Genomic DNA, 56,296 nt, shown 5'->3' with positions numbered 1-56,296 from the left:
GGTGACATAGCCTACCGCTTGCTCAAGTGCTGCAGGGTCCAGTCTGCAACCACGCGACATCGTACCCAGCGACTGGGAAATACGAATGGTCTCTCCATCCGGCAGAACCCGAAGATCCATGTCGCACTTGCTGTTGTCGGCGCATTCCGTATTCGTTTGCACCACACCGGATAGCTTCGCCCCACGGGCCAACAGGCGCTCGGCCACCGCACTCAGCAGGCGGTCGGTTGCACCCCGATCGGTGGTTGTGACATAGGCCAGATTCATTGAGAGACCCTCATAGTACCAGATGTGACGTTTCAGATAGCACGCATGACCGCTTGCGACCACTCCCCCGCATCACGGCAACGGAGAGAGGCCGATCACAGGTGCGTGCAGGTGGAGAAGGACCGCATAGGCCACAATTGCCGTCAGCCAGACCAATGCGCGCGGCAAGGGCTTTGGTATACGGAGCGACAGACGTGCGGTGTTACGCGACAGGCGTTCCCAGTCTTGCCCCAACTGACGCTGTTTCCGTCGATCAATCAGGGCCATACCCATCCATGCAAATCCGGCAAATAGCCCGAACAGGATGACGTGGGACAGGCTGCCATTAGCCAGCATATGCGCGAACGCCCAAAGCATGAGCGCGACAAGGATCGGGTGGCGCGTCGTGCGCAGAATACCGGGGTTGTCCGGATCAAACGGCATGCGCCCAAGCCCACCGAACGAAAACAGGTTCTGGATTGCCAGACCCGCAACAGCCAACCAGCACACAATAGGCATAACCAGCAAAGGAACCCAGCGAAAGACCGCAAGTGGCGGGATGACCTCGACATAAGGCGCCTGCGCCGCGGCTATGATCAACCATGCCAGCACGGCCAGAGAGAACGTGGAATAGGCCGCAAAATACCCGGTTCTGCCCAGCGTATCTATCAGCCGCTCACGCACAGCAGGACGCGTAGGGATAACGTGGCTGAGCAGAAATACAAGAAGTGCTGCAAGGAATGAGCCCCAACCGGCCATAGTGATCTCCGAACTCTTTTCGCCCGAATTACAGCCTGCTGAACACGTCGTCTTTGTCCAAAGTCAAACTCGGGCAAAAGGGGCGGCCGCGCCGCCCCTGCCCTTTTTCTACAGTCCCAGAGCTTTGCGCCGTTCCTCGGCAAAGCCCTGCACCATACGGTCGGCGATCAAAGCAAGGATCGCCATCGCTGCACCAGCTGAAATGCCTAGCCCGACATCCGCCTGCCCCAGCGCCAGATAGATCGACTGGCCCAGACCGGTGGTGCCAATCAGCGCCGCGATTACCAGCATGGCGAAGGCGTAGAGGATGGTCTGGTTCAGACCCAACAGAATTGTTGGCGCAGCATAAGGCGCGCGCACATCACGCAGGATTTGCCATTCGGTTGCACCGCTGGAGATCGCTGCCTCCATCATCTCGTCCGGTGTGTTGACCAACCCATGCCGCGTGTAGCGGATCATGGGGACGATCGCATAGGCGCAGATAGCCAGAAACGCCGAGAACTCACCGATCTGGAATACCATGAGGACCGGGATCAGGAAGACGAACAGCGGAATGGTCTGCAACATGTCACAGATCGGGCGAACAATCTTCCAGACGGGGCTCCAGACTGCGCTAGCCAAACCGATCAGGCCGCCTACAACAGCACAAGAAAATACCGCTGCACCGCTAAGATAAAGTGACAGCAATGCCCTTTCCCACAGACCAGAAACCAAGATTGTGCAGAGCAGCCCCACTGACAGCGCGGCGAGACGCCAGCCACCGGCAACCCAGCCCAGCGCCGCCGCGCCAGTCAGCACGAAGGGCCAGGGCAGATTTGAGATGCCGGTTTCGAGGATGCCAATCAGAATGAGTACAACCAGCCCGCCAGTCAGATGTCCGCGCCATGCCATAAGCAGCGCAATCACTGCACCGGCTGCGAACAGGCCATAGCTCATAGTAGGGGTCCACATGAAACCCCATGTGAAAGGCAAGACAGCCTGATCAAGGCCGATGCGCAAAGGCAGCAACACATAGAACATTGAGTTGTTCTTGAGGCTATCGAGCCAGGGACCGTTGTTCTGGGTAAAGGCCGTCAAGCCGCTGTCCACGGCTTCGGCCAACGGATCCAGCAGCGTCAGGTCGGACGGATTTGGCAGCCATGCCCAGAAGGCGACCGTAAACAGCACGGTGAACGCCAGCATTGCCCAGACAACGCGCCGGTCATAGCGCTTGCGCTCGGTCGCCAGCGTACCGCTCATCCGGTCGATCACAACGGCAAACACCACGATGACGAGGCCTGCCAGCAGTGACTCGCCAAACTGCGCCTTGCGCATGGTCAGCAGAACTTCCCAGCCGATATCATTAAACCCGCCAATGACCGCCGCAATGATAACCATCGACAATGCAGCCATAAGGCATTGGTTCACACCGACCATGATCTGCGTCGCGGCGGACGGGATTTCGACCTGAAACAACTGCTGCAGGCGCGAACCACCAGACATGATGGCGGCCTCTTTCACCTCGTGCTCGACCCGCTCGAGGCCCAGCATCACGTTCCGCGCCATCGGTGGTGCAGCGTAGATCGCCGAAGCAATTAGACCGACCACAGGACCAAAACCAAACAGCAGCAATAGCGGCGTCAGATAGGCAAAAGTTGGCACCGTCTGCATGATGTCGAGCACAGCCTGAACGATCGACTTTACCTTCGGCACCTCGTTCGCAAGGATACCGATTGCACCGCCCACGATCAGCGCCACGGGCACGGACACCGCAACCAGCGCGAGGGTATTCATGCTTTCTGCCCAATAGCCCGAAGCCAGAACAAAGCTCAGGCCCAGAAAACCCAGTGCAGCCATTGGTAGGCCGCCCAGATACCAACCCAGCGCTGTGACCAATCCGATCAGTATCGGCCACGGCGTGTTGCCAAGCACATAATTCGCCGCATCCATTGGATAGGTCATGATGTCAGAAAACAACCGGGCAGCCGGTTTGATGCCGTTCAGGAACCAGGCAAGGAATGATCCCACCCATTCTGTTGCAGGTAATTCCCAAGCCGTGGGCCATTTGATCAACCACGGCATCACGGATTCAAGCGCAAGACAGATTGCACCAACAATCAGCGTGATCAGTGCAGCCTGCGCGCCTGCCGTCAGACGGGCCGAACCAGACGTGGGCACATCGGTAACCGCGCTCATGTCTCTTCTACCTGTAGGGCTGCAGCCAGATCCGATGGATGCACCGTGCCAACGATCTCACCCTTTTCATCACGTACCGGGACCGGTTCATACAGTTGCATGCAATGTGCAAGGGCTGCATCCAGTGTCATCGCGGTGGTGAGACCGGGATCATCAGGGCCACGCTCTGCATCGCCTTCGCGCATGACCGAAGCAACTTTGGCGTGCTGACCCTTGGCCACATCTTTCGAGAATTCACGCACATAATCGTCCACGGGTCGAAGAACGATGTCAGATGGCGTACCAATCTGTACAATCTTTCCATCGCGCATGATGGCAATGCGATCCGCAAGCTTCAGCGCTTCGGCGATATCATGGGTGATAAAGACGATGGATTTCTTCAGTGTCGCCTGAATGCGCAGAAATTCATCCTGCAACTGGCGGCGGATCAGTGGGTCAAGCGCTGAAAACGGCTCGTCCAGAAACCAGATATCGGGATTTACGGCCAGTGAGCGCGCGATTCCCACACGCTGGCGCTGACCGCCGGAAAGCTGACGCGGGAAACTGTCTTCGCGCCCCTCAAGCCCTACAAGCGAGATCACTTCCTGCGCACGGGCACGGCGCTCTTTTCGGCCGACCCCCTGAACCTTGAGCGGATAGGCCACGTTCTCGGCAACGGTCATATGTGGAAACAGACCAAAATGCTGAAACACCATGCCCAGTTTTTTGCGGCGAAGTTCCGTCAGCTTTTTCTTGGATGCTCCGACGACGTTTTCGCCTTCGATCCGAATTTCACCGCCCGTACCGGGCAGCAATTGCGAAATGCAGCGGATCAACGTGGACTTGCCCGAGCCACTGAGGCCCATAATCACAAATAGCTCGCCATCGCGAACTTCGAAATTGGCATCCTGAACGGCCGGGATGAACCCCTGTTCGCGCAGCTCGGCTGCGGCTTTGTCTGCGTCGTTCCCTGACCGAGACAGCGCGTCGGTCAGGGCTTTGTCGGCGCCCGGGCCAAAGACCTGCCAGAGATTCTGGCAGGCAATGGCTGGCGTAGTCGTGTCAGTCACTTATGTGGCTCACTTGGTCGCCGCGTCGACAACGGGACGCCATTTGTCTTCGTTCTCGGCCATCCATGCGGCGACAACTTCTTCGACCTGACCGCCGTCAACATCGATCGCGCCCATCATCGGCTGTTGGTCTTCGACCGCCAGTTGATAGTTGGACAAGATCTCATAAGCTGCCGGCCACTTGTCTTCCATGCCGCTCCAGCTGGCCTTGAAGATGCGCGAAGGCGAGAAGTCACAATCGTTCACAGCGTTCGGGTTCGGACCCCATGCCGGATCGTTGAAGCATGCTTCTTCACCTGCAGGCAGATCGACAAACTGAACATCATAGGCCGACATCGCCCAGTGCGGCTGCCAGAAGGTGATCAGCAAAGGCGACTTACGCTCGGTCGATGCGCGCAGTTCAGCGATCAGTGCACCTTCGGAACCTGCAGGAACCGCCTTGAACGGAAGCTCAAGACCAACCATGCGGTCCGCGCCCGGAGTACCCCAGTCAGCCGGATAATCGACCAGACGTCCCGACGGCAGGGTTTCAGCTGTTGCAAACAGCTGCGCACACTCGTTCAGTGCCTCCCATGCCGGCAGTCCGGGGCACAGTTCAGCCACATGCGCCGGATAGGCAATGCCCTCTTTCGCATCCAGACCCAGATCACCGATTTCAACAACGGTGCCTTCATCGATCTTCTTGGCGTATTCATCGGAAACGTTGGAGGACCAGATTTCCAGCGTCGCGTCGATGTCACCATCCGCCAGTGCCTGGAACTGGTTCATCATTCCTGCGGTGACAAACTCAACATTGTAGCCAGCAGCCTTCAGCATTTCGCCTGCTACATGTGTGGTGACGTGCTGACCTGTCCATTCGTTGATGGCCAGTTTGATCGGCTCGTCCACTGCACCCATATCCGCCGCTTGCGCCGTACCCGCAACTGCAAGGGCCAAAAGGCTTACACTCAGTTTTTTCATGGAATTACTCCCTGTCTTCTTTGTTTTTGCCCACCCCGGCGAGTGTTTGCCCGCCGGCTGACTTGTCTGTCGACAATACCATGCCGCAACATGCACAAATTTGGCCGGAAAAGGAAAGTGAACAGTTTGCTACAGGGCGGAATTATCATCGCCCTTTCGTACCGTTATGCCCCACCAGCACTGCAACTCAATTGTCCAAGCGCGCGAATATCGGGTGATTTTCGGCTCAAGACATTGATTGACGAGTCAATCACAAACCCGAATCCCCTCGTTTGTCGAGCTTTTCTTTTATTTTTTCTCGAAAAATCAGGATGAAGGGTGCCGCAGCAAGTCAGTGCAGTTAGCAGTGACCATAATTTAGCCTCTTGTAACTGCGGCTCAAATTGGCAGCATCTATGGCGGAGGACCTGACCCATGCGCAACTTCGACGAAATCTTTGACATCGCAGCAAAGCGGCATGGCGGGCCAGATGCATTGGAGGAAAAGCTGGGCAAACCCAAAAACCCGGCAGAGCTTGCAGGCATGCCCGAGGATCGCTGGCTTTCGATCATTACGAAATGTGTGTTTCAGGCCGGTTTCAACTGGAAAGTCATCGAAGCCAAGTGGGATGGGTTTGAGACCGCTTTCGATGGATTCGATGTCGGGCGATGTGCGTTCATGGATGATGAGAAATTCGATTCCTTGCTGCAGGACACCCGCATCGTGCGAAACGGCACCAAGATCGCCACAGTTCGGGACAATGCGGTTTTCCTGCTGGAATTGCGCGAAGAAGGCGGTGCCGGACAAGTGTTGGGAGGCTGGCCATCAACCGACTATGTCGGGTTGTTGGCGATGCTGGCCAAACGTGGTTCCCGATTAGGGGGTGCCTCGGCCCAATACGCCATGCGATTTGCTGGGCGGGACAGCTTTATCCTGTCGCAGGACGTGACCGCGCGCCTAATTGCAGAAGGTGTCATCGACAAGGTGCCGACTTCAAAGAAAGCCATGGCAGCGGTGCAGCAAGCCTTCAACATCTGGATGGATCAGTCAAACCGGTCGCTGACGGAAATCAGCCGGGTTCTGGCGATGAGCCTGTGAAAAGCACTTGCAGCGACGGCAAGGCACATTAGGCTTTTAATTATGCGTCGTTTCTTGCTGTTTTTTACCATCGTTATGTTCGCGTCCTGTGGCCGTCCACTGACGCAGCAGGAACGGGATTTTGCACAGAATATTCACGGCGACACCCTGAATCTGAACCGGGTCCGCCTTGTCGAAGGTGCCCCTGTCACCGAGATTACCTATGAGCGCAAGGCGCGACCGCGTCTGGCCTGCCGCGAGCGTATACTGCCACCTGTCAAAGAGGGCATTGTCAGCGGCAAACCGGCGGCCGTTGCGTTGTTCAACCATGTCTATTTTACCAAGGACTGGTATCTGGACGACTACATGTCCAAGTATCCCGAACGCATGAATCTGGTCGCGGCCATGTTACTGGCGCACGAACTGACCCATGTCTGGCAATGGCAGAACCGCAAGACCACCGGGTATCATCCGTTGCGCGCGGCGGCCGAACATGGCGGGCGTAAAGACCCCTATCTGTTTGACCTCGACACCTCGCCTGATTTTCTGGCCTACGGGTACGAACAACAGGGCGCCATCGTCGAGGAGTATGTCTGCTGCCGCGCATTAGATCCCGACGCCCCCAGAACGAAACGCCTGCATGAAATGCTCGACAAACACTTTGATCTCTCAACATTGCCCGGAGCCAAACGCGAGCGCGATGTGGTGATCCCATGGAGCGGCGCCAAGATCGAAGGCATTTGCAGATAGGTTTTAGCCTGCCTGGAGAGTTTTCAGATAGGCCACCAGATCAGCGATGGGCTTGCTGGTCAGCACAGGTTGACCTGTCGGCGCTTTGATCGCTGTGTCATTGCCTTCAAAGAAGGGTCCATAGACAGGCATTGGGCTGCCATGGCTAACCAACGGATCCCGGCCATCAATACGTTCGACAACGCGGATGGTCGGGAAAGCACCGCTTTGGTCAACCAGCTCCGTCAGATTGGTTGGTTGAATAATCAGAACACCCGCCATCGGACCATGCCCGGTCGCATCGATACCGTGGCAGGTGGCGCAGTAATGCTGGTATAGTTCAGCTCCGGCATCCGCATCCTGCGCTAAGGCCGCGTAGGACGGCAGGATCAACGCAGTGGTGAGAGCGGTAAGTATCGATCGGATCATCGCATTCCTCCATTCAATCACGCATTTGCAGGGTTGCCCGACAAGGGTTCAGCCGCAATGATCCAGATCAACGAGATTGGCACAGAGGTTCCGAGCAATGACACAATATGCAGCCATCATGCTGGCCGCCGGGATTGGCGTGCCGATCCTTGCGGCGTTGAACGCAGCCCTGGGAAAACTGATCGGATCCCCAACAACAGCTGCGGTGATCCTCTTTGCAGTCGCATTTGGTGCGTCAGCTCTGGTGATGCTGCTTTTTCCGGGGGTCGAGGCGATCTCGAAAGTCGCGCAGGCCCCAAAGCACCTGTTTCTTGGCGGCGTGCTCATCGCTTTTTACGTTCTGACGATCACCCATGTGGCCCCGCATTTCGGGGTCGGAAACGCGGTGTTTTTTGTTCTGCTTGGGCAACTGATCAGTACCGCCGCGATCGATCATTTCGGCCTGTTCGGGGCTCAGGTCACGCCGCTGACCCTGATGCGCGCAGGCGGCATCGCGGTCATGGCAATTGGCGTGGCCATCACTCAACTGGCTTGAGAACGCCCCCGTCAAGCCGCACCATCCGATCCATGCGCGCAGCCAGATCAAGGTTGTGCGTGGCGATCAATGCCGACAATCCAGCCTCACGCACCAAAGACATGAGCGCTGCAAAGACCTGATCCGAAGTGTCCGGGTCCAGATTTCCGGTGGGTTCATCAGCAAGCAACACACGTGGATCATTCGCCAGTGCGCGGCAGAACGCTACGCGCTGCTGTTCGCCCCCGGACAAGGCCGCGGGCCGGTGATCTGCGCGGGGTGCGACGCCCACGCGATCCAGCAGGGACATGGCCCTGTCGCGCGCGGCTTTCTCAGACACGCCATTAGCCAGTTGCGGCAGCGTGATGTTTTCGAGCGCCGTGAACTCTGGCAGCAGATGGTGGAATTGATAGACAAAGCCCACGTCCTGTCGACGCAGTGCAGTGCGTGTCCGGTCGCCCCTGCCCGCCACGTTCTGACCCGCAATTTCAACCGTGCCATCGTCCGGCGCATCCAGCAATCCCGCGATGTGCAGCAAGGTCGATTTACCTGCACCCGATGGGGCGACCAAGGCAACGGCCTCACCCGCCCGCAGTTCCAGATCGACACCGCGCAGCACCTGTACCTCTCCCGGCGTGCCTTTCAGATAGGTCTTGGTCAGGCCATCCAACCGCAATGTCACATCATTCATAGCGCAGCGCCTCAACCGGGTTCAGCCGTGCCGCACGGCGGGCTGGAAAGTAAGTGACAAAGAAGGATAGACCCAGCGACAGTCCGACGGCTTTGAGCACATCTGACAGATGCAGCTCTGCCGGCAGCGCATAGATCCCTCGAATAGCGGGATCCCAGACACCACCACCCATGACAAAGTTCACAAAGGAAAAGATCGGATCGATATAGAGCGCGAACAGGCATCCCAAAATCACACCCATCGCCGTACCGATAATGCCGGTGAACGCGCCGCAGATGAAAAAGACCCGCAGCACCGAACCTTCGCTCAGGCCAATTGTGCGCAGGATACCGATGTCACGCCCTTTGTTTTTGACCAGCATGATCAGGCCGGACACGATGTTCATTGCTGCGATCAGAACTAGGATCGACAGGATGATGAACATCACATTGTCTTCGACCTCAAGCGCCCGAAGAAATCCACCCGAGGAATCTTTCCACGTCCAGACCTGGGTCCGCTCTCCGGCAGCCTCGAGAATGGGAAACAGCAGAGGATCGAGGTTTTCGGGATTGTCGACCATGATTTCGATTTCATCCGCGACGCCCTCACGGTTGAAGAAGCTCTGTGCTTCGGTGAAGGGCATGTAAACGCGGGTGCGGTCGATGTCATAACGCCCGGCAGAGAACACATAGACGACTTCGTAGGCATTGACCCGTGGTGAGGTGCCGAATGCGGTCTTAACTCCATTTGGTGAAGTCACTTTGACCGTATCACCTACCGTTGCTCCGATGGCTCGGGCCACGCCCGAGCCGATTGCGATCCCTTCGTCAAACCGGGACAGATCGCCATAGGCCTGTTTGCTTTCTGCGATACCGGGCAGACTGTACAGATCGCCGGGGCGGATACCGTAGACTTCAACGCCCGTGCTGCGGTCGCGATTGGTAAGCAGAACCTGCCCTTTCACCAACGGAGCAGCGCGCTGCACACCGGGAACCTGTGCAATACGGTCCGCCATGGCATCAAAGTCAGCAATCTTTCGATCTATACGACCCTGTGCATCGACCTCGCCCGCTGAATAGACCGTGACATGAGCGTTGGCCCCCAGGATGGTGCCCACAAATTCGGACCGGAAACCTGAACGCACAGCCAAAGTGGCGATCAATGCGAAAACGGCCAGCGTAATTCCGATCAGCGAAATCCATGTCATTACGCTGACGCCGCCTTCGGCGCGCCGAGCGCGCAGATAGCGCCATGCAATCTTCCATTCGAAAGGGGCAAAGGGCGGGGGTGTCTTGGCCATTCCTGCTCCGGCAATGTTTTGCGGGGACATTTTCGGCATTTCACCCAATGGTCAACCCGGTTCTGCGAACTCTCCTTCTGATGCAAACCGAACAAGCTGTCAAAACGGCAAGCCCTTGCGCAAATCTGCCCTCACCATCCGAATCAATGAGTGTAGGTCTCGGATCGGGTTTCGGTTCAAGGGAGTGCCGATGATTGGAGCTACACCAGAAGTTGTGAAGTCAATCACAGACAAGGCGGCATTGTTTCAGGTATGAAGTCAATGTGAGCTTTTGGTGAAAAACTGAACTCAATTTACAACATTTATTAAGCAATTTTATTTCGTGCTTTGCTTATTTTACGAAACTTTGTCACCCTAGCTATGGGGGAACACATTTTTAAAGAGCGGGGGTCGCTCATGGGTATTGTAAGGGAATTGGAAGGGGTTGGTCCGATCAGGACCACAAATGCATCTCAGGATTTGGATTGTGAAACGGCGGCTTTGCTGCGTGCAGCGATGCGACCGTTATTCAGCAACGCCGCAAGTTGGGAGGGTCTGGCCGACATCCTGAAGGAGAAGGGCTATCGTCTGGCTTTTCAGAATGGTCGGCTTTGCATAACGGACCGCACCACGGGTGAGCGGGTCTGTGGCATCAGGTTTCTTGGATTTGAGCTCGACGATCTGGTTGAACGAATGGGACGCCCCATTGTCGTCGCCAGAGGAGGTCAGGCCGATGGCGATCTGCTGTTGACCCGGCCAGTTGCGGGTTCGGCCTAGCGTCGGCTGCAACGCCAGCCTGCGCCTAGCATAGCAGCTTGGCTTTCACGTTTCGCCGCGCCATTCATATGATGACGCGGCGAAAAAACATCCAGACTTTTGATTGATCAACAGAGAACGCCAGATCAGGCGATGTTTTCGTAAATCTCTGCGATTTTTGTAACGGCCTCTTCCGGGCTCAGCTCTTCGCTTTCACCGGTTCGACGACTGGTCAGCTCTACCACACCGTTCTTCAGACCACGCGGGCCCACGGTGATGCGCCACGGCAGACCGATCAGGTCCATAGTAGCGAACTTGCCACCTGCCCGCTCATTACGATCATCATAAAGCGGCTCGAGCCCCAGTGCCGTCAGCGCCTTATAGATCTTTTCACAAGCCGCATCCGCTTCTTCGTCACCCTGCTTGAGGTTTACGATACCGCAGTGGAACGGCGTGACGCCTTCGGGCCAGATGATGCCCTTGTCGTCATGGCTCGCCTCAATGATCGCACCGATCAGGCGACTGACACCGATACCGTGGCTGCCCATGTGGACCGGAACCGGCTTACCATCAGGGCCTTGTACCGTTGCGCCCAGAGGTTCGGAGTATTTGGTGCCGAAATAGAAGATCTGGCCAACCTCGATCCCGCGCGCGACGCGGCGACGATCTTCGGGGACCTCGTTGAACAGTGCCTCGTCATGGGTTTCATCCGTGCGGGCATACTTTGAGGTGAACTCTTCAAGGATCGCCTGACACTGTTCACGATTGTCATAATCGATCTCGCGGTCGCCAAAGGTCAGGTCGGTGACAGCGCTGTCATAGAAAACCTCGGACTCGCCGGTATCAGCCAGCACCAGGAATTCGTGTGTATCATCGCCACCGATGGGGCCGGAGTCAGCGCGCATCGGGATTGCCTGCAGACCCATACGCTCATAGGTGCGCAAGTAGCTGACGAGGTGACGGTTATAGGCGTGCAGCGCGTCCTCTTTGGTCAGGTCGAAATTGTATCCGTCCTTCATATAGAATTCGCGACCGCGCATGACGCCAAAACGCGGACGGATCTCGTCGCGGAATTTCCATTGGATCTGGTACAGCGTCAGCGGCAGATCTTTGTAGCTGTTGACGTGACCGCGGAAGATGTCAGTCACCAGTTCTTCGGCCGTAGGCGTAAACAGCATGTCACGATCGTGGCGATCCTTCATGCGCAGCATTTCCTGACCGTAGTCGTCGTAACGACCGGACTCGCGCCAAAGGTCCGCGGACTGAATGATCGGCATCTGAATTGCGATGTGACCTGCCCGCGCCTGCTCTTCGTGGATGATGTTTTCCAGCTTACGCAGTACTTTGAAGCCCAGTGGCAACCAGGAATAGATGCCTGCAGCGGCTTGCTTGATCATCCCGGCCCTCAACATCAGCCTGTGGCTGACGATCTGGGCCTCGGAGGGGTTTTCCTTGAGAACGGGCAGAAAATAACGGCTGAGGCGCATTGTTTGACCTTCAAAGGTGAGAATTCGACTTCAAAGCTGCTTATGCCAAAGCCCTGCCGGGGGCAATCATGCAATGGTGTTTTTGCGACCTCAGGTCAGTCGGATTTTTGATTGACCCGCCAGTCAGGCACCCCGATGGTGGCGCAAACATGAATTTGCGAGGCGTAAATGCAAACAATTACAGAACCAGCACGCGAGGTTCCGGTCGTCCATAAGACAGATGTGCTGGTGGTAGGCTCAGGCCCCGCTGGATTGGCGGCTGCGCTGGCGGCTGCACGAGCCGGGGCCGAAGTCTCGCTGATGGATCGGTTCGGCTGCATGGGTGGAAATATCACTGCCGTCGGGGTCGAAGGCTTTGCATGGTATCGGCATGAGCAGACTGTCGAAGCAGGCGGCATCGGGATGGAATTCGAGACCCGCGCCAAAGAGATGGGCGCGGCGGTACCGGAAAGCCAGTCACTAAGTTACGAGCTGGACAGCGAAGGCTTTAAGTTGGTGGCCGACAAGCTGGTTGAAGAAGCTGGCGTGCATCCGATGCTGCATCGCCAGTTCGTCGCTCCGATCATGGATGGGGATCGGATCACCGGCGTCATCACTGAATCCAAGGCCGGACGCGAGGCGATTCTGGCTCGGGTGGTGATCGACGCCACCGGGGATGCAGATGTAGCGCAACGTGCTGGCGCACCGACCCATAAAACACCACGAGAAGACATGATGGCAGCCTCGGTCATGTTCCACCTAGCCGGTGTGGACAAACGCGCCTTTATGGAGGGCGTAAAGGCCGATCCGCAGACCTACAAGGACTGGGGCGGCGGTGGCGAATGGAACATCGAAACTTCGGGCAAGGAGGACGACATGTTCTCGCCCTTCGTGCACAAGCCGTTCCAGCAGGCAATCGATCAGGGTCTGATCCCGCCGCATCTGAACACGATCGCGGGGACATGGGGCGCCATGCATGACACGGGTGAGCTGACCTATATGAACCTCATCCATCTGGCCGAGATCGACGGCACCGATCCTGATAGCCTGACAAAGGGTGAAATCGAAGGGCGGCGGCAATCAATGCTGGCCATCGAAGCTCTGCGTCGGTTCATGCCTGGTTGCGAAAATGCGCGCCTGCGGAATTTTGGAATGACCATCGGCATCCGCGACACCCGCAAGATCGATGCTGTCTACAACATGACGGAAAACGATGCGCGACATCAGGGCCGTTTCGAAGACACGATCGGTATCTACCCGGAATTCATCGACGGCTACGGTATCCTGATCCTGCCCACAACAGGACGATATATGCAGGTGCCTTATCGTTCGATGTTGCCAAAAGGGATCAAAGGTCTGCTGGTGGCCGGACGTTCACACGGCGCAGACCGCGTAGCCCACGCCGCCACCCGCAATATGGCATGTTGTGCGGTCATGGGACAGGGCGCGGGAATTGCAGCTGCACTTGCCCTGAAAAGCAATCAGGACCTGCATAGTATGAACCTGGCGCCGGTACACTCCGAACTTGAACGACAGGGTGTAAGGATAAGCTAATGGATCATATTCCAACGATCGACATTTCTCCGCTAACCGATCGCGCGCACCCGTCGTACGACGCCACCGCGCAGCAAATCGTCGAGGCCTGCACCGGGATCGGCTTCCTTTCGATCACCGGTACAGGCATCTCTCAGGACACCGTTGATCAGGTCCGGTCGAGCGCCCGTGCAATCTTTGACATCGAAGAAAGCAGCAAATGGGATCAGGCAATCACCCGCGAAAACTACCGCGGCTATATCCCCATGGGTTTCTTCACGCCCAATGATGGCTCAGGCAAGGCCGACAAATATGAAGGCTACAAACTTCATTACGAAGTTTCCGAAGATGCACAGGTCCGTAAAGACTGCGCCTTATACGGTCCGAACCTGTGGCCGAAAGAAGTGTCCGGCGCACGGAACATCATTCTCGGCTATTGGGCACAGCTGGATCGTGTCGCAGATATGCTGCTTGGCGCACTCGAAGTTGGACTTGATCTTGAATCGGATGTTTTGCGCGATGCCTTCCGTGAGCCGATGACCAATATGACCCTATTGCACTATCCGCCACAGGCGCCGGATGAGGGTGGGTACGGCATCCACCCCCACAAGGATACAGACGCGCTGACCATCATTGCCCCAGATCCCGTTGGTGGCCTTGAGGTTCAGACCCGGGACGGAGGCTGGATTACTCCGGATTGTCCACCCGGCGGGTTCGTTGTGAATATCGGTGACATGCTGGAGCTATGGTCCGGTGGGCGGCTGAAATCGACACCGCATCGTGTGGTCAATCGTTCTGGCAAGGAACGTTACTCATTCCCTTACTTTGCTGTCCCTCGGCATGATGTGGTTGTTGAACCCTTGCTGTCGCCCCTGCCCGGATTTGACCGGCCCGCCGTTCATTGCGGTCACTGGTCGGCAGAAGTCTGGCGTACCAACTGGCCTGACGAAACGGCGACCGACGACACGCCCGAACTGGGAACACTGCACGACTGACCAACAAATCCTTTGGCCCATGAAGCGCTTGCATCACGCGGCAGCATGGGCCAAGAACACTGGCAAGAGCTGCAACAAGGGACTGCGCGATGGCTTTGCCGGTAAAAGATCAGCTCAGATATTGGGGCCTTGCAACCGCAATTTTCGTCCTGATTCTGTGGCTGCTAGGGGATGTACTTCTTCCTTTCGTGATCGGGGGCGCAGTTGCCTATTTCCTCGACCCGGTTGCAGACCGCCTTGAAAAACTGGGACTTTCAAGGGTCGGTGCGACAGCTATCATTACCGTTTTTGGCGTATTTCTGTTCGTCTTGATGATCTTGCTGGTTGTGCCGGCACTGGTTACACAGCTGATCGATCTGATCGACGTTTTACCCAGCCTGTTCAAAGAGCTGCGCGCCTTTATTGAACGACAATTCCCAGCAATTCTGGACGCTGAATCCAGCACGCATCAGTTTCTCGTCTCGTTGGGCGACACGTTGAAATCCAAATCCGGAGATGTGCTGCAAACGGTAGTGACATCCCTTGGGTCAGCCATCAACGTGGTGGTTCTTGTTGTGATCGTTCCCGTTGTTTCAGTCTATCTGCTATTGGACTGGGACCGGATGACCGCACGTATCGACGAACTTCTGCCCCGCGACCACGCTCCGACCATTCGCAAACTTGCGCATGATGTCGACAAGGTCCTTGCCTCGTTCGTGCGCGGCATGGGCACGGTCTGTCTGATCCTCGGCACCTATTATGCCGTCGCACTTATGGCTGTTGGTCTGCAATTCGGTCTGGTGGTCGGGTTCATCGCCGGACTGGTGACCTTCATCCCTTACCTGGGCGCGTTGATCGGCGGCACCCTGGCGATTGGCCTGGCCTTATTCCAGTTCTGGGGTGACTGGGCCTCAATCGGCCTGGTGGCGGGTATCTTCATTCTGGGTCAAGTCACCGAAGGCAATTTCCTGACCCCGAAACTGGTTGGCAGTTCCGTCGGCTTACACCCCGTCTGGCTGTTGCTGGCATTGTCCGTTTTCGGTGCTCTGTTCGGCTTTGTGGGAATGCTGGTCGCGGTTCCCGTCGCTGCCGCGCTGGGTGTTTTCGCGCGCTTTGCCACATCACAATATCTGTCCAGCCGCCTCTATACCGGGCTTGAAGGGCTGAATCAGGAAAACGACTGAATGGCCAGACAACTGAGCTTTGATCTTCCAGCCAAGACCGCGCTGGGGCGAGAAGATTTTTTTGTATCCCCGGCGAATGCTCTGGCCGTCGCAATGATGTCCGCCAATTCCTGGCCCGGGAACAAACTGGTGCTCAGCGGACCTGCGGGGGCGGGCAAAACCCATCTGGCCCATGTATGGGCAGCGGAAACAGGCGGGCGTATCATTCAAGCTGCGGCCCTGCGCTATGACGATGTCCCCGAACTGTCCAGATCACCCGTCGCTGTCGAAGACGTTCCGATGATCGCTGGAGATCTGGAGCAACAAAAAACGTTGTTCCATCTGCACAACCTTGCACTCGCCGAGGGGCAAACTTTGCTAATGACCGGGAGGTTAGCCCCCAAATTCTGGCAACTGCCATTGGCCGATCTACAGAGCCGCGTTGAAGGTGCACATCACGTGGCACTCGACCCGCCTGACGATGCGTTGCTGGGCGCTGTGCTTGCCAAACTATTCGTGGATCGGCAATTGAACCCCGGCCCTGAAGTGATCGCCTATCTGGTCAAACACATGGACCGGCGCTTTGAAACGGCTGCAGAAGTCGTTGAGCAGCTGGATCAGGTCGCCTTGTCAGAAAAGCGAGAGATTACGCGTGCTTTAGCAGTTCGCGTACTGAACAAAAGCATAGACGATTCCGAAACCGGCAATTGACCCATCACTGGTGATTTCGCATCCTGCCTTTGGAAGTATTGGACAGAACATGGAACAGACCGTCGATTCCAATATCCCGGACTGGGGGCCATTCGGAAAGCCGCTGTTTGACGATCCCGAAGCAAGGGCATTGTCTCGTGTGGGTGTGGTAGACGTCGGATCAAACTCGGTCCGAATGGTAATTTTTGACGGGGCCGCGCGATCACCGGCTTATTTTTATAACGAAAAGGTCATGTGCGAGCTGGGCGCAGGTCTTTCGGAAACCGGCCGCCTGAACCCGCGTGGCCGCGACCGTGCATTGAAGGCGCTGCGACGGTTTCAATATCTTGCCGATGATCTCGGTCTGCCAGGTCTGCACGTCGTTGCGACCGCTGCGGTGCGAGAAGCCGAAGATGGCCCGGATTTCTGCGCAGAAGTCAAAGCCGAGACTGGTCTAACCATATCTGTAATCAATGGAGCGGAAGAGGCGCGACTGTCTGCACAAGGCGTATTGCTGGGGTGGCCCGGAGCCTATGGTCTGATTTGCGATATTGGCGGTTCTTCGATGGAGCTGGCCGAGATCGGCGAGGGTGAAGTTGGCTTGCGCGTCACGTCACCACTTGGCCCGCTAAAGCTACGCGACATCAAGGGCGGACGCAGGGCCAGGAAGGCCCATATCAAGCAAACCATGGAAGAGTTGCGCGATCGTTTGGGGCCACAACGGGATCGTTTGTTTCTGGTCGGTGGCAGCTGGCGTGCCTTTGCCCGGTTGGACATGTTGCGTCGTGGATATCCCCTGAACGTGCTGCACGAATATCGCATGACCACCAAGCAGGTGCGTGAGACGATCAAGTTTATTGAAAAGAATGACCCAGACAAACTGCGCAGTCAGGCCGGCGTATCCAATTCGCGCATGTCGCTGATCCCGTATGCCATGGACGTTCTGGCCCGGCTCATCCGCACGTTCAAACCCAAGGATATCGCGATTTCAAGCTACGGCATCCGCGAGGGATTGCTTTACGAACAGATGCCGCAAGCTCTGCGTGACCGGGATCCGCTGATCGAGGCCAGCCGCTTTTCCGAAGCCAAAGACGCGCGCCTGCCGGGTTTTGGCCGGCATTTGTACGATTTTGTGATGCCCCTGTTCCGCTCAGCGCCCCCCGCTCGGGTTCGGTTGATCAAAGCAGCCTGCCTGCTGCATGACGTCAGCTGGCGCGCGCATCCTGATTACCGGGCCGAGGTCTGCTTTGACAACGTCACCCGTGCCAATCTGGGTGGATTGAAGCACTCGGAACGTGTGTTCATCGGGCTGGCTCTCCAACATCGGTATCGCAATAAGCGTGAAGGCAACCGCTTCACTCCGCTTTATGAACTGCTGGATGAGAAGGACCAGAAACAGGCCGAGATTCTGGGTAAGGCGATGCGGTTCGGTGCGATGTTGTGGATGCAGAGTGACGCGCCGATGGGTAAGTTGAAATTCTACCCCAAGAAACGCGAGCTCGAGTTGTTTCTGCCCGCCGCAACCGAACCTTTGTTCAATGAAGTTGCAGAGTCGCGCTTGAACTCGCTGGCGAATGCACTGAAATCGGAAACGCGGGTGATCATGCAGCGCTAGGCGCTGATCAATCAGATATCCGTAGCGCCCTGTGGTTCTTCTTTTTGTTCTTCCTGATCTTCCGGCAGAATTTCTTCAGGTTGCGGCTGATCCGGCTTTTTACGGATAATGATATCGCCATTAGGTAGTATCTCGGGTGCTTCGTAGGCGCTCCAGTCCTTTACCTGTGCTGTGATTTCAGCCAGCGCTGGTCCCATTTCCTGAATGAACGACTGCATGGCGGGACCGAATTGCTCGGCCAATCCGCGCAAATCCTCAAGCGCGGGTTCCATTTCCTGCCGGAGGCCTTCAAAGAACAGTTCGGCCCCCTGCTCCATCAGGGATTTCCCGTCATCCTCCTGCGCAGAGACAGGAGCAGCAGCGACGGTGAAAATGGCGGCTATCAAAGCAATGCGATGCATGGAGCAAATATAGGACAGGCTCAATGCGCTTGAAAGGTCACAAATCGATATCCAGAGTGACCGGGAAGTGATCTGACGCCGTCAGCAGCGCTTCTCGCAACTCGGGCAATGCCCAACACCCTGTATCGTTGAATGGATGCCAGATGCGCCATTTTGGTTGGCGGTCGCGCAGATCTTCGCTGATCATCACATAGTCAAGCAGGGCCTCCAGAAACCGGCCTTCTTTAGGTTTGGGAAAACGTGCCGTTGACGGAATGGATCCCGGCCGCAAGCTGTTCGCACTGACGGCATGCGGATCATAGAGCCCGGCGTCTAATAGTATCTCAACCGACGAGCGCCCGAAGAGATGCTCAAACTCATCCAGACCGGGCCCGTCGTTCAAATCACCCAGCAGGACCACCGGCTCCCCCTCGGCAACATGCGCTTTCACCCGTCGTGAAAGCCATACGGCCTGTGCAAGCTGCTTACGTCGGTTGGCGATCGAGATCCGAATAGCCTCATCGCGGTTATCCGCTCCATGAGGTGCCTTGGATTTTAGGTGAGCCCCGATCAGACGGAATTCGAAGCCTGACTTACTTTTGACCTCCAATTCCATCGGCGGTTTGGAAAAGCGGACAACATCCTCTGTGGCGTCGACATCCAGATCTATTCTGAACTCGTGATCGAACCGTGGGGCTCGATTGTTAGTGGTTTCCTTTGGGTCGTGGCGAACGCTCAACTGTTCAGGATCATATAGCAGCGCAAGTTCCTGATGCGTGTCGTTGGGAAATCCCATAATCGCCTGTGAGGTTCTGAGGTCGAAGGTTTCGGCAAACCCCTGAAGCGCGCGCACTGTGTTCTGGCTTTTACCGGTGTTTGGTGCTTCAACAATCAGGATTGCATCGGCATCAACCGCGCTCAGCACCTTGGCAATGGCTTCAATCTGCTGAACCTTGGTGACATTGTACCGGCCTGACCAGCTGTCATCGGCGATCAGAGTGTCATTCTTATCAAACAGGTTGGCGAACCATTCGATATTGTAGGTCGCCAAGCGCATAACTTCAGACCCGGGCGCCGTTGATCTCGTCCCATGCCCGGTTGATATCGATCATCTTCTTTTCGGCCAGACGGATCGCTTCTTCGGGAACGCCACGCGCCATCATCGCGTCGGGGTGCGTGTCACGCACCAATTGTCGCCAGGTTTTACGAATCTCCGGCAATGGCGTTTCGCGGGTCACTCCAAGAACCGTGTAGGGATCATTCGGCGCATCCGGCACGAAACGCGCACGTAATGCCATGAACTGCGCTTCGTCCTGGCCGAAAATACGACTGACTTCCTCAAGGAATTCGTTTTCGTTGGGGTGGTAAAATCCATCCGCCATCGCGATGTGGAACAACCCTTCCATCAAATCGCACAGCGTGGTGCTGTCTTCGGAAAACATGCGCGCGATCTTGCGGGCGTAATCCTGATAACCCGCGACATCGGTTCGGGCCATGTTGAAAACGCGTGCCGCGCCATCTTCGTCATCGCGAGCGATCTGGAATACTTCGCGAAAGGCTGTGACCTCATCGCGTGTCACCTGCCCGTCGGCCTTGGCCATTTTTGCGCCCAGCGCAATCACCGCGATTGCAAAGGCAACCGATCGTTCAGGCGGAGTCCGCAGCTTTTCAAAAACTGCGGTCAGGCTTTCGCCTTGGGCAAGCGCGCTCAGCGCATCGGATATGCGGGTCCAGATCGACATGCTTGCACCCTAGCGCGAGGAAACGTGACTGTCAGGTGCGACTAATCATTCCGTGGCAAGAATTTTCTGCATCAGAACAAGGTCCAACCAGCGATTCCATTTTCGGCCAACCTCGGGCATCCGGCCGACTTCGGTGAACCCAAGTGCTGAATGAAATGCGATTGCACTGGGGTTGTCGGATGAAACACCCGCGACCAAAACATGCACACCGTCCGCACGTGCGACGTCTTCAAGAGCAGTCATCAATGCCCGTCCCAATCCCTTCCCCCGCGCAGCAGGAGACAGCTGAATGGAGTGCTCACGTGAATGGGCGTAGCCCGGGCCGCCCCGGAATGGGCCATAGGTTGCAAAACCCAGCACTTGACCGTCTGCTTCGGCCACCAGATACCGGTTTCCACGCGCCTCAACATCTGCAGCAATGCTTTCAACACTGCGTTCATCGGTAGTGAAGGTGATCAACGTCTCGCGGATGATTACATTCGTTATGTCAGCAATTGCCGGGGCATCCCCAACTTTGGCTGTTCGTACCATCATTCCAACACGCGCATCCCGCGCGGTGTTTCGAATTCGGCTCGCATGGCCACGGGTCCGGAATCAAACTCGACCAGTTCCAGTGGTCCCAGCAGTTTCGCCAGATCAAGCGCGTCAGGATGAAACACGACAAGGCGGCGCAACCTGCAGCCACTGGCCTGTAACATCTGTGCAGGGTGCAGATCGCCCTGCCACTGAATCAGCGCTGGAAACAGGTTATCAAATGGCAGGCGTCCCGAAGGTGGAACAGCCATGCGCCACCTCAGCGCCCCACGTTCCAGATCTATTGGCTGCCCGGCCCCTTCAGATAAAGAAACAAGGTCAGCTTCAATATCTTCCACGCGGCAAATCCAGTTGGTCAGCCGTGGGGTACCTGAAAACCGGTCCAGATCGAACCAACGGGGAAACTCTGGCGCGGGTGCATTCGGATCAACGGCAATCGCCTCAAGGTAAAGACCATCCGCCAGCCCCAACAGCCGGTTATAGGTTCCGAACCTGGCGTGCTTGCCGCCTTCCTGTAGCTTTACGCCCAGCGCTTCTTCGACATGAGAGGCAGCTGCTTCAAGCGTTTCGCCCGCGACTGCCAAATGATCCAGAATCATACGCTCTCCCCTTCGGTATGACCTCAAAGAAAAAGCAGCGCGCGGGTGCACGCTGCTTTCAATGTCATCTTCGCCGAAAAATTCCGGATGGCAAGAGTGCCTTGGCGCGTTATCGGCGAGCTTCCCCAATCAGGCGCAGGATGTCCTGTGCCGCTTCGGGAATATTCGTGCCCGGCCCGAAGATCGCCTTGACGCCGTGATCATAGAGGAACTGGTAGTCCTGTTGAGGGATCACACCACCACAGATCACGATGATATCTTCGGCTCCGGCTTTCTTCAGTTCCTCGACCAGTTGCGGTGCCAATGTCTTGTGGCCCGCTGCCTGCGAAGAGATGCCGATGACATGTACGTCGTTGTCCACAGCGTCCTGTGCCGCTTCGGCGGGTGTCTGGAACAGCGGTCCTACATCGACGTCAAAGCCGATATCTGCAAAGGCTGTTGCGATGACCTTGGCACCCCGGTCGTGACCGTCCTGCCCCATCTTGACCACCAACAGGCGGGGGCGGCGGCCTTCAGCCTCGGCGAAGTCTTCGATTGACTTCTGGATCGCAGCAAAGCCTTCATCACCTTCGTAGGCCGCGCCGTAAACACCGGCCAGGGTTTTCACCTCGGCGCGGTGACGGCCGAACTCTTTTTCCATTGCCATGCTGATCTCTCCTACGGATGCGCGGGCGCGGGCGGCCTCGACCGCAGCAGCCAGCAGGTTTCCGCCCTCTTGGGCAGCCTTGGTCAAAGCGTCCAGCGCATGTTGGCAGGCAGCCTCGTCACGGGTCGCACGGATGCGTTCCAAACGCGCGACCTGCGCTTCGCGTACGGCCACGTTGTCGACGTCCAGAATGTCGATCGGGTCTTCCTGTTCCTTGCGGTACTTGTTGACGCCGACGATTACCTCTTCGCCTCGGTCGATCATCGCCTGACGACGGGCTGCGCTTTCTTCGATCCGCAGCTTGGGCATACCGCTGGCAACCGCCTTGGTCATACCGCCCATCTCCTCGACCTCTTCCATCAAGGCCCAGGCTTTCTCGATCAGCTCATTGGTCAGGCTTTCGACGTAATACGAACCCGCCAGCGGATCGACCACATCGGTCACTCCGGTTTCCTCTTGCAGCACCAACTGCGTGTTCCGCGCGATGCGGGCCGAGAAATCGGTGGGCAGTGCAATTGCCTCGTCCAGAGCGTTTGTGTGCAGCGACTGGGTCCCGCCCAGAACCGCGCTCATCGCCTCATAAGCGGTGCGGATCACGTTGTTGTACGGGTCCTGTTCCTGCAAGCTGACGCCAGAGGTCTGGCAGTGAGTGCGCAGCATCTTGGACCGCTCGGACTTTGCACCAAAATCGGTCATCACCCGATGCCACAGCGTGCGCGCAGCGCGCAGTTTGGCGATCTCCATGAAGAAGTTCATGCCGATGGCAAAGAAGAAGGATAGACGGCCAGCGAATTTGTCCACGTCCATCCCTGCCTGCGTCGCAGCTCGGACATATTCGCGGCCATCGGCAAGCGTATAGGCCAGTTCCTGAACAAGGTTCGCCCCGGCCTCTTGCATGTGATAGCCCGATATCGAGATCGAGTTGAATTTGGGCATCTCGTTCGACGTGAATTCAATGATGTCCGAGATGATCTTCATCGAGGGTTCAGGCGGATAAATATAGGTGTTACGCACCATGAACTCTTTCAGAATGTCATTCTGAATGGTGCCGGACAGAACCGATTTGTCATGCCCCTGCTCTTCGCCCGCTACGATGAAGCTTGCTAAAATCGGGATCACCGCACCGTTCATGGTCATCGAGACCGAGACCTTGTCCAACGGAATGCCGTCGAACAGAATCTTCATGTCCTCGACACTGTCGATGGCCACGCCGGCCTTACCTACATCGCCAACCACGCGCGGGTGATCACTATCATAGCCGCGGTGCGTCGCCAGATCGAAGGCAACCGAGACACCCTGCTGACCCGCTGCCAGATTGCGGCGGTAGAAGGCGTTAGACTCTTCGGCGGTCGAAAAGCCAGCATATTGGCGGATCGTCCAGGGGCGACCTGCATACATGGTCGCCTTCACCCCACGCGTGAACGGTCCGATCCCAGGCAGCGACCCCATATGCGGCAGTTCAGCCGTGTCTTCCTGCGTATAAAGCGGCTTGACGTCGATGCCTTCCAGCGTCTCCTTGGTCAGGTCGTCCAACGGGCGACCGCGCAGCTCTTTCTCAGCCAGCGCCTGCCAGTCTTTCGTATCGGTCATTGCGATTTCCTTTTCTCAATTCGGTTCGCGCCGGGCCGCAGCCCGCGCGTTGTGATGTTCGGTGGCACCCTTTCAAGGGTGGTTGAGCGCAACATTTTGAAGGCTGCGCGCATTTCGCCGGTCGCATTCACCGCTGCAGGGGCTATATTCAAACGAACAGGAGGCCCCATGACACGAACGCTTGCCCTTGTTTTATCGGCACTATTCCCGCTGGCAGCCATGGCCGCCGACGGGGCTGCACCCGCTGAAGACGAATTCGTCCGCCCCGCAGGTGAGAGCGATTTGAGCGAATTTCTGTGGGTCAGCCGACCCATCGTTGTCTTCGCCGACACGCCCGCAGACCCACGATTCCAACAGCAGATCGACATGCTGCTTGATGGTGAAGATGCCATGCGCGACCGGGATGTCGTCGTGTTGACCGACACCGACCCATCCGCTCGTTCTCCGATCCGGTCGCAACTGCGCCCACGCGGATTCCAGATGGTGTTTGTTGATAAGGATGGTGTCGTCAAACTGCGCAAACCCTCACCTTGGAGCGTGCGCGAAATCGGCCGATCCATCGACAAAACACCATTGCGGGAACGCGAAATCCGCGAACGTCGCGAGGGTGGTTGAAACAATGGCAAAGAGGTGATGCTTGGAACAGGGATCATCTCACGCATCCCTCTAAAGTGTCAGCTTCCCGAGAACGCGGTTTCGGGGGTAACGAGCCCCAAAACCTTAACCAAAGGTAGCCGACCGTCAGAACAACGATCACCGCTGTTAGGATCGCCCACACACCATCAAGTTTCGTTGTCGCCGATAAACGGGCGAGCCACGATGCACCCAGAATGGCTATGACAACACCCGTCGCAAGTCCCATAAGTTCGGGCCAGTTGCCGTAAACCAAGCGAGTGAGCGCCGCGTAGGTTATTCCAGCAACAACACCAGAGGTTACAAGAGCCGCATTCACCGTCTCAATTGAGACGCTTTCGCACCGCAAAGGGCACTCCAAATAGACGAGCATCAACCATGACAGCACAAATTGCACTGCCATCGTTAGCATGCTGATCCATATATGGTGGATGAAGCTCATGTTAGTTTGCGTCTACTCGAACTCGATGATCACATCGTCCACCGCAAGGCTATCGCCGGGGCCAGCATTTACCTTGGCCACAACACCCTTTTTTTCGGCGCGCAGGATGTTTTCCATCTTCATCGCTTCAACGGTGCAGAGCGCCTGACCTTCTTGCACTTCCTGCCCTACTTCGACGTCGACTTTGACGATCAGTCCCGGCATCGGGCACAGCAGCATTTTCGACGTATCGGGCGGCAACTTTTCTGGCATCAGCTTGGCCAGCTCTGCCGCGCGTGGGCGGCGGACATGCACCTTGAGATCCGCGCCACGGTTCCGAATGCGGAATCCACCGGACACTTTGCCAGCTTTTAGCACTAGCGGGCTGCCGTCGACGTCCAGGACGGCCAACTGGTCGCCGGGCGTCCAGTCGGATGCGACACGCAGGGTCGATCCATCCTCAAACTTGACAGTCGCGCCTTCCTTGTCCGCGTTGACCTGAACTGCATATTCCTGTCCTTGCAGCGACACGACCCAGCGTTTGCCAACCTTGCGCTCGTGATTGTCCATCCGGCCCGAGACGCGAGTGCGACGGATTTCCGCAACCCGGTGCATGGCGGCACATGAGGCAGCAATACGACGCAGATCGGTCTCAGACAGTTCAACGCCTTCAAAGCCGTCTGGATACTCTTCGGCAATGAAAGCCGTAGTCATATCGCCACTGATGAATTTGGGATGATCCATCACGGCCGACAGGAACGGCAGGTTGTGACCGATCCCCTCAACCTCAAAACTGTCGAGCGCCACACGCATCGCCTCGATGGCTTGCTCACGGGTCGGTGCCCATGTGCACAGCTTTGCGATCATCGGGTCATAGTACATGCTGATCTCGCCGCCCTCATAAACGCCGGTGTCGTTGCGCACGGCTGCGTCACCACTTGGGGCCTCACCCTGCCACTTGTCATTGACCAGCAACGGACCCGCCGCGATTTCCTGAGGCGGGCGATAGCGGGTCAGACGACCGATGGATGGCAAGAAGTTACGATAAGGATCTTCCGCATACAGGCGGTTTTCAATGGCCCAGCCCGTCAAGGTCACGTCGTCCTGCGTGATGGACAGCGGCTCACCCGCGGCTACACGGATCATCTGTTCAACCAGATCGACGCCTGTGATCAGTTCGGTCACCGGGTGTTCCACCTGAAGGCGGGTGTTCATTTCGAGGAAGTAGAAGTTCTTTTCGCCATCAACGATGAACTCCACCGTTCCGGCACTGGCATATCCTACGGCCTTGGCCAGCGCGACGGCCTGCTCACCCATTGCACGGCGAGTATCCTCATCAAGGAAAGGCGATGGCGCTTCTTCCACAACTTTCTGGTTGCGGCGCTGGATCGAACATTCGCGCTCACCCAGATAGATGCCGTTGCCGTGACTGTCGCAAAGTACCTGAATCTCGATATGGCGCGGTTGGGTCACGAATTTCTCGATGAAAATCCGATCATCCCCAAAGGAGTTCGCGGCCTCGTTCTTGGATGACTGGAAACCTTCGCGTGCTTCTTCATCATTCCACGCGATCCGCATGCCCTTGCCGCCGCCACCGGCACTGGCCTTGATCATCACCGGGTAACCGATCTGCTGGCTGATTTTGACGGCCTCATCGGCGTCTTCAATCAAACCCATATAACCGGGCACGGTGGAAACGTTGGCATCCTGCGCGATCTTCTTGGATGTGATCTTGTCGCCCATCGCCTCAATGGCCCCTTTTGGTGGGCCGACAAAAGCGACGCCCTCGGCCTCAAGCGCCTGGGCAAACTTGGCGTTTTCCGACAGGAAGCCATAGCCTGGGTGAACAGCCTGTGCACCGCTTTGACGAATGGCATCCATCACCTTGTCGATGACGATATAGGACTGGTTGGCCGGGGGTGGACCGATATGCACGGCCTCGTCCGCCATTTCCACATGCAGCGCCTGTTTGTCCGCATCCGAATAGATGGCAACGGTGCCGATTCCCATCTTGCGCGCGGTTTTAATGACCCGGCAGGCGATCTCACCCCGGTTGGCGATCAGGATCTTGTTGAACATGGAACGTCCTTTGTCTTGGTGTTCTGGGAACGCAAAAACGCCGCTGCAGGGCGAAAGCCCCACAACGGCGTGATGCGTGATGACGGTCGGGGCAATGGATGCCCCGCAATGTTGTTGTTAGCTGCAGTTCTTCTGTGTCTTGCAGTAGAGCACGTTTCCTGCGGCCCCGACTGCGGCTCCGAATATCGGATCTGCGTTGAGGACGGCCGCACCGACCGCACCGGCGCCGCCACCAAGCAGCGCTTGCTCGCCGGTTGTGTCTCCGCAGGCCGAAACGCCCGCAAAGGCGGCCAGTACAAGGATAAGTCGTGAGATTCGCATGATATCTGCCCCTTTGGATTTTTTGTCGCGATCGGGTGCAGATGCCGGAATAGCCCGCTGTTATTCAATATCAGATCCGAAGATCCCGACTTTTGCGCAGATATTTGCTGCTTTAAGACTGATATACGCGCAAAGAAAAACGCGGACAGGACTATGTGGGGAACACAAGCCTGCCCGCGGAAGGAAGGGGTACGGAATAGTAGGTGCATGTGCGGCGCAGGCAAAGTAGAGCCGCACGGCCCGCTCACCTTGCATGGCACAATTCCACCCGCCAACCAGTCATTGTTTCCATTTGAATTTCCGGCTGGTTTCTGCCCATCCGCAGAATTTCCGCGCAGAAATGCGCCGACAGCGGCCTTAGTCGTAAAGGGAAAATGCGCCAAATCACCCAGATAGATGGCGCCTTTTTGTCCCTGAATACTGGACGTTGCGATATGTGCCGCCGTCTGGATCAACTTCAGCCAACCCCATCAAAGATATCGGGAAAGGACTGCCGTGCCGCATCCAGATCGATCACCAAAAGTGCGTCATAACTTTCAGGATCAAACGGGTCTTCTGCCGCGACAACCTCACGCCCGAAAAGCCAGCTCAGACGACCGGCATCCAGATTACCGCGCTCAAATGGCTGATCACCAAAATGCTCCCACAGCGCTTCCATAAAGGCTGTATCCGCGCGCCGATCTGCCGGTTTGCGATCCCGGAACCGTTCACGTTGGGTTATTGGCGTCACGCCCTTCGGATTGGCGCGCCGGATTGTGAACTGAAAATCAGTGCCGGCTAAACGACCGGGAAATCCGCGATGTTTCAGCATACCTGCACCTCGCCGGTCAAACTGTTAGAATAAAAAAGAAAAAGATCTCCGTTCCGGAACGGGTTCTCCATGCGCACCTCCAAAGCCGCATCGTTTCGCTGAAACGCGCCAACAACATGAGATGATCCCCTCATGGTCAGAGCCCCTCCCAGATACACTGGGATTGTTCCAGCCGATAGGCTTCGAAAAACTGCGTGGCATCGGGCGAGGCATTGCCAAATTCGATCGCGCGGTCGGAGAAAGAGATAACCACAAGCGCCGGCTCCAACTGGTGCTTATTTACGTAAGGGACAGCCAGAGTTTCACACAGATGCGCCATGTCTGTCGAAGCCACGTCATAGCCGATCCGCCCTACGGTCGAGCCGATCTTTGGAGCGATGAAACGAAAGCGCAACCACAGCTCGCCCGGATTGTTGTCGAGCAGCACATCGCTCAGTTCGACAGGCTGGCCTGAGGGAACGGGCAAAAGGGCATCGGTTAGCGCGGCAGTGGGTGCCATCAGGGCGAGAGCCAGAACAAGAGCACGGCCCCGGCCCTGCCAATGGCAGGCTCCTCCTTCCGGGGCCGCGTGCGCAGCACCTGTGGTGTGCACGATTCTATGTCTGGCAGAGCAACTCATGGCGCCGATTCGTCGCTGGTGTCGAATTGCGAGGGCGAAGTGATCTCGATCAGCTCCATATCGTCCGAATGTCGGACTTCACGATGCACGATCCCGGGTGGTTGCAGAATGCAGGACCCTTCTCGCAAAAGATGCTCGCCCTGCCCTTTGTATTCGAAGACCACCCAGCCCTTGGTGACATAGACCATCTGAAAATCCAGTTCATGCGAATGCCAAGCACCCGGGCTTTCCATCCCGGGAACGGCCCGGATCACATGAGCCCCGAATTTACCCTGTGTCGCGTCTTTGATCCCGAGGTCCCGGTATTCAAAAAAGGCGCGCAATCCCTCGCCGACAAACGGGGACGTGTCGGCATGGGATACGGTAAAGGCTTGGTTTTTCCAGATTTGAGACATCCGTCACCAATGGCTGTTGATCAGGCTTTCAGTTGGACCGCTTGCTTCACAACGGAATGTTGTCGTGTTTTTTCCAAGGGTTCTTCAGCTGCTTGTTCCGCAGGCTGGCAAAAGCCTTGGACACACGGCGGCGGGTTGATTGCGGCATGATCACCTCGTCGATAAAGCCACGCTCGGCCGCAACGAAGGGATTGGCGAACCGGTCTTCGTAGTCCTGCGTGTGCTGCGCGATCTTCTCAGCATCTCCCAGATCGGCACGGTGGATAATCTCGGTCGCGCCTTTTGCGCCCATCACCGCGATCTCGGCCGTGGGCCACGCATAGTTGAAGTCTCCGCGCAGGTGTTTAGAGGCCATAACATCATACGCACCTCCATAAGCCTTACGAGTGATGACGGTGACTTTTGGAACGGTAGCTTCGCCATAGGCAAACAGCAGCTTGGCGCCGTGTTTGATGACACCCCCATATTCCTGCGAGGTTCCCGGCAGGAAGCCCGGCACATCTACAAAGGTCAGGATCGGGATTTCAAAGCAATCACAGAAGCGTACGAACCGCGCCGCCTTGCGGCTGCTGTCGATATCCAGACAGCCCGCCAGAACCATAGGCTGGTTTGCTACGACACCAACGGTCTGCCCCTCGAGCCGGATGAAACCAGTGATGATATTCTTGGCGTAATCTTCCTGAATCTCATAGAAATCGCCCTCATCCGCCACTTTGGTGATGAGTTCTTTCATGTCGTAGGGCGTGTTCGGGTTTTCCGGGATCAACGTATCCAGCGAAGTTTCAATCCGGTCGGGCTCATCAAAGAATGGGCGAACGGGTGGTTTTTCGCGGTTGTTGAGCGGCAGGAAGTCGACGAGGCGACGAACCTCAGCCAATGCTTCGACATCGTTTTCAAAGGCGCCGTCTGCGACGGACGATTTCTTGGTGTGGGTCGATGCGCCGCCGAGTTCCTCAGCAGTTACGACCTCATTCGTGACGGTTTTCACAACGTCGGGGCCAGTCACGAACATATAAGAGGTGTCTTTAACCATGAAAATGAAGTCGGTCATCGCAGGGCTGTAGACCGCACCACCGGCACAGGGACCCATGATGACGCTGATCTGCGGCACAACGCCCGAGGCCATGATGTTGCGCTGGAACACCTCGGCATAGCCCGCAAGCGAGGCCACGCCTTCCTGGATTCGCGCACCACCCGAGTCGTTGATGCCGATCACCGGCGCGCCATTCTGCATCGCCATATCCATGATCTTGCAGATTTTCTGGGCGTGCGTTTCAGACAGCGACCCACCGAAGACGGTGAAATCCTGCGAAAAGACATAGACCATGCGGCCGTTGATCGTGCCCCAGCCGGTCACAACGCCATCACCCGCAGGCTTTTGATTTTCCATTCCGAAATCGGTACAGCGGTGGCTGACGAACATATCGAATTCTTCGAAACTGCCTTCGTCCACCAGCAGCTCGATCCGCTCACGCGCGGTCAGTTTCCCGCGGGCATGCTGCGCATCGATACGCTTTTGCCCACCACCCAGTCGCGCGGCTTCGCGACGATCTTCGAGCTCGGAAAGGATGTCCTTCATCACGATAGTCCCCTGTGAAATTTTCCGGGACAATATAGGTTGCTGAAGGTGACCCAAAGGCTTTTTCCGCAAATTTGCAAAATTTTGGAAACCAGCCACATGGCAACTGCAAATTTGTTAATTAACGAATTAAGCCATCAATCTGATAGTAATTCCGAAATGCAGGCTCTAAGTGTGAACCATGCAGTTCAGTTCGCGCTCGATCGGGCACACTCCACCAACGCTTGCCACGCTGGTCCTGTTGTCAGGATTGTCAGCGCTGAGCATGAATTTGTACCTGCCCAGCCTGCCCTTCATGGCTGTCTATTTCGACACCGACTACAAGGTGATGCAGCTTTCGATAGCACTGTATCTACTTGTAAATGCGCTTATGCAGATCCTGATCGGACCAATCGCAGACAAAGCCGGTCGCCGACCGGTGCTACTGTGGGGCCTTGGGCTCTTTCTGCTGGCGACGCTTGGCTGTATCTATGCCCCGAACGTCGAACTCTTTCTGTTTTTCAGGATGAGCCAAGCTGTCATCGTTGTTGGCCTTGTCCTGAGCCGGGCCGCGGTTCGCGACATGTTCGAACAGGATCAGGCGGCATCGATGATCGGCTATGTGACAATGGGCATGGCTGTTGTTCCGATGATCGGGCCAGCCATAGGCGGGGTGCTGGAAGAAAGCTTCGGATGGAAGGCTAATTTCTGGCTGCCCTTCGGATTGGCCGTTTTGGCATTGGCGCTGACCTATATGGATTTCGGTGAGACGTCGGCCAAAAGCGGCAAGACATTGATGCAGCAATTTCGGGAGTATCCTGAACTGCTGACCTCACCCCGGTTCTGGGGCTATTCGCTGTCCTCGGCTTTGTCCTCGGGCGCTTTCTTCGCCTATCTGGGCGGCGCACCCTTCATTGGAACCGAAGTGTTCGGACTGACGGCCGCCGAAGTGGGCATCTATTTTGGTGCTCCCGCTGTGGGGTATTTCTTTGGCAACTTCATAAGCGGGCGTTATTCGGTTCGCTTTGGCGTCAATCGGATGGTCCTGTGGGGGTGCTGGTTGAATGCAATTGGCGTCGCGCTATCCGCAGCTTTGTTTCTGCTAGGAATGGGAACTGCATTCAGCTTTTTTGGCTTCATGACCTTTGTCGGCCTCGGAAACGGTATGTCCATCCCCAACGCAACTGCTGGTTCCTTATCCGTGCGCCCGCATCTTGCCGCCACGGCGTCAGGATTAAGCGGTGCAATCATGCTGGGTGGCGGCGCCGCTTTGAGCGCACTTGCTGGTGCGTTACTGACCCGTGAAACCGGCGCAATGCCCCTGCTATGGCTGATGCTCGCGACCTCGATCCTGGCCATTATCGCCATCAGCAGTGTCATTTGGCGCGAACGGCAACTGGGACTTTAGGTCGCTTGCACTGAAAGGTTTGCAAAGTTAGCCTGCAGCTTCAGGAAAGCTGCAAAGATTCATCATGGCCACCCAAAAACTTTATGCCGGTGCAAAGCTTCGCGAAATGCGTACACGGCTTTCGCTGACCCAAAAGGAATTCGCTGCCAAGCTTGGCGTTTCGCTCCCTTATCTCAATCAGATGGAGAACAATAATCGTCCGATTTCGACGACGGTTGTTCTGGCTCTGGCGCAAGAATTCGGGATGGATGTGACCGAACTGAGTACTGGGGACAGCGAAAGGCTGGTCTCGGACATGCGCGAAGCATTGGCCGATCCGGTCTTTGCAGATTCGATGCCCCCTCTGGCTGATCTGCGACTGACCGCATCAAACGCACCCGCCTTGGCAAGAGCGTTCATCGATCTGCACAAAACCTATCGCCAAACTCATGAGAGGTTGGCTTCGCTGGATGAAGCACTCGGACGCGAAGACGCACGCACACAGGCAAGCCCCTGGGAAGAAGTGCGCGACTTCTTCCACTATTGCGATAACTACATCGACGCGGTCGACCGCGCTGCTGAAAGGTTTGCCGAACGTGCCGAAGATCCTGGCGGCATTCGTCAGGCGGCTATCAACAGCCTTTCTGAAAGGGGCATTCAGGTCCGCTTTGCTGACATCGAGGACATGCGCAACTATGATTCCGACACCAGAACGTTGCGCCTGTCCTCACGTGCCGCGCCACAGACTCAGGTGTTTCAGCTGCTTCTGCAAGTGGCGCTGATCAGTCAGGACAAGCTACTGGAAGCAACGCTGGATTTCGCACGCTTTCAAAGTGAAGAGGCGCGTTCAATCGCCAAGATCGGCCTTGCGAACTATTTCGCGGGCGCGTCGCTGATGCCCTACGGGGCATTTCTGGCTGCCGCGCAGGAAGATCGCCACGATCTGGAATTGCTCAGCAACCGGTTCGGCGCATCAATTGAACAGGTCGCCCACCGCCTGTCGACACTGCAACGGCCCGGCGCCAAGGGAATTCCGTTCTTCTTTGTCAGGGTGGATCAGGCCGGAACCATCACCAAACGCCATTCTGCCACACGCCTGCAATTTGCGCGCTTTGGCGGGGCGTGTCCTTTGTGGAACGTTCACCGCGCCTTTGAAACGCCCGGCCATTTTCTGCTGCAACTGGCGGAAACCCCGGATGGAGTCAGATACATTTCGCTGGCGCGGGATGTTTCCAAATCGGGGGGGTCTTTCGGCGCACCTGTACGCAGATACGCCATCGCATTGGGGTGTGAAGTCCGCCATGCCGAGGCTTTGGTCTATGCCGACAACCTCGACATCAATAACGCAAGCGCATACGAGCCTATTGGGATTTCCTGCAGAATTTGCGAGCGCCAGACCTGCCATCAAAGGTCTGTTCCACCGCTGGAGCGTCGCCTGACAATCGATGCCCATACCCGCGGCACGCTGCCCTATGAGGTGACCTAGGCGCTACAATACGTGGCGGGAGCGCTGCCCCCGCCCGTGTTTGTCGATCAGGATTTGGACAGGATCGCCCAAATCTCATCCTTGAGTGCTGCCCGTTTTTTGCGCAGCTCCACCTCAGCCAACTCCTCCATCGGTTCGATATTGGTTTCAGCCCGATGTACGGTTCGATTGATCTCGTGATATTCGTCAGACAGTCGGGCGAAATGGGCATCCGATTGCTTGAGCTGGCTCATCAACTCGACCTTGGCGGGAAACTCTTCGGCCAGTTCATGCGGGGTGTGAGACATTGCTGTTCGCTCCTTGATCTATCGTTACAAACTATTGGTAAAGGTGATCGTTCCATACCTCTTTGACCCGGATCAAATTTTGCCGGATTTCATTCAATATTCAACGCTTTGCCGGACGCCATCCAGCAGATCGGGCTTCTGATGCCGAGCAAAACCATCGCTCACCCTTGCGTTGGCTGATTTTTGTCTTCGCATAGTATTTCTGTCCGGGGACATGGTAGATGCGTTCGCCGCTGGACGAGATGTTTCCTTTGATCTGACAGGACTGTGAGTTCTGGTTTCGCCCTGATGCCCGGTGGACCCAAGGCACCTGCACCTGCCCCGCATGCAACCCCTGATTTGAGGCGACCGCTTTGGTTTCGTCGGCAACATAATCGTTGGAGTACTTGCGATAGGCAAACGCGAGGCCCTCAAGAACCATTATCTGCGCGACATCTGTACCGCGCACGTTGCAACGCGCGACGACCCGATCGTATCGATCACGGTCACGTGGTACGCAAGCCGCGGTCTTTCCCTCAAAACGCATTTTGACCTGTTGGGTAGCCCAAGCCCCGCAAGACCAGTTTTGGCCCTTCGCATCCTTGCAGGACTGATCCAGTTCCGGAGCGTCGATCCCATGCAGACGAACGCGGACGCCACCCACATCCCATGTGTCGGCATCCACGACGTGAACACGCCCTTCGATCCGATCCGCTGAATAGGCAGCGACCGGGAAAGCCAGAACAAATGCTAAACAAATCCTTAACATACCCCCGATATGCACCCGACCATGGGTGCTTTCAACGGGGGCTGTTAAGAAAGGTTAACGCTGTGCCACTGCCCAATTAGGATTGATCCAAGGCCGGTCATTTGCCTTGGGCAATGGATCCTTGCCCAGCAAATGATCCGAGACCTTCTCACCCACCATGATAGATGGCGCATTGAGGTTTCCGTTGGTGATCTGCGGGAAGACCGAGCTGTCGGCAACGCGCAGCCCATCTACGCCGATCACACGACCTTCGGGATCCACAACCGCGTTCTTATCATCGGCACGCCCCATCCGGCAGGTCCCACAAGGGTGATAGGCGCTTTCGGCATGTTCCGCGATAAAGCCGTTCAACTCTTCATCCGTCTGTACGCCCGCTCCTGGCTGGATTTCCTTTCCGGCATAAGGTTTGAACGCGTCCTGCCCAAAGATCTCACGGGTCAGACGAATGCAGGTGCGGAAATCTTCCCAGTCCTCTTCATGGCTCATGTAATTGAACCGGATGACCGGCGCGTCTTCGGCCTTGGCCGAACGCAATGTGACCGCGCCACGCGACGGCGACCGCATCGGCCCCACATGCGCCTGGAAACCATGCCCTTCAGCTGCTGCCTGACCATCGTACCGCACAGCGATTGGCAGGAAATGGTACTGAATATCAGGATATTCCACGCCGGGCTTCGAGCGAATGAACGCGGCGCTTTCGAATTGGTTCGATGCACCCAGACCGGTTTTGGTAAACAGCCACTGCGCCCCGATCAGACCTTTGCTGATCAGATTCCAGTGCTTGTAGAGCGTGATGGGCTGCAGTGATGCTTGTTGAATATACAGCTCCAAGTGGTCCTGAAGGTTCGCACCAACACCCGGACGGTCCGCAACAACCTCGATCCCGTGCTCAGCCAAATGCGCTGCGGGACCAATGCCCGATAACATCAGCAACTTGGGAGAGTTGATGGAGGACGCGGCCAGTACCACCTCGCGCCGTGCGCGGATGATTTCTTTCTTACCGCCCCGGACAAGTTCAACCCCGGTTGCGCGACCGTTTTCCATAACAACGCGCGAAGCCAGACCACGCACGACATCACAGTTTTCTCGTTTGAGGGCAGGTTTCAGATAGGCATTTGCCGCGGACCAACGCCGTCCTTTCCAGACGGTCTGCTCCATCGGGCCAAAGCCTTCCTGCTTTTCCCCGTTATAGTCACCGGTGACTTCGTAACCCGCCTGTTGACCCGCATCGACGAAGGCCTGGAACAGCGGATTTGCGCGCGGCCCGCGCGAGACATGCAACGGGCCATTGGTTCCACGCCAGGTCGGATCTCCGCCATGGCCACCGTCATGCCATGTCTCCATGCGTTTATAATACGGAAGCACATCAGCATAGGACCATCCATCTGCCCCCATCTCGGCCCAAGTATCGAAATCGCGCGCATGGCCACGCACATAGACCATGCCGTTGATCGAAGATGACCCACCGATCACCTTGCCACGCGGACAGGCCAGTCGGCGGTTGTTCAGATGCGGTTCCGGCTCGGACTGATAACCCCAGTCATAGCGCGACATGTTCATCGGGTAGCTTAGCGCCGCCGGCATCTGGATGAACGGACCGGCATCTGTGCCGCCATGCTCGATCACCAGAACCGAGGCCCCTGCCTCACTCAGGCGATAAGCCATCGCACAACCCGCGGATCCTGCGCCAACGATGACGAAATCTGCTTCCATATTCACGACTCCTTGTCCCGCCGGCCCTGATCATCAGGTGTTCGGCGGGAGTATTTTCAAAACGGTGAAGAGGTCATTCCCCGCGCGGGAAGCGCGCGTTTTCCTCTACGACATTCAGATCCATGTGGTTGCGCATGTAGCGTTCGGACGCCTTCTGCAGCGGCTGATAATCCCACGGGTAGTATCCGCCCTGACGCAGCGCCTCGTACACGACCCAGCGGCGGGCCTGACTGGCGCGCACATCGGCGTCGAACTGGTCCAGATCCCAGCGCGCTTCGGACTTTGCCTTCAGCGTTTCCAGCGTGCCTGCATGTTCAGGGGAGTCCGCAAGATTGTTCAATTCGTGAGGGTCAGCCTCAAGATCATACAACTGGTCCGGGTCCAGCGCGCACCGGTTGTATTTCCATTTGCCATAACGCAGCGAAACCAGAGGTGCATACGACGCCTCGGCCGCATATTCCATCTTCACCGGCGCCGTGCGTTCGGTGCCATTGGCAAGCGGCACGAGGTCTTCACCATCTGTCCACGGCGCAATCTCTGCCATGTCAACGCCGGCCAGCGCCCCGAGAGTCGGCGTGACGTCGATTGTCGAGACCGGCGTATCGATACGACCTGCAGGCATATCTGGTGCAGAGATCATCAGTGGCACACGGGCCGAACCCTCATAGAAGTTCATTTTGAACCACAATCCCCGCTCGCCCAGCATATCGCCGTGATCCGAGACAAACATGATGATGGCTTCCTGACGGGTGGTTTCCAGCACCTCGAGGATCTCGCCGATCTTGTCATCCAGATATGAGATGTTGGCAAAATAGGCTTGTCGCGACTTACGGATATCTTCTTCGGTGATGTCGAAGCTACGCCAGTCATTTGCGTCAAAGATGCGCTTGGAATGCGGATCCTGATTGTCATAGCCGAGATCAGCGACCTCAGGCTGCAAATGCTCGCAATCTTCGTAGAGATCCCAGTATTTGCGGCGCGCTACATATGGATCATGCGGGTGTGTAAAGCTCACGGTGACGCACCATGGGCGGTCATCTTTGCCACGGGCCAGATCATATAGCTTGGCCTTGGCGTTGTATGCGACCTCGTCGTCGTACTCCATCTGGTTCGAGATTTCAGCCACACCTGCGCCTGTCACCGAACCCATATTGTGATACCACCAGTCGATCCGTTCGCCGGGTTTGCGATAATCCGGGGTCCAGCCGAAATCTGCTGGATAGATGTCGGTCGTCAGGCGATCCTCGAACCCGTGCAACTGATCGGGACCCACGAAGTGCATCTTGCCAGACAGGCAGGTGTAGTATCCTGCGCGGCGCAAATGGTGTGCATAGGTCGGGATGTCACTACGAAACTCGGCGGCGTTGTCATAAACGCCTGTGCGGGACGGAAGCTGACCGGACATAAAGCTGGCCCGCCCCGGCGCGCACAGTGGCGAGGCCGTGTAGGCATTGGCAAACCGGGTCGATTTGCTGGCCAGTTTCTTCAGGTTCGGAGCATGAAGCCAGTCTACGGGACCATCGGGAAAGAGGGTTCCGTTAAGCTGATCCACCATCAGGATCAGAATGTTGGGTTTTGTCATTTTTCAGCCTCAAGCAGGGTATTCAGAACACGCATTGCATGGTTGACGGCCAGTTGCGGTTTTTCGGGTGCGCTGAGTGCAGCGCGGATATAAAGCCCATCGATCAGGGCAATCATGTTTTCAGCTGCTTCGACCGGATCTTTCATGACCGGGCGCAGGGCATCGGTCAGATTCGACCGGATACGTGCCTGATAGATCTGCCACAGGCGCAACGCATCATCATTGGTCTGCGCCAGCACATAAAAGGTCATCCAGGCGGCGATGACGTCGGGCGTAAAGCAAGAAGGCGCAAAACACGCCCGGATGATTGCATGTGCTCGTTCCTTCGGGTCGGCTGCTTTGAGCTCGCTCCGGGCTTCTGCCCCGAAATCCGAGAGAATACGGCGCATTGCCGCCAGAAAGATCTGATCTTTACCGCCAAAATAGTGATGCGCCAGCGCACTGGACATCCCTGCGCGCTTAGCAATCTGGCTGACGGTTACATCAAGGGATTTTTTCGAACCAAGTTCAGCGATCGTCGCTTTGACAATCGCATCACGCCGGATCGGCTCCATTCCGAGTTTTGGCATCGCTGCCCCCCTCAACACAACCTGATGGGAAAACGCTAAGGGGTTTTTATTGACTCGTCAATCAATAACGCACATCCGGCTACGCTCGCCTGTATCTAAAGCTTGGGCGCAATACTCGGAGGCGTCAAGTTTCCTCGCTTCAGGACCGCCTCGCGCCAAGTGATGAATGTCACCGCCGCAAGGATCAAAGTCCCACCCGCGACCACCCACAGGTCAATGCCTTCATGGAAGACAAAGGCGCCCAGCAAAGTGGCCCAGATCAGTTGAAGAAAGGTAACCGGCTGCGTCACGGCCACCGGAGCAGCCTGCAATGCAAGCGTCATGAAATAGTGCCCCGCGGTAGCAAAGCTGGCGATGAGAAAGAGTACGCCGATATCGCGTAGGCTGGGCGGGGTCCAAACTGCGATCGCGAAGGGGATCAGGAAAATGGTGGTCCAGATAGAAAGATGGGCCACCACCACGGATGGGCGGACATCCTGCACCATCGCCTTGGCGAGCAGATAAGAGCCACCAAGCATCAGAGATGTACCAAGCATGGCCAGATGTCCGGTCGATACCTCCCGAAAGCCCGGACGGAGGATGATCGCGGCTCCGATCAGAGCAACCAGTATCGCCGCGATCCGGCGAAACGCCATTTTCTCACCCAGAAAAAGTGCAGCGCCAAGCGTGACATAAACCGGAGTGAGATAGTTCATGGCTGTCACTTCGGCCAGTGGGATTTGCGTCATCGCATAGAACCACAGCATGACTCCAACCGCGTGAATCATCCCGCGTACACCAAACAGCGTTAGGTGCCGGCGCGTCAGATGGGTTGTCATGATTGCGCGCATTGCAGGCAACAGAAACACAAGTCCTAGGACATAGCGAAGAAAGGCTGCCTGAATAGGGTCCATCGATGTACCCAGAGACTTGACCAACGCCGTCATCGCCACAAAGGACAACCCGGCGGAGAACATCCAGAACATGCCGGCAAGCGGGCGGGATTGAATGGCAACCGTTGTCATGGAAACGGTTGAACACCGAAACCCGACGAGGAACAACCCTTCACATCGCAACAAGTTTGTAGGCAATGCCCAGCATGACGATCCCGATGATCATATCCAGCACTTGCCACGCGCGCGGGCGGGCAAAGACAGGGGACAGAATTCCCGCCCCATACCCAAGCGAAAAGAAGAACACAAAGCTGGAGAACATAGCCCCAAGGGCAAAACCCATCCGATCATCATATTGTGCCGAGATCGAACCAATGAGAACGACGGTATCAAGATAGACATGCGGGTTGAGCCAGGTGAATGCCAGCACCGTGAGCAGAGCGGTGCGCAGGCTGGTGCGTTGGCTCTCACCAACGTCCATGACTGCCCCACCCCGCCAGGCAGATTGCAGGCTACGCAGCCCATACCAAGTCAGGAATATCGCTCCACCATAGCGCATGACCGTCTCAAACCATGGGGCCGCCTCGGCCAGCGTTCCAAACCCGGCTACGCCCGCACCAATCAGAATGGCGTCTGAAACTGCGCAGGTCAGGCAAAGTGCAAATACATGCTCGCGCCGCAATCCTTGCCGCAGCACAAAGGCGTTTTGTGCGCCGATAGCGAGGATCAGGCTAAAACCAAGGGCAAAACCGGCAATCATGGATGCGGACATGAGGACTCCTGTTCATTGCCAGTTTGACTAGACGCCTCAGACGGCTTTATCAAATTAAAGAAACTGAAGCCTATTAAGTTACACTAATGCAGCTGGACCCACATCATCTGACCGCCCTTTCGGCGATCCTGCGACATGGCAGCTTTGAAATTGCCGCTGCCGAACTTTCAGTCACACCATCGGCAATTTCACAGCGTATCAAGTCGCTTGAGGATCGGGTGGGTGTGGCGCTGGTCCAGCGCGGCGTGCCCTGCACAGGTACACCTGCAGGATTGCGGATTGCCCGACATGCTGAAGATATCGGACTGCTTGAGGCACATCTGGGTCAGGAACTGGCTATCGACCGGGCGACAGGCCCCGCCAGAGTTAAAATTGCTGTTCCTGCAGACAGCCTTGCGACATGGTTCATTGATGCCATGGCACAGGTTGACGACATGTTGTTCGACCTCGTCGTCGATGATCAGGATCATTCAGCGGAATGGCTGCGCCGTGGAGAAGTCAGCGCGGCAATCACAGTCGGTGGTCAATCCGTTACCGGGTGCGATGCTACAGCGTTGGGTACGTTGCGCTATCTGGCCACTGCAAGCCCGGGCTACATGCACAAATGGTTCGCCAACGGTGTCAATCACACCTCACTCGCACGCGCACCGTGTCTGACCTTCAACCAAAAGGACAATCTTCAGCGCGCATGGATCTCGACACAGACAAGTCAACGCATATCGCCCCCTTCGCATTTCCTGCCGTCTACACAAGGATTTGTCGAAGCCGCTGCGGCAGGGTTGGGTTGGGGTATGAACCCCGAAGTTCTCGCGCAGCCATTTATCAATGATGATCGATTGTGTGAGGTCGTGCCCAACTCGCATCTGGACGTGGCATTGACCTGGCAGGTCGGGCGTATTCTGGCCCCTGCCCTTGCGCCATTGACGCGCGCAGTCAAGGATGCAGCAACGCAGGCCTTGATCCGGGCGTAAATCCACCCGATAAGGCATAAACTACTGGAGAATTAACATGTTTTCCCGCGACAGCCTCAGCTACGACCCGCTCCCCCTGCCCGATCGCAGTGACCTGACAGATGAACAAATGGCCGCAGCCGCTCAGGAATTCTATGAGATCATGCGCAAGCGTCATACGGTACGGGACTATTGTGACCGACCGGTGTCGCGAGAAGTCATTGAAAGCTGCATCCGCACTGCCGGAACCGCGCCGTCCGGGGCAAATCACCAGCCCTGGCACTTTGTGGCGATTTCGGATCAGGCGCTGAAGCAACGCATTCGCGAGGAAGCCGAAGAAGAAGAACGTCGGTTCTATGCAGGTGGCGCTGGAGATGAGTGGATCAAGGCGCTGGAGCCAATTGGAACCAATGAAGTCAAAGAACATCTGACCATGGCGCCCTGGCTGATCGTGGTCTTCGCACAGCGCTGGGGACAGTTCGAAGACGGTACACGTTACAAGAACTACTACGTACCCGAGAGCGTGAACATCGCCACCGGCTTTCTGCTTGCAGCGTTGCACCACGCAGGCCTTAGCACGCTGACACACACGCCCAACCCGATGCGCTTTCTGAACGATGCACTGGATCGCCCGGCTTCGGAAAAACCGACGATGATCATAGCGGTCGGGCACCCGTCAGACGATGCAACCGTGCCCTCCGTTGCAAAGCTGAAGAAACCGCTTGAAGAGGTTGCATCCTTCTACTGATCACACGTGTGCACCCACCAATTCGGCGTAAATCTTGTCGAAACTTAAAATTCGAATATATTCATCTACCTGTAGTAACTTGTTCTCTGGTACAGGTGGGCGCGCGAATGGCCACCGACTATGTGGTTGCAGCTTATTATCTCGGGAACACCGGCAGCGACGGTGGCAAAGCGGGTGAGCCCGCTATCGCGACCGTTGTGACTCTGACCGACGAGAACATGGATGACACAATCGCCGAAGGTGAAGACACGATCGACGGCTTCACCATCTCAGCCCTAAAAGACCAATCCACGATTGAGTTGGAAAATGGGCTGACCGTAACGGGCTGGTACATCGAACACGAGGACGCCTCGGGTGACAAAGAGATATACTTTGTCCCAACAGATGGAACTGTTCCGTCTGACAGCGTGCTCGCTGAAGACTCCGAGCAAAATGGCGATCAGGAGGGTGATCCGGGTGACCTGACACCTATCCCTCCACCGCCCTGCTTTGCAGCCGGGACAAGAATTACAACGGATACCGGCTCTTTACCCATCGAGTCTCTAGGAGTGGGAGATCGTGTCCAGACCAGAGATCACGGAATTCAGAAAATCCGGTGGATTGGACGTGCTACGTTGGATCGCAAAATGCTGAGTAAGGCGAGTTTCACACGGCCGATACGAATTAAGCGGGGCGCATTGGGTCGGAATTTACCCAAACGGGATCTCTATCTTTCGCCTATGCACCGGGTGCTTTCATTTGGTCCCCAAATCAACCTGCTTTTCGCCGAAAACGAGGCCTTTGCTGCAGCAAAGTTTCTGACACCTCTTGAGGGGGTATCTCAACAAAACCCAAAAAGCGTGACTTATTATCATCTGCTTTTTGATCGCCACGAAGTCATCCAATCAGAAGGCGTCTGGACCGAAAGTCTGTATCTGGGTGAAAACAGTGCGGGTGGTTTCGATCAGGACCAGTTGCAGGAACTATGCTGCCTCTTCCCTGAGCTCATTGATGACATCACGGCCCACTCGATGGTTCTGGCCAGAAGAGATCTCAGGAAATTCGAGATGCACGCAGCACTCTGAGATGACCGACCGGCTTGAGCGTGCCATGTGCCAACAACGCTTATTCAGCTGCACCGGTCTGCTGCTCTGCTAATCGGTTCGTTGGCAAGACCACGCGATAGCAGGCATATGCGGCCCATAAACTGCAGATAACGATGAACACGATCGCCAATGCGACTTCGTGCATATGGGCTATGGCTGCTAAAGCGGCAGAGATTATGACAGCTGACAGTCTGCAGATGCTTTTGATCGCGGCTGATCCTTTGACGCGTTGTTCCTTGGGGGCGACATCAAGGAAGTAAAGCTTCCTTGCGCTGCTGATACCCGTCACCGCTACTGTCACGATGAACAAGGCCACCGCGTGCAAGTGTATATCGTGATCAATGCCGATGTAGTGGACAGAAACCAGCACTGCGCCGGTCGCCGCCACCATCAATGTCCCGGTGACCATTACCGCGCGATGCGATTTCATGTTTATGAATTGCCACAATGGTGCAGAGATCAGATACCCCGATGCCGATGAAATGATTAGGGCGGTTAAACCCTTGGCAGTCGCATGATGCGCCTCGGCCGCAATCAACGCAAAAAATGGCACGGCCAACGCAACCACAACCAGGGGCAACCGCATCACCAGATATTGCCGGAACCAGGCCTGATCAAACATTGCACGAATGTCGCCGATGTACTGACCTGCCGACCGGTGTTGCGGGCGTTCGGCCTGCATCCCGGTTTTGTCATCCCGGGCCAACTCCGCCATCGCAAGAATGGACAGACCGGAAAGTACAAAAAAGGTAACGGCTGCGGCAATCACCGTCGAGTGGCGCGAGAACGGCGGATTTTCCTTGGTAATTTCGTGCAGTATCAAGGTCAGTGCGATTGCACCCAATCCCCCGGCGCCAAGCTGCAGATAATGCATCCACATCCTGGATTTCGACTTCAGATGATCACCCAGTAGATCTGTCAGCATGAGGCTTTGGATCTCTTCCACCAATCCGATGCAAAAAAACGCAGCCACAAACGCCACAGCAATCAGGGGCGTACCTCCAACCGCAGCGACAACAATCGCCACTAACAAACAAGCGCCTATGCCAATTTCAGTCAGCGCTATTGCGCGCTTTTTCTGTTGTTTTGCGGAAATCCGGCCAGCAAGAAAAACATCCGACAGCGTGCCACCGATTTTTCGAACCGACACCAGAGCTCCAGCCAAAAACATCGGCATTTCAAGCGAGACCGCCAGAAAAGGCAGAACAACTGACGGGCTGCCCATTGTCCACGCGACTTGCGACAGAATACTCTGCCCTGCCAATACAGGGACGTTTCGCCTTTCGAGATCGGTCGTGGACTTACCCGCCATTTCCCCGTCGTTTTGCCATCTGACCACAAGCCTATAACCTCAAACAATTTCGGCCAAGCGGTAAGTTTAACGCGCAAAAAACGAAAAACCCGGCTCAATGAGCCGGGTTTGAAACAGTCGTCAGGGTCGCAGAATTCAGAGTTGCGCCATGACCTCGTCCGATGCTTCGAAGTTCGTGGTAACGCGCTGAACGTCATCATCGTCTTCCAGCGCATCCACCAGCTTCATCAGCTTTTGCATGTCTTCCAGACCCAGCTCGGTTGTGGTGGTTGGCTTCCACACCAGCTTGGTGGACTCGGTCTCGCCCAGCGCCGCTTCGAGTGCATTAGATACGTCATTCAGATCTGTATCCGCACACCAGATGATGTGGCCTTCGTCCGAGCTTTCGACATCTTCAGCGCCTGCTTCGATCGCCGCTTCGAAAACGGTGTCAGCGTCGCCAACAGATGCCGTATAAACAACTTCACCCTTGCGTTCGAACATGAACCCGACTGAACCAGTCTCGCCCAGGTTGCCGCCGTTTTTGGAGAAGGTCGAGCGCACTGTTGATGCAGTCCGGTTGCGGTTGTCGGTCATGGTCTCGACGATCACGGCCACACCGTTCGGGCCATAGCCCTCGTACCGGATTTCTTCGTAATCGTCGCCTTCGCCTGCAACCGATTTCTTGATCGCGCGGTCGATCACGTCCTTGGGGACCGAGTTCGACTTGGCCTCTTTCACCGCCAGACGCAGGCGCGGGTTCTTGTCGGGATCAGGGTCGCCCATCTTTGCGGCAACGGTGATTTCTTTCGACAGTTTGGAAAACAATTTGGACCGCGCGGCGTCCTGACGCCCCTTGCGGTGCTGGATGTTGGCCCATTTGGAATGGCCTGCCATGTTGCGTCCTCGTGATAGTGATTGCGTATTTGGCGCACATATAGACGTTTGCGGGGGCGAGGATCAAGAGAGCGGCTTGTTCGTCGCGAATGCGCGGGTATGGTGGCGGTATGACGACAGATCAGATCATTCTTTTCACCCTTTTCATCACTGTATTTGCTTTGCTGTTGTGGGGGCGGTTTCGATACGACCTTGTCGCCTTCGCTGCCCTGATGGTTGGCGTGGTTTTGGGTGTCGTGCCCGTCGACAACGCGTTCTCGGGGTTTGGCCATCCCGCCACCATCATCGTTGCACTCGTTCTGGTCGTATCGGCCGGATTGGTCCGTTCGGGCGCGGTGTTTCTGATCACTCGCACTCTGGTTGACGCATCGCGTGGTCTGGGTGCGCACATCGCGCTGATGGGTGGAATCGGTGCCGTTCTGTCAGCATTCATGAACAACGTCGCCGCCCTTGCCCTGCTGATGCCCGTGGATATTCAGACCGCGCGAAAAGCAGGACGATCAGTCGGACTAACCCTGATGCCGTTAAGCTTTGCGACCATCCTTGGCGGCATGGCGACCCTGATCGGCACCCCACCCAACATCATCATCGCCTCAATCCGCGCCGAGACGCTGGGCGAGCCATTTCGCATGTTTGACTTCGCCCCTGTGGGCGGTCTGGCAGCTGTTGCCGGTCTCGCATTTGTGTCCCTGGTTGGGTGGAGGCTGATCCCGAACCGAGGACCTCAAACCGAAACTTCCGAGGCGCTGGCAGAATACATCGCAGAACTGACCATTCCGCCTGAGTCCGCTCATATCGGAAAACGTGTTAGCGAGCTCTATGAGGCATCGGAAAAATCCGATGTTGCGATTATCGGACTGATCCGGGATGGCAAAAGGCGTTATGGCCGGTCTGCGCATACCAGCTTGCGTGAAGGCGATGCGCTGGTTCTGGAAGCGCGGCCCGAAGCACTGGATGAGTTCCGCGCGGCCCTGAATCTCGATTTCTCAGACACGCGCCGACAGGAGTTGCTGACGGCAGAAGGCGAAGGTCTGGAAGTGATTGAGGTTGTGGCACCCGAAAGTGCGCGTATCACTGGCCGGACGGCGCAAGGTCTTGGACTGGCGTGGCGGCAGAGCACGGTTCTGATGGGCATCTCACGTCAGGGGCGCAGGATTACGCAACAGGTTCGCAAAACCGAAGTTGAAGCGGGTGATATCCTGCTGTTGCTCTGCCCAAGGGATCGCAGCGCCGATGTGACCGAGTGGCTGGGATGTTTGCCTCTGGCCCAACGCGGTCTGAACGTAACCGCAAACGAGAAAGCGTGGCTTGCCATTGGTTTGTTTGCCGCCGCCGTTTTGGCCGCCAGCATTGGTTTGATTTATCTGCCGGTTGCTCTTGGTCTGGTCGTCATCGCTTATGTTTTGACCAAGATCCTGCCAATTGCCGACATCTACAATCACATCGAATGGCCAGTGGTCGTGCTGCTTGGGTCCATGATCCCGTTGGGCAGCGCGCTGGAAACTTCGGGTGGGACAGAACTGATTGCGAATGCTCTGGTTCAGCTCACTGATGGGCTGCCCGCTTGGGCCATTCTGACCGTCCTGATGGTCGTGACTATGACTCTGTCGGATGTTCTGAACAATACAGCGACAGCTATCGTTGCCGCTCCGGTAGGCATTCAGATGGCTCGCACGCTGGAAGTCTCTCCGGATCCGTTCCTAATGACAGTCGCAGTTGCAGCTTCGGCAGCGTTTCTTACCCCGATCGGGCATAAGAATAACACGCTGGTCCTTGGTCCGGGCGGTTATCGTTTTGGCGACTACTGGCGTATGGGATTGCCGTTGGAAATACTGATCATTGCTGTATCTGTGCCTGCGATCCTTGTGTTCTGGCCACTTTGAGCGACGGCTTGCATGGTGGGGCAAGACCACGGTAAGGGCAGATTATGAAACGTTTTCTGATCCTCCAACTGCGCCCCGAAGCTGATGCGTCCGATGCGGAATTTGCATCCATTCTGGATAAAACAGGTCTGTCCGTCGAACGCACTCATCGCATCCGGCTGGATTGCGAGGACCTGCCCGAGGGTCTGCAGGTGACCGACTATGCCGGTGTCATCGTTGGTGGCGGTCCCGGCTGCGTCAGCGATGATCCAGCCACCAAATCTGAAATGGACGCGCGGATTGAAAGTGCGATCATGGACCTCATGCCTCAGATTACGGCGCATGATCACCCGTTCATGGGATGCTGCTATGGGCTGGGCATTCTGGCGGCACATCTGGGTGGAGAGGTCAGCAAGAAACAATACGGAGAGCCTGTCGGCCCATCGACATGCCAGTTGACCTCAGACGCAGCCGATGACCCCATGACTGCAGGGCTGCTGCCCGAGTTCGAAGCCTTTGTCGGGCACAAAGAAGCGGTGCAGGAATTGCCCGAAGGATGTGTGCATCTGGTATCGTCCGCTCCCTGCCCGTATCAGATGATCCGCTGGGGCAAGAATGTATATGCGACGCAATTTCACCCCGAGGCCGACGCACGGGACTTTGAGCAGCGCATAAACATCTACAAAAACCACGGCTATTTCCCACCTGAAGATGCACAATCTCTGATCGATATGTGTCATGCAGCTGATGTGACACAGCCAGGCGAAATCCTGCGCCGGTTTGCCCAACGGTACGAGTGACCCCACGGCGCGGTTGCCTGTTCCAATCTCCCTCGCTTAGGCTGGTCCGAACGGCTTTGGGAGGAGTTGTTTCTTGGATCTGCTAATCAATGTCGGCCTGCCCGTATCGCTGGCCATAATCATGCTGTCTCTGGGTATCGGATTGGAGGTTGCCGATTTCCGGCGCGTCATAAGCCGGCGATACCCATTCGCCATCGGCGCGATATGCCAGGTGATACTGTTACCCGTCGCGGCGTTCATCACCGTCAAACTCTTTGCATTGCCACCGGAAATTGCGGTCGGCTTTATGCTGCTCAGTTTTTGTCCCGGTGGCGTCACCAGCAACATCCTGTCCAAACTTGCGAAAGCTGACGTGGCCCTGTCTGTCAGCCTGACCGCCGTGATCAGCCTGTTGTCCATCATCACCGTTCCTGTGCTGGCGGCGTGGTCGATCAACCACTTTATGGGCGAAGACGCCCCAGAGGTTTCGATCAGCGGACTTGCCATTGCGATGTTCCTGATCACCACGCTGCCAGTGGCAATCGGTGTTAGTCTTCGCCATTTTGCCACGGGATTTGCCAACAGGATCGATACGGGATTGTCAAAGCTGGCAACCGTCCTGTTTGTCCTGATCGTTGTCGCTGCCCTGGCAGGAAACTGGCAACTTTTCGTCGACAATCTCGGGATCATGGGCGCCGGGTTGATTTCACTGAACGTAGCACTTTTACTGATCGGGCTTGGTCTGGCGCGCGCTGCAAATCTGTCGTGGAACGAAAGCAAGACGATCTCGATCGAAACCGGCGTTCAAAATTCGACCCTGGGTATCACACTGGCTGCGCTCATCACCGGTACGGAAAGTGGCTTCAGCCCTCTGGCGCTGCCATCGGCCGTTTATGGGATCACGATGTATGCCGTCGCAATCCCGTTTCTTGTCTGGTTCCGTAACCGCTGAAAGGACATCCGATGACCAACAACACAGCAGATGCGATTGTCGTCGGGGGTGGTCTTGCAGGGCTTGCGGCAGCGGCCGAACTTGGGGATCGCGGCAAGAAGGTGATTGTTGTCGATCAGGAGCCCGAGCATTTCCTGGGCGGGCAGGCATTCTGGAGCTTGGGCGGTTTGTTCATGGTCAACACGCCAGAACAGCGCCGCATGGGCATTCGCGACAGTCAGGAACTGGCTTTGCGTGACTGGATGGGCAGCGCTCAGTTTGATCGCGAGGACGATCTGTGGCCTCGCAAATGGGCTGAGGCGTATGTTGAGTTCGCGGCCGGCGAGATGCGCCCATGGCTGCATGAAATGGGCCTGCGCTGGTTCCCGGTTGTGGGTTGGGCCGAACGTGGTGGATCGTACGCCGATGGCCATGGGAACTCGGTTCCGCGATTTCACATCACATGGGGCACCGGGCCGGGCGTTCTGGAACATTTCATTCGCCGCGTTCGTGAACATGTCAGTGCCGGCCTCATCGACTTGAAGTTCCGCCATCAGGTCAGTCACATCATAATGCAAAATGGATCCGCCAAAGGCATCTCGGGCGAAGTTCTGGCGGATGACATCGCGCAGCGCGGCGGCAAAACCAACCGGGATGAGGTAGGCGAATTCGAATTCTACGCACCATCCGTCATCGTAACCTCGGGCGGGATCGGAGGGAACTTTGAGATGGTGCGCAAGAACTGGCCTCAGGACCGGCTTGGCAAACCGCCAGAGAATATGGTGGCAGGTGTGCCCTTTCACGTCGATGGTCGGATGATCCCAATCAGCGAAAAGGCGGGCGGGCATATCATCAACGGCGACCGCATGTGGCACTACACTGAAGGCGTCCGAAACTGGGATCCAATCTGGCCCGCACATGGCATCCGCATTTTGCCGGGCCCAAGTTCGATGTGGTTTGATGCCGAAGGCAACCGGCTGCAACCGCCTTGCTTGCCGGGATTTGACACACTAGGAACACTGCGCGAAATCCTGAAAACCGGATATGAATACAGCTGGTTCGTGCTGACTCAGAAAGTGATCAAGAAGGAGTTCGCCCTTTCGGGTTCAGAACAGAACCCGGATTTCACCTCGGGCAGTTGGAAAGAAGTCATTCGCCAGCGTGTCCTGTCAGGCTCCAAGGCAACTGGTCCGGTCGAGGCCTTCAAGGAGAAAGGCGAAGATTTTGTCGTTGCCAATACGCTGACCGAACTGGTGAGCGGCATGAACCACCTTGGCGGCGGACTGATCGATGAAGCGCATCTGCGCGCTCAGATCGAGGCACGTGATTCACAGGTCGACAATCCGTTCTCGAAAGACGCACAGATGATGGCCATCCTTGCGGCACGCAACTATCGGGGGGACAAGCTGATCCGGACGGCAAAGCCACACAAGTTCCTTGACCCGGCGAATGGCCCTCTGATCGCGGTAAAGCTGCATGTACTCACCCGCAAGACGCTGGGCGGGCTGCAAACTAACCTGGACAGCCAGATGGTCGGTGCCGACGGACAGGTCGTGCCGGGCCTGTTTGCTGCAGGTGAGGTCGCCGGCTTTGGCGGCGGCGGCTACCACGGATATAATGCGCTTGAAGGAACCTTCCTTGGTGGCTGTATCTTCTCGGGTCGGAATGCTGGTCGGTCACGCGCGGTCGCGTGACCAATTGCCGTTCTACTGAGAGAGGGTGAACTGAACCACAGGTTCACCCGCTGCATTCAGGAAAGCGAGCCTTTCCCCCTTCAACGCATATGTTGTTGTGCTTTGCAGCGCCTTGAGGAATTGCCGTTCAACCTCATCAAGCGGAGGCGGGCAAGCCATCAGGGTCGCGGCCATGTTCTCAGGAAAGTCGATACTGCTACCCGAGATCTCGGCCTGACCGTTGAAGCGATTGCAACCGCTGGTCCCCGAAAACGCGCCACCCGCCGCAAACGATATTTCAGGACGTTTGTCAGTATTCAGTGCTGCGCCCTGCAAGACAGCCGCATTCCATGTGGTGTTTTCGAGCATAGCAACCCCTTGAGGTTGTACTTTTACCAAAACCAGATCAGCGGAATCGCCTGCCCCGTCTGTCAGAACCGGATAGGCGGTATCCGTAGTGAATATCAGTTTCTTACCCTGATAAATCGATCCACGAACCACATAGCGCATATTGTCCTTGATCAGTGCATCATCATAAGTCAGCTCAAAATCCGCAGGCACACCGGTCAGTGCATAGCGCTGAGCCGCCAGTATCTCGGCGGGTGCATCGGCCTTGGATACATCCTGAAGTTCAACATAAAGGGTTGCATCGGGTGGAACCGCAATCTTCTCACGATAGGTTGCCGAACCCTGAATTGTTCCAGCGATACCAGCCCCACACAAAGTGGCCCAAATCGCTGTGCTGGCCAGAACGGCCCGTCCGGTCTTGGGCATATCTCAATCCCCTTCTGAAATTCTCTACTCTAAAAGATCGTGTAATCGCTTTGGTTTACAAGGCTGTTAAACCAGTCTCGGCGATTCCACGCCGGTTTCAGAGCGGCCAAATCAATGGAATTAAGAGCGAGGCCAACAGACCGCAGGTCAGGTTAAGTGGGATACCAACCTTCATGAAATCCAGGAACCGGTATCCGCCGGGGCCATAGACCATCATGTTCGTCTGGTATCCGATCGGCGTGGCAAAAGACGCGGAGGCCGCCACCATGACCGCCACAACCAACGGACGCGGATCGATTCCGACCGCCTGCGCGAGGCCGATGGCGATCGGCGTCACCACAACCGCAACCGCGTTGTTCGAAACCATCTCTGTCAGCACCGATGTGAGCAGATACACAGCCCAAACAATCAGGAACGGTGGGAGCATACTCAGACTCGGGGCAACAGCTTCGACAATCAACGACACCGCTCCGGAATGATCCAGTGCAGCGCCGATAGCCAACATTGCAAAGATCAGCGCCAGCAGGCGACCTTCGACAAAGGAAAAAGCCTCATCAGCGTCAATACAGCGGGTCAGCAGGACAACAGCGACCGCGAGTATCGACAACAGAAGGATCGGTGCAACACCAAGCGCGGCAAGCACGACGATGCCCGCCAGTGATCCGATAGCGATCGGGGCATGGCTTCGACGGAAAGCACGCGCTGATGGCTGAGAAACATCCACCATGTCCATATCGGCAGCCAGTTTCTGGATATCGGCGGGCGCGCCCTCTAACAGCAACGTATCACCAACGCGGACAACCAAATCGTCCAGCTGGCGACCGATATTCTGGTTCCGGCGATGGACTGCAAGTACGTATACACCATACCGTCGACGCAGGCGTAGTGCACCCAGTGTACGCCCCACCATGCGACAACCCGGCGTAATAAGAACTTCGACCGTCTTGGTTTCCACAGCAGAAACCTGATCAACCCGCTTGAGTTCGGGATTGCGCTGAAGGCTTAGCAATTCTGTCATCTCAGTACGCAAAACGACCCGGTCGCCAACCTTCAGGGTAACGCCCTTCAAGTTCCGGCGCAGCGAGTCGTCACCCCTGATAACGTCGATCAGACGAACACCCGGGCGCTTGAACAAACGCACGCCTGTGACTTCGCGATCGATCAGATTACTGTCTGGCGGCACAACGGCTTCGGTAAAGAACTTCATCTTTGATCGGTCGCTGAGCATGCTGGCCATGCTATCGCGATCCGGCAACAGACGCGGTGCGATGAACCGCAGATAGAACATGCCGTAAATCACCAGCGCGATGCCAAGAGGTGTGACTTCGAAGATGGTGAAGGCAGGTAGTCCCTGCGCACGTGCGACACCGTCGACAAGCAGGTTGGTGGATGTCCCGATCAGGGTCAGAGTTCCACCCAGTATGGCCGCATAACTCAGCGGGATCAGCAGTTTCGAAGCCGGGACATTCAGCGTTCGCGCGATCTGCACGAAGACAGGGATCATTACAACAACGACGGGTGTATTCGACACGACGGCTGAGGCGAAAACCACAAATGCCATGAGGGTCGCGATTGCGATCTTGGGATTGACCTGCGCCTGTTTCTGCGCCGTCGACGTAAACGCATCCAATGCCCCAGTGCGAACCAGCGCGCCCATGATGATGAACATTGCTGCAATCGTCCAAGGCGCCGGGTTTGACAGCACCGCCAATGCGCTTTGATAAGGCAGGATACCGGTGACCAGCATCAGGGCGACACCGCCAATGGCTACAACCTCGGTCGGGTAAACTTCGCGCAGGAACATGATGAACATGCCCGCAACAACCACCAGTGCGAGAATTGCACTGCCTGTATCTGTCAGTTGAAGGAATTGCATTCGTGGTATTCTGTCCGAACCCTGGTCTGGCAAAAGCGCCTAGTGGGCAGTTTCACGCATAGAACGCTGCAGGGCAAGCCTGACGTGTTACCTAAGGACCTGCTTGTTCCAGACGCCCACCGACCCGCACCATGCGCACTGACTTGGCCTGACCATCGCGATCATCGGTTTCCACAAACACACCGCTTAATGTGGCCTCGCCATTCGCGGGTGTAAATCGCGCCTTGGGCATACCGGTGATGAAGCGGCGCATGGGCTCCTGCTTGTCCATACCGATGACGGAATCGTAGTCGCCGCACATTCCTGCGTCGGTCAGGTAAGCCGTACCCCCCGGTAGAATCTGAGCATCAGCCGTCGGCACATGGGTATGTGTACCCACCACGAGACTGGCGCGCTTGTCGCAATAGTGGCCCATCGCCATTTTTTCCGACGTGGCCTCGCAATGCATATCCACGATGATAGCCTGCGCCTGCCCTCCTCGAGGGTGAGATTTCAGGATTGGTTCAATCGCCGAGAACGGATCGTCAAATGGCCGTTTCATGAAAACCTGCCCAAGAACCTGAACCACGAGCACTTTGCGGCCGCCAGGCGCGGTAAAAAGACGATGCCCCCGCCCCGGCGCCCCTTTGGCAAAGTTCACCGGCCGGATGATGCGCGACTCTTTCTCGATGAATTGCAGCATATCTTTCTGGTCGAACGCATGATCGCCCAGCGTCACGCAATCTGCACCGGAATCCAGAAGCAGTTTGGCGTGATCCCCGGTCAGCCCCATTCCGTTCGAGGCATTCTCGCCGTTCACTACCACGAAATCCAACCGCCATTCGTCACGCAGACGCGGCAGATGCTGCTGGATGGCAGCGCGACCGGCGCGCCCCATCACATCACCCAGAAACAAAATCCTCATAAAAGGCGTCCTAGGGGCTGGAGGCGGCAATAACAAGGCGGAACCGTGCCAATTACGCGCCGTCCTACGGGCTTGCATTCACATGCAAATACACCAATCTGTTTCATAGAAATTGATATCGAAGGAGAATTTGATGAAACCGATTGCGATCGCGACCCTTGCAGCACTCACAGCCACAAGTGCGCTGGCGCAAGCCACCACCAGAACCACAATGGCAAATCCGGCCGCCACATTCTGTATCGAGAACGAGGGCGAGTATCAAATCCGCAAGAATACCGATGGCAGCGAATACGGCGTTTGCATCCTGAAGGATGGTACCGAAGTGGATGCTTGGGACTATCTGCGCAGCCACTTCGAAAAATAGATCTCAGAAAGTCAGAACTCGGCTTTCCGTGATGACCATGTCCAGCGGCTGATCTGTCGGTTCAAGCGGCAGATCTTCGGCTTCCTGCGCGTCAAAGGCGAAACCGATGGCCAGCGTCGGGCGTTTGGCGCGCAGCCCTTCCAGAGTCCGGTCATAAAACCCGCCACCATATCCCAGCCGGCCACCTTTCGTATCAAAGGCGACGAGTGGAACGACCAAAATCTCGGGATCGAAATAATCATCAATTTCAGGCACCATAGCGCCGAAGGGGCCGTCTTTTAACGCTCCCTCGGGTGTCCAGCGGGAAAAGCGCAACGCCTGCCCTGCCGCCTGTATGACAGGCACGCCGACCGGGCCGTAAGCAGCGGCCTCGGCCATCGCTGGCAGGGGGTCAATCTCGGTGCGGATGGGCATGTAGCCCGACATTGGAACACCACGGTGACCGGCAAGAACCTCGGACAGGCGCCCAGCCACGCCCGGCTGGCGGCTGTCAAAGGCAGCCTTACGACGCGCAAATGCCGCCTTGCGTGCAGCGGCCTTTATTTCAGTCAGATCAGTTGTTTCGGTCACAATAGCACCACGCTGGCGAGCCCTAGGAATATGAAGAAACCCATGACATCCGTTGTAGTTGTCACAAAGGTTCCTGATGCCAGCGCCGGGTCAACACCCATACGGTCCAGCACCACCGGTACTACCGTACCTGCAAAGCCTGCGATGATCATATTCACGACCAGCGCCGATCCGATCACGACACCCAGCCACGGAGAGTCAAACCACATCATACCCACGGTGCCCAACACCACCGCAAAACACAGCCCGTTCAGCATACCGACCAACAGCTCTCGCCGGATAACGCGCCCAACGTTCGAACCGGTCAGGTCGCGTGTCGCCAGCGCCCGAACAGCAACCGTCAGGGATTGAGTACCAGCATTCCCACCCATCGAGGCCACGATCGGCATCAGAATGGCCAGCGCCACCAGCTGATCGATGGCTCCTTCGAACTGCGAAATCACCAGTGATCCACAGATCGCCGTGCACAGGTTCACCGCCAGCCAGGGCAAACGCCGCTTACTGGTTGCCGCAACACTATCGGACAATGAGCTTTCATCGCTGACACCGGCAAGACGCAGCATGTCCTCTTCGTATTCCTCGTCCAGAACGACCATGGCGTCATCAATGGTGATCACACCCACAAGCCGGCCATCGCCATCGACCACCGGGGCTGAAATCAGGTGGTACTGATTGAAGGCATAGGCCACATCCTCTTCATCCTGATCGACCGGGATGATGTGAAACTCTTCTTCGGCAATGTCGTGAAGCGGAACTTCGCGCCGGGCAGCCATAAGCTTGCCAAGGGTAACCTGCGCAACGGGTTTCAACCGCGGATCAACAAGAATGACGTGATAGAATTGCTCGGGCAGATCATCATTGGCCCGCATGAAGTCAATCGCCTGTCCCACTGTCCAATGCTCGGGTGACATGACAACCTCGCGCTGCATAAGACGACCAGCGGAGTTCTCTGGATAGGACAGTGCCTGTTCGGCGGCGATACGCTCGGAATCCTCAAGCGCATCAAGAATCGTCTCCTGCTGTGGCTCTTCGAGGTCTTCGAGCAAGTCGACGACATCGTCACTTTCCATGTCGCGCACAGCTTCGGCCAGCACGTCTGGCTTCAGGACGCCAATCACCTCTTCCCGTAGCGCTTCATCGAGTTCCGACAGGATATCGCCGTCGAACTCTTTGTCATACAATCGGATCAGGCGTGCACGATCATAAGGATTGATCTGTTCCAGAAGGTCAGCGATGTCAGCCGCGTGCAGCGGTTCCATCAGCTCGATCAGCTTCATACGATCATCAACATCAACCGCATAAAGGATCGCCGCAACGGTCCGCCGATCCAGCGCATAGGCGTCGTCGTCCCGGGACTGATCGGGTCTGACCTCATCAGTGCCTGTCGTCATGCGCTGCCCCCTTTGTTTGGTGATTGGCCCCTAAATAGAAGAAGCAGCTACCGGAAAACAATGACAATGGTCTAATTTACCCACATCTTTCCTCCGCCTATGCTGTAACGCGATCCCAAACAGGCGGAGAACAGGGCAAATGGCGCAAAAGACGCTTTTGAAAGGGCGCGTACTGAGTTTTGACGGCTCACCATTCGAGGGTGAACCGACCGACGCAGCTACAGTAAATGAAGCGGTTTTGATCGAAGCAGGGCGTGTCGTTGCCTTGGGCTCAGCCGATGATCTAACCCGTGCCAATCCTGATGCCAACGTTAAGGATTATGGTGAGCAACTGATCATGGCGGGTTTTGTTGATCCGCATGTGCACTACCCGCAGACCGCGATGATCGCCAGC

Annotated in this window: 56 protein-coding genes (2 of these 56 cut by a window edge); 21 read left to right on the top strand and 35 right to left on the bottom strand. The window is 56.5% G+C overall.

Annotation, left to right across the window (positions count from 1 at the left end):
• From GOX61_RS04805 to GOX61_RS04785, 5 genes are all read right to left on the bottom strand, one after another.
• Nucleotides 1-267 carry the 5' portion of a DUF2478 domain-containing protein gene (locus GOX61_RS04805; RefSeq protein WP_155147289.1) on the bottom strand. Its footprint begins 255 nt before the window's first position, so 267 of the gene's 522 nt are visible here — the first part of the coding sequence; it begins with the start codon at nt 265-267; its stop codon lies beyond the left edge, outside the window.
• A gap of 72 nt (nt 268-339) precedes the next feature.
• Nucleotides 340-1,005 carry an NnrU family protein gene (locus GOX61_RS04800; protein WP_170331689.1) on the bottom strand — a complete coding sequence of 222 codons (666 nt, stop codon included), beginning with the start codon at nt 1,003-1,005 and terminating at the stop codon, nt 340-342.
• A 108-nt stretch (nt 1,006-1,113) separates the two neighbouring features.
• The gene (locus GOX61_RS04795) at nt 1,114-3,180 is read right to left on the bottom strand and encodes an ABC transporter permease (protein WP_170331687.1); all 2,067 of its coding nucleotides are present in this window, start codon (nt 3,178-3,180) and stop codon (nt 1,114-1,116) included.
• Nucleotides 3,177-4,229: a betaine/proline/choline family ABC transporter ATP-binding protein gene (locus GOX61_RS04790; RefSeq protein WP_170331685.1), complete on the bottom strand. Its 1,053-nt coding sequence runs from the start codon at nt 4,227-4,229 to the stop codon at nt 3,177-3,179. Before GOX61_RS04790 ends, GOX61_RS04795 begins: the two co-directional genes overlap by 4 nt.
• Nucleotides 4,230-4,238: 9 nt before the next feature.
• On the bottom strand, nt 4,239-5,189 hold the full coding sequence (locus tag GOX61_RS04785) for an ABC transporter substrate-binding protein (protein ID WP_155147283.1): 951 nt from the start codon (nt 5,187-5,189) through the stop codon (nt 4,239-4,241).
• Nucleotides 5,190-5,603: 414 nt separating this feature from the next.
• Between GOX61_RS04785 and GOX61_RS04780 the strand changes: the two genes are divergently transcribed.
• A complete protein-coding gene (locus tag GOX61_RS04780) occupies nt 5,604-6,266 on the top strand; it encodes a DNA-3-methyladenine glycosylase I (RefSeq protein ID WP_170331683.1) in 663 nt (220 codons plus the stop codon).
• 42 nt (nt 6,267-6,308) lie between these two features.
• Nucleotides 6,309-6,995: a hypothetical protein gene (locus tag GOX61_RS04775; protein WP_155147279.1), complete on the top strand. Its 687-nt coding sequence runs from the start codon at nt 6,309-6,311 to the stop codon at nt 6,993-6,995.
• Nucleotides 6,996-6,998: 3 nt separating this feature from the next.
• Here the strand turns inward: GOX61_RS04775 and GOX61_RS04770 are convergent, their stop codons facing one another.
• Entirely contained in the window at nt 6,999-7,403 is a 405-nt protein-coding gene (locus GOX61_RS04770; RefSeq protein ID WP_170331681.1) for a c-type cytochrome, read from the bottom strand.
• A gap of 97 nt (nt 7,404-7,500) precedes the next feature.
• Between GOX61_RS04770 and GOX61_RS04765 the strand changes: the two genes are divergently transcribed.
• Nucleotides 7,501-7,938 (top strand): DMT family transporter, encoded by a 438-nt coding sequence (locus tag GOX61_RS04765; RefSeq protein ID WP_170331679.1) that lies wholly within the window; start codon nt 7,501-7,503, stop codon nt 7,936-7,938.
• Here GOX61_RS04765 and GOX61_RS04760 read toward each other — a convergent pair.
• Nucleotides 7,922-8,608 (bottom strand): ABC transporter ATP-binding protein, encoded by a 687-nt coding sequence (locus GOX61_RS04760; RefSeq protein ID WP_170331677.1) that lies wholly within the window; start codon nt 8,606-8,608, stop codon nt 7,922-7,924. The two genes, GOX61_RS04765 and GOX61_RS04760, sit on opposite strands and share 17 nt — an antisense overlap.
• Nucleotides 8,601-9,887, bottom strand: coding sequence for a lipoprotein-releasing ABC transporter permease subunit (locus tag GOX61_RS04755; protein ID WP_170331675.1), 1,287 nt, complete (start codon nt 9,885-9,887; stop codon nt 8,601-8,603). Before GOX61_RS04755 ends, GOX61_RS04760 begins: the two co-directional genes overlap by 8 nt.
• Before the next feature lie 396 nt (nt 9,888-10,283).
• Here GOX61_RS04755 and GOX61_RS04750 point away from each other — a divergent pair, with 396 nt between their 5' ends.
• Nucleotides 10,284-10,643 (top strand): hypothetical protein, encoded by a 360-nt coding sequence (locus GOX61_RS04750; protein ID WP_155147269.1) that lies wholly within the window; start codon nt 10,284-10,286, stop codon nt 10,641-10,643.
• A 125-nt stretch (nt 10,644-10,768) separates the two neighbouring features.
• Here the strand turns inward: GOX61_RS04750 and proS are convergent, their stop codons facing one another.
• Nucleotides 10,769-12,109, bottom strand: coding sequence for a proline--tRNA ligase (proS, locus tag GOX61_RS04745; protein WP_170331673.1), 1,341 nt, complete (start codon nt 12,107-12,109; stop codon nt 10,769-10,771).
• 168 nt (nt 12,110-12,277) lie between these two features.
• On the opposite strand from proS, the gene GOX61_RS04740 reads away from it, so the two are divergent.
• From GOX61_RS04740 to GOX61_RS04720, 5 genes are all read left to right on the top strand, one after another.
• On the top strand, nt 12,278-13,642 hold the full coding sequence (locus GOX61_RS04740) for an FAD-dependent oxidoreductase (RefSeq protein ID WP_170331671.1): 1,365 nt from the start codon (nt 12,278-12,280) through the stop codon (nt 13,640-13,642).
• Nucleotides 13,642-14,616, top strand: coding sequence for an isopenicillin N synthase family dioxygenase (locus tag GOX61_RS04735; protein WP_170331669.1), 975 nt, complete (start codon nt 13,642-13,644; stop codon nt 14,614-14,616). Before GOX61_RS04740 ends, GOX61_RS04735 begins: the two co-directional genes overlap by 1 nt.
• A gap of 89 nt (nt 14,617-14,705) precedes the next feature.
• Nucleotides 14,706-15,779: an AI-2E family transporter gene (locus GOX61_RS04730; RefSeq protein ID WP_155147262.1), complete on the top strand. Its 1,074-nt coding sequence runs from the start codon at nt 14,706-14,708 to the stop codon at nt 15,777-15,779.
• The gene (locus tag GOX61_RS04725) at nt 15,780-16,469 is read left to right on the top strand and encodes an HdaA/DnaA family protein (protein WP_155147260.1); all 690 of its coding nucleotides are present in this window, start codon (nt 15,780-15,782) and stop codon (nt 16,467-16,469) included.
• Nucleotides 16,470-16,518: 49 nt separating this feature from the next.
• Complete coding sequence (locus GOX61_RS04720) at nt 16,519-18,063, top strand: Ppx/GppA family phosphatase (RefSeq protein WP_170331667.1); 1,545 nt, start codon at nt 16,519-16,521, stop codon at nt 18,061-18,063.
• An 11-nt stretch (nt 18,064-18,074) separates the two neighbouring features.
• On the opposite strand, the gene GOX61_RS04715 is transcribed toward GOX61_RS04720, so the two are convergent.
• The 6 genes from GOX61_RS04715 to scpA all read right to left on the bottom strand — a co-directional run bounded on the left by GOX61_RS04715 (nt 18,075) and on the right by scpA (nt 23,554).
• Nucleotides 18,075-18,464, bottom strand: coding sequence for a hypothetical protein (locus tag GOX61_RS04715; protein WP_170331664.1), 390 nt, complete (start codon nt 18,462-18,464; stop codon nt 18,075-18,077).
• Nucleotides 18,465-18,501: 37 nt separating this feature from the next.
• A complete protein-coding gene (locus GOX61_RS04710; protein ID WP_170331662.1) occupies nt 18,502-19,500 on the bottom strand; it encodes an endonuclease/exonuclease/phosphatase family protein in 999 nt (332 codons plus the stop codon).
• 4 nt (nt 19,501-19,504) lie between these two features.
• Nucleotides 19,505-20,185 carry a molecular chaperone DjiA gene (locus GOX61_RS04705; protein WP_155145277.1) on the bottom strand — a complete coding sequence of 227 codons (681 nt, stop codon included), beginning with the start codon at nt 20,183-20,185 and terminating at the stop codon, nt 19,505-19,507.
• 45 nt (nt 20,186-20,230) lie between these two features.
• A complete protein-coding gene (locus GOX61_RS04700) occupies nt 20,231-20,719 on the bottom strand; it encodes a GNAT family N-acetyltransferase (protein WP_170331660.1) in 489 nt (162 codons plus the stop codon).
• Complete coding sequence (locus GOX61_RS04695; protein ID WP_170331658.1) at nt 20,716-21,318, bottom strand: VOC family protein; 603 nt, start codon at nt 21,316-21,318, stop codon at nt 20,716-20,718. The genes GOX61_RS04700 and GOX61_RS04695 overlap by 4 nt, the downstream gene beginning before the upstream one ends.
• A gap of 109 nt (nt 21,319-21,427) precedes the next feature.
• Nucleotides 21,428-23,554 carry a methylmalonyl-CoA mutase gene (gene scpA / locus GOX61_RS04690; protein ID WP_170331656.1) on the bottom strand — a complete coding sequence of 709 codons (2,127 nt, stop codon included), beginning with the start codon at nt 23,552-23,554 and terminating at the stop codon, nt 21,428-21,430.
• 168 nt (nt 23,555-23,722) lie between these two features.
• On the opposite strand from scpA, the gene GOX61_RS04685 reads away from it, so the two are divergent.
• Nucleotides 23,723-24,169, top strand: coding sequence for a DUF4174 domain-containing protein (locus GOX61_RS04685; RefSeq protein ID WP_170331654.1), 447 nt, complete (start codon nt 23,723-23,725; stop codon nt 24,167-24,169).
• A gap of 472 nt (nt 24,170-24,641) precedes the next feature.
• Here GOX61_RS04685 and GOX61_RS04680 read toward each other — a convergent pair whose 3' ends face one another.
• The 6 genes from GOX61_RS04680 to GOX61_RS04655 form a co-directional block, all read right to left on the bottom strand.
• Nucleotides 24,642-26,687, bottom strand: a complete 2,046-nt coding sequence (locus GOX61_RS04680) for an acetyl-CoA carboxylase biotin carboxylase subunit (RefSeq protein ID WP_170331652.1) — start codon at nt 26,685-26,687, stop codon at nt 24,642-24,644.
• Nucleotides 26,688-26,804: 117 nt separating this feature from the next.
• A complete protein-coding gene (locus GOX61_RS04675; protein ID WP_170331650.1) occupies nt 26,805-27,008 on the bottom strand; it encodes a hypothetical protein in 204 nt (67 codons plus the stop codon).
• Nucleotides 27,009-27,465: 457 nt separating this feature from the next.
• On the bottom strand, nt 27,466-27,819 hold the full coding sequence (locus GOX61_RS04670; protein WP_170331648.1) for a hypothetical protein: 354 nt from the start codon (nt 27,817-27,819) through the stop codon (nt 27,466-27,468).
• A 136-nt stretch (nt 27,820-27,955) separates the two neighbouring features.
• Nucleotides 27,956-28,318, bottom strand: coding sequence for a DUF6497 family protein (locus tag GOX61_RS04665; RefSeq protein WP_254436744.1), 363 nt, complete (start codon nt 28,316-28,318; stop codon nt 27,956-27,958).
• Between the two features lie 116 nt (nt 28,319-28,434).
• Nucleotides 28,435-28,833: a cupin domain-containing protein gene (locus tag GOX61_RS04660; RefSeq protein WP_170331644.1), complete on the bottom strand. Its 399-nt coding sequence runs from the start codon at nt 28,831-28,833 to the stop codon at nt 28,435-28,437.
• A gap of 46 nt (nt 28,834-28,879) precedes the next feature.
• Nucleotides 28,880-30,412, bottom strand: coding sequence for an acyl-CoA carboxylase subunit beta (locus tag GOX61_RS04655; protein WP_155145296.1), 1,533 nt, complete (start codon nt 30,410-30,412; stop codon nt 28,880-28,882).
• A 181-nt stretch (nt 30,413-30,593) separates the two neighbouring features.
• Here GOX61_RS04655 and GOX61_RS04650 point away from each other — a divergent pair, with 181 nt between their 5' ends.
• On the top strand, nt 30,594-31,799 hold the full coding sequence (locus GOX61_RS04650; RefSeq protein WP_170331642.1) for a multidrug effflux MFS transporter: 1,206 nt from the start codon (nt 30,594-30,596) through the stop codon (nt 31,797-31,799).
• Between the two features lie 64 nt (nt 31,800-31,863).
• Nucleotides 31,864-33,264 carry a helix-turn-helix domain-containing protein gene (locus tag GOX61_RS04645; protein WP_155145300.1) on the top strand — a complete coding sequence of 467 codons (1,401 nt, stop codon included), beginning with the start codon at nt 31,864-31,866 and terminating at the stop codon, nt 33,262-33,264.
• A 47-nt stretch (nt 33,265-33,311) separates the two neighbouring features.
• Here the strand turns inward: GOX61_RS04645 and GOX61_RS04640 are convergent, their stop codons facing one another.
• From GOX61_RS04640 to GOX61_RS04610, 7 genes are all read right to left on the bottom strand, one after another.
• Nucleotides 33,312-33,551 (bottom strand): YdcH family protein, encoded by a 240-nt coding sequence (locus GOX61_RS04640; RefSeq protein ID WP_170331640.1) that lies wholly within the window; start codon nt 33,549-33,551, stop codon nt 33,312-33,314.
• A gap of 100 nt (nt 33,552-33,651) precedes the next feature.
• A complete protein-coding gene (locus GOX61_RS04635) occupies nt 33,652-34,299 on the bottom strand; it encodes a thermonuclease family protein (protein WP_170331638.1) in 648 nt (215 codons plus the stop codon).
• Nucleotides 34,300-34,353: 54 nt separating this feature from the next.
• Nucleotides 34,354-36,012 (bottom strand): choline dehydrogenase, encoded by a 1,659-nt coding sequence (betA, locus tag GOX61_RS04630; RefSeq protein WP_155145306.1) that lies wholly within the window; start codon nt 36,010-36,012, stop codon nt 34,354-34,356.
• Between the two features lie 73 nt (nt 36,013-36,085).
• Complete coding sequence (gene betC / locus GOX61_RS04625; RefSeq protein ID WP_170331636.1) at nt 36,086-37,594, bottom strand: choline-sulfatase; 1,509 nt, start codon at nt 37,592-37,594, stop codon at nt 36,086-36,088.
• Nucleotides 37,591-38,163: a choline-binding transcriptional repressor BetI gene (gene betI / locus GOX61_RS04620; protein ID WP_170331634.1), complete on the bottom strand. Its 573-nt coding sequence runs from the start codon at nt 38,161-38,163 to the stop codon at nt 37,591-37,593. The genes betC and betI overlap by 4 nt, the downstream gene beginning before the upstream one ends.
• Before the next feature lie 95 nt (nt 38,164-38,258).
• Complete coding sequence (locus GOX61_RS04615; RefSeq protein ID WP_170331632.1) at nt 38,259-39,167, bottom strand: DMT family transporter; 909 nt, start codon at nt 39,165-39,167, stop codon at nt 38,259-38,261.
• Nucleotides 39,168-39,207: 40 nt separating this feature from the next.
• Complete coding sequence (locus tag GOX61_RS04610) at nt 39,208-39,807, bottom strand: LysE/ArgO family amino acid transporter (protein ID WP_170331630.1); 600 nt, start codon at nt 39,805-39,807, stop codon at nt 39,208-39,210.
• 86 nt (nt 39,808-39,893) lie between these two features.
• On the opposite strand from GOX61_RS04610, the gene GOX61_RS04605 reads away from it, so the two are divergent.
• The 3 genes from GOX61_RS04605 to GOX61_RS04595 all read left to right on the top strand — a co-directional run bounded on the left by GOX61_RS04605 (nt 39,894) and on the right by GOX61_RS04595 (nt 42,569).
• Nucleotides 39,894-40,778: a LysR family transcriptional regulator ArgP gene (locus tag GOX61_RS04605; RefSeq protein ID WP_170331628.1), complete on the top strand. Its 885-nt coding sequence runs from the start codon at nt 39,894-39,896 to the stop codon at nt 40,776-40,778.
• Nucleotides 40,779-40,815: 37 nt separating this feature from the next.
• A complete protein-coding gene (locus GOX61_RS04600; protein ID WP_170331626.1) occupies nt 40,816-41,505 on the top strand; it encodes a nitroreductase family protein in 690 nt (229 codons plus the stop codon).
• A gap of 107 nt (nt 41,506-41,612) precedes the next feature.
• Nucleotides 41,613-42,569 carry a Hint domain-containing protein gene (locus tag GOX61_RS04595; RefSeq protein WP_170331624.1) on the top strand — a complete coding sequence of 319 codons (957 nt, stop codon included), beginning with the start codon at nt 41,613-41,615 and terminating at the stop codon, nt 42,567-42,569.
• A 40-nt stretch (nt 42,570-42,609) separates the two neighbouring features.
• On the opposite strand, the gene GOX61_RS04590 is transcribed toward GOX61_RS04595, so the two are convergent.
• Both GOX61_RS04590 and GOX61_RS04585 read right to left on the bottom strand, forming a co-directional pair.
• Complete coding sequence (locus GOX61_RS04590) at nt 42,610-43,929, bottom strand: permease (RefSeq protein WP_367646934.1); 1,320 nt, start codon at nt 43,927-43,929, stop codon at nt 42,610-42,612.
• 108 nt (nt 43,930-44,037) lie between these two features.
• Nucleotides 44,038-44,778 (bottom strand): YebC/PmpR family DNA-binding transcriptional regulator, encoded by a 741-nt coding sequence (locus GOX61_RS04585; protein ID WP_155145326.1) that lies wholly within the window; start codon nt 44,776-44,778, stop codon nt 44,038-44,040.
• Between the two features lie 110 nt (nt 44,779-44,888).
• Here GOX61_RS04585 and GOX61_RS04580 point away from each other — a divergent pair, with 110 nt between their 5' ends.
• From GOX61_RS04580 to GOX61_RS04565, 4 genes are all read left to right on the top strand, one after another.
• On the top strand, nt 44,889-46,661 hold the full coding sequence (locus GOX61_RS04580) for an SLC13 family permease (protein WP_170331620.1): 1,773 nt from the start codon (nt 44,889-44,891) through the stop codon (nt 46,659-46,661).
• Between the two features lie 44 nt (nt 46,662-46,705).
• The gene (locus GOX61_RS04575) at nt 46,706-47,440 is read left to right on the top strand and encodes a glutamine amidotransferase (RefSeq protein ID WP_170331618.1); all 735 of its coding nucleotides are present in this window, start codon (nt 46,706-46,708) and stop codon (nt 47,438-47,440) included.
• 73 nt (nt 47,441-47,513) lie between these two features.
• Nucleotides 47,514-48,371, top strand: coding sequence for a bile acid:sodium symporter family protein (locus tag GOX61_RS04570; RefSeq protein ID WP_170331616.1), 858 nt, complete (start codon nt 47,514-47,516; stop codon nt 48,369-48,371).
• Between the two features lie 11 nt (nt 48,372-48,382).
• Nucleotides 48,383-50,044 carry an FAD-binding dehydrogenase gene (locus tag GOX61_RS04565; protein WP_170331615.1) on the top strand — a complete coding sequence of 554 codons (1,662 nt, stop codon included), beginning with the start codon at nt 48,383-48,385 and terminating at the stop codon, nt 50,042-50,044.
• Nucleotides 50,045-50,056: 12 nt separating this feature from the next.
• Here GOX61_RS04565 and GOX61_RS04560 read toward each other — a convergent pair whose 3' ends face one another.
• From GOX61_RS04560 to GOX61_RS04550, 3 genes are all read right to left on the bottom strand, one after another.
• Nucleotides 50,057-50,797, bottom strand: a complete 741-nt coding sequence (locus GOX61_RS04560; RefSeq protein WP_170331613.1) for a YbaY family lipoprotein — start codon at nt 50,795-50,797, stop codon at nt 50,057-50,059.
• 97 nt (nt 50,798-50,894) lie between these two features.
• A complete protein-coding gene (locus tag GOX61_RS04555) occupies nt 50,895-52,673 on the bottom strand; it encodes an SLC13 family permease (protein ID WP_170331611.1) in 1,779 nt (592 codons plus the stop codon).
• Nucleotides 52,674-52,764: 91 nt separating this feature from the next.
• Nucleotides 52,765-53,577: a TIGR00282 family metallophosphoesterase gene (locus tag GOX61_RS04550; RefSeq protein WP_170331609.1), complete on the bottom strand. Its 813-nt coding sequence runs from the start codon at nt 53,575-53,577 to the stop codon at nt 52,765-52,767.
• A 133-nt stretch (nt 53,578-53,710) separates the two neighbouring features.
• On the opposite strand from GOX61_RS04550, the gene GOX61_RS04545 reads away from it, so the two are divergent.
• The gene (locus GOX61_RS04545; protein ID WP_170331607.1) at nt 53,711-53,941 is read left to right on the top strand and encodes a putative hemolysin; all 231 of its coding nucleotides are present in this window, start codon (nt 53,711-53,713) and stop codon (nt 53,939-53,941) included.
• 3 nt (nt 53,942-53,944) lie between these two features.
• Here the strand turns inward: GOX61_RS04545 and GOX61_RS04540 are convergent, their stop codons facing one another.
• Together GOX61_RS04540 and mgtE are read right to left on the bottom strand one after the other, a co-directional pair.
• A complete protein-coding gene (locus tag GOX61_RS04540) occupies nt 53,945-54,511 on the bottom strand; it encodes a 5-formyltetrahydrofolate cyclo-ligase (RefSeq protein WP_170331593.1) in 567 nt (188 codons plus the stop codon).
• A complete protein-coding gene (gene mgtE, locus GOX61_RS04535; RefSeq protein ID WP_170331591.1) occupies nt 54,508-55,902 on the bottom strand; it encodes a magnesium transporter in 1,395 nt (464 codons plus the stop codon). The genes GOX61_RS04540 and mgtE overlap by 4 nt, the downstream gene beginning before the upstream one ends.
• Before the next feature lie 139 nt (nt 55,903-56,041).
• Between mgtE and guaD the strand changes: the two genes are divergently transcribed.
• On the top strand, nt 56,042-56,296 hold the 5' portion of the coding sequence (gene guaD / locus GOX61_RS04530; protein WP_170331588.1) for a guanine deaminase. The gene runs 1,041 nt beyond the window's last position; 255 of the gene's 1,296 nt are visible here — the first part of the coding sequence; its start codon is at nt 56,042-56,044; the stop codon falls past the right edge of the window.

Source organism: Ruegeria arenilitoris (assembly GCF_013030265.1).
GTDB classification, from domain to species: domain Bacteria; phylum Pseudomonadota; class Alphaproteobacteria; order Rhodobacterales; family Rhodobacteraceae; genus Ruegeria; species Ruegeria arenilitoris_E.
The sequence above is the reverse complement of the archived record's forward strand: the minus strand, read 5'-3'. Positions and strand labels throughout refer to the sequence as shown.

What these genes read in the sequence shown, in the direction of transcription:
- GOX61_RS04785 (WP_155147283.1), bottom strand. Translation starts at nt 5,189, where the DNA reads ATGAAAAAACTGAGTGTAAGCCTTTTGGCCCTTGCAGTTGCGGGTACG.
- GOX61_RS04720 (WP_170331667.1), top strand. Translation starts at nt 16,519, where the DNA reads ATGGAACAGACCGTCGATTCCAATATCCCGGACTGGGGGCCATTCGGA.
- GOX61_RS04700 (WP_170331660.1), bottom strand. Translation starts at nt 20,719, where the DNA reads ATGATGGTACGAACAGCCAAAGTTGGGGATGCCCCGGCAATTGCTGAC.
- proS (WP_170331673.1), bottom strand. Translation starts at nt 12,109, where the DNA reads ATGCGCCTCAGCCGTTATTTTCTGCCCGTTCTCAAGGAAAACCCCTCC.
- GOX61_RS04640 (WP_170331640.1), bottom strand. Translation starts at nt 33,551, where the DNA reads ATGTCTCACACCCCGCATGAACTGGCCGAAGAGTTTCCCGCCAAGGTC.
- GOX61_RS04650 (WP_170331642.1), top strand. Translation starts at nt 30,594, where the DNA reads ATGCAGTTCAGTTCGCGCTCGATCGGGCACACTCCACCAACGCTTGCC.
- betA (WP_155145306.1), bottom strand. Translation starts at nt 36,012, where the DNA reads ATGGAAGCAGATTTCGTCATCGTTGGCGCAGGATCCGCGGGTTGTGCG.
- GOX61_RS04645 (WP_155145300.1), top strand. Translation starts at nt 31,864, where the DNA reads ATGGCCACCCAAAAACTTTATGCCGGTGCAAAGCTTCGCGAAATGCGT.
- GOX61_RS04770 (WP_170331681.1), bottom strand. Translation starts at nt 7,403, where the DNA reads ATGATCCGATCGATACTTACCGCTCTCACCACTGCGTTGATCCTGCCG.
- GOX61_RS04750 (WP_155147269.1), top strand. Translation starts at nt 10,284, where the DNA reads ATGGGTATTGTAAGGGAATTGGAAGGGGTTGGTCCGATCAGGACCACA.
- GOX61_RS04715 (WP_170331664.1), bottom strand. Translation starts at nt 18,464, where the DNA reads ATGCATCGCATTGCTTTGATAGCCGCCATTTTCACCGTCGCTGCTGCT.
- GOX61_RS04545 (WP_170331607.1), top strand. Translation starts at nt 53,711, where the DNA reads ATGAAACCGATTGCGATCGCGACCCTTGCAGCACTCACAGCCACAAGT.
- betI (WP_170331634.1), bottom strand. Translation starts at nt 38,163, where the DNA reads ATGCCAAAACTCGGAATGGAGCCGATCCGGCGTGATGCGATTGTCAAA.
- GOX61_RS04795 (WP_170331687.1), bottom strand. Translation starts at nt 3,180, where the DNA reads ATGAGCGCGGTTACCGATGTGCCCACGTCTGGTTCGGCCCGTCTGACG.
- GOX61_RS04580 (WP_170331620.1), top strand. Translation starts at nt 44,889, where the DNA reads ATGACGACAGATCAGATCATTCTTTTCACCCTTTTCATCACTGTATTT.
- GOX61_RS04595 (WP_170331624.1), top strand. Translation starts at nt 41,613, where the DNA reads ATGGCCACCGACTATGTGGTTGCAGCTTATTATCTCGGGAACACCGGC.
- GOX61_RS04605 (WP_170331628.1), top strand. Translation starts at nt 39,894, where the DNA reads ATGCAGCTGGACCCACATCATCTGACCGCCCTTTCGGCGATCCTGCGA.
- GOX61_RS04710 (WP_170331662.1), bottom strand. Translation starts at nt 19,500, where the DNA reads ATGCGCTTGGCGACCTACAATATCGAATGGTTCGCCAACCTGTTTGAT.
- GOX61_RS04760 (WP_170331677.1), bottom strand. Translation starts at nt 8,608, where the DNA reads ATGAATGATGTGACATTGCGGTTGGATGGCCTGACCAAGACCTATCTG.
- GOX61_RS04680 (WP_170331652.1), bottom strand. Translation starts at nt 26,687, where the DNA reads ATGTTCAACAAGATCCTGATCGCCAACCGGGGTGAGATCGCCTGCCGG.
- betC (WP_170331636.1), bottom strand. Translation starts at nt 37,594, where the DNA reads ATGACAAAACCCAACATTCTGATCCTGATGGTGGATCAGCTTAACGGA.
- GOX61_RS04800 (WP_170331689.1), bottom strand. Translation starts at nt 1,005, where the DNA reads ATGGCCGGTTGGGGCTCATTCCTTGCAGCACTTCTTGTATTTCTGCTC.
- GOX61_RS04655 (WP_155145296.1), bottom strand. Translation starts at nt 30,412, where the DNA reads ATGAAGGACATCCTTTCCGAGCTCGAAGATCGTCGCGAAGCCGCGCGA.
- GOX61_RS04740 (WP_170331671.1), top strand. Translation starts at nt 12,278, where the DNA reads ATGCAAACAATTACAGAACCAGCACGCGAGGTTCCGGTCGTCCATAAG.
- GOX61_RS04685 (WP_170331654.1), top strand. Translation starts at nt 23,723, where the DNA reads ATGACACGAACGCTTGCCCTTGTTTTATCGGCACTATTCCCGCTGGCA.
- GOX61_RS04775 (WP_155147279.1), top strand. Translation starts at nt 6,309, where the DNA reads ATGCGTCGTTTCTTGCTGTTTTTTACCATCGTTATGTTCGCGTCCTGT.
- GOX61_RS04615 (WP_170331632.1), bottom strand. Translation starts at nt 39,167, where the DNA reads ATGACAACGGTTGCCATTCAATCCCGCCCGCTTGCCGGCATGTTCTGG.
- GOX61_RS04765 (WP_170331679.1), top strand. Translation starts at nt 7,501, where the DNA reads ATGACACAATATGCAGCCATCATGCTGGCCGCCGGGATTGGCGTGCCG.
- GOX61_RS04780 (WP_170331683.1), top strand. Translation starts at nt 5,604, where the DNA reads ATGCGCAACTTCGACGAAATCTTTGACATCGCAGCAAAGCGGCATGGC.
- GOX61_RS04755 (WP_170331675.1), bottom strand. Translation starts at nt 9,887, where the DNA reads ATGGCCAAGACACCCCCGCCCTTTGCCCCTTTCGAATGGAAGATTGCA.
- GOX61_RS04565 (WP_170331615.1), top strand. Translation starts at nt 48,383, where the DNA reads ATGACCAACAACACAGCAGATGCGATTGTCGTCGGGGGTGGTCTTGCA.
- GOX61_RS04610 (WP_170331630.1), bottom strand. Translation starts at nt 39,807, where the DNA reads ATGTCCGCATCCATGATTGCCGGTTTTGCCCTTGGTTTTAGCCTGATC.
- GOX61_RS04575 (WP_170331618.1), top strand. Translation starts at nt 46,706, where the DNA reads ATGAAACGTTTTCTGATCCTCCAACTGCGCCCCGAAGCTGATGCGTCC.
- GOX61_RS04670 (WP_170331648.1), bottom strand. Translation starts at nt 27,819, where the DNA reads ATGCTGAAACATCGCGGATTTCCCGGTCGTTTAGCCGGCACTGATTTT.
- GOX61_RS04660 (WP_170331644.1), bottom strand. Translation starts at nt 28,833, where the DNA reads ATGTCTCAAATCTGGAAAAACCAAGCCTTTACCGTATCCCATGCCGAC.
- GOX61_RS04730 (WP_155147262.1), top strand. Translation starts at nt 14,706, where the DNA reads ATGGCTTTGCCGGTAAAAGATCAGCTCAGATATTGGGGCCTTGCAACC.
- GOX61_RS04665 (WP_254436744.1), bottom strand. Translation starts at nt 28,318, where the DNA reads ATGGCACCCACTGCCGCGCTAACCGATGCCCTTTTGCCCGTTCCCTCA.
- mgtE (WP_170331591.1), bottom strand. Translation starts at nt 55,902, where the DNA reads ATGACGACAGGCACTGATGAGGTCAGACCCGATCAGTCCCGGGACGAC.
- GOX61_RS04635 (WP_170331638.1), bottom strand. Translation starts at nt 34,299, where the DNA reads ATGTTAAGGATTTGTTTAGCATTTGTTCTGGCTTTCCCGGTCGCTGCC.
- scpA (WP_170331656.1), bottom strand. Translation starts at nt 23,554, where the DNA reads ATGACCGATACGAAAGACTGGCAGGCGCTGGCTGAGAAAGAGCTGCGC.
- GOX61_RS04550 (WP_170331609.1), bottom strand. Translation starts at nt 53,577, where the DNA reads ATGAGGATTTTGTTTCTGGGTGATGTGATGGGGCGCGCCGGTCGCGCT.
- GOX61_RS04705 (WP_155145277.1), bottom strand. Translation starts at nt 20,185, where the DNA reads ATGTCGATCTGGACCCGCATATCCGATGCGCTGAGCGCGCTTGCCCAA.
- GOX61_RS04735 (WP_170331669.1), top strand. Translation starts at nt 13,642, where the DNA reads ATGGATCATATTCCAACGATCGACATTTCTCCGCTAACCGATCGCGCG.
- GOX61_RS04725 (WP_155147260.1), top strand. Translation starts at nt 15,780, where the DNA reads ATGGCCAGACAACTGAGCTTTGATCTTCCAGCCAAGACCGCGCTGGGG.
- GOX61_RS04555 (WP_170331611.1), bottom strand. Translation starts at nt 52,673, where the DNA reads ATGCAATTCCTTCAACTGACAGATACAGGCAGTGCAATTCTCGCACTG.
- GOX61_RS04600 (WP_170331626.1), top strand. Translation starts at nt 40,816, where the DNA reads ATGTTTTCCCGCGACAGCCTCAGCTACGACCCGCTCCCCCTGCCCGAT.
- GOX61_RS04675 (WP_170331650.1), bottom strand. Translation starts at nt 27,008, where the DNA reads ATGCGAATCTCACGACTTATCCTTGTACTGGCCGCCTTTGCGGGCGTT.
- GOX61_RS04695 (WP_170331658.1), bottom strand. Translation starts at nt 21,318, where the DNA reads ATGATTCTGGATCATTTGGCAGTCGCGGGCGAAACGCTTGAAGCAGCT.
- GOX61_RS04585 (WP_155145326.1), bottom strand. Translation starts at nt 44,778, where the DNA reads ATGGCAGGCCATTCCAAATGGGCCAACATCCAGCACCGCAAGGGGCGT.
- GOX61_RS04560 (WP_170331613.1), bottom strand. Translation starts at nt 50,797, where the DNA reads ATGCCCAAGACCGGACGGGCCGTTCTGGCCAGCACAGCGATTTGGGCC.